This is a genomic window from Rhizobium sp. SAFR-030 (assembly GCF_059415005.1).
The window spans coordinates 624,470-680,037 of record NZ_JBPFDO010000003.1 but is presented as its reverse complement, the minus strand read 5'-3'; the positions used below and the strand labels follow the sequence as shown (position 1 = coordinate 680,037).

The following is a 55,568-nucleotide window of genomic DNA, read 5'->3' as shown; positions in this document are numbered from 1 at the left end:
ACATCGCGCCAGGGCAAGGCTCGACCGCAGAAGACGTCGAAATCCGTCGGTATGAGACGGAATCCGAGCCCAAAAAAAGTGTGCCGGAGCGAGAAAAAAGTTTTCCGTCCGCTCCGATTTCGCACAGTTGGCCAGCTCGCGGGCTGCAAATGTGCCGGATGATGGTCTTCTGGGATGAAGGACGTCGAACGGCCGAACGACGGTTCAGCGCCGGTTCATGTGCGATGGCGCGCCAGGACGCACTGCCGCCGATGATCGAGCGGCTTTTCGCATTTATAGACTGCGGAGATGGGGTTTAGAGGAAGGAGCGCAAGCTCTCGCGCGTCTGGACGCTGGCGAACTCGATCGCCACACCTTCTGCGAAATGCCGGACCACGCGGCCGCGCAAGCCGTTGAGCGTCACCGGCGTGCCGATGTCCGGGCGCATCTCGACATCGATGGCCGCGCCCGAGAGCGACAGGTCGACGAGGCGGCAGGCAAAACGGCGACCGTCTTCGAGCGCCAGTTCGGCGCGCGTGACGCGCGGCGTGAGGCGATCGTGGCGGCGATCCTCGGGCAGACCGAGTTCATGGCGATTGGCAAGCCAGGTAAGCTGGGCCGCCAGCTTCTCGCGCTTGCGGTCGGTGGCAGTGATCGACATGACGAAGCTGGTGGTGTCGATCGACAGCGCCTGGCCCTCGAGCCGGCCAAGATGATCGATGTAAGCGATCACCCGCTCGCCGAGGTTCGGGATCCCGGCGCAGGACATGATGACGTCGCCCGGCGACATTTCCACCGCCACGCACGGATATTCCTCATGATTGGCCAGCATCAGGCGGCCCGTCATGTTGACGGACACGCGTTGAAAGCTGCGCGGCGCGGCAGGCTGCGGCGAGGAACTTGCATGCTGGAAGGAGAACATCACAGTCTTTCGTCTGTCGTCTTCGACCGAAGCTTTACAACCTCGCGGTTAACATATGGTTCTCTGCCCGGAGAGAGAGCCGTCGCGGGGTTGGCGCCGGCGGCGCACGGCTCAGCGAACGGGACGACGGGCAAGGCCGGCGGCTTCCGCCAGGCGTCGCAGCAGCGTCGGTTCCGCTTCGGTGTCGACGCTTCGTACGCTGTGCCGGTGACCATCGAAATACCGACGTGTCGGCAGCCAGCTTTCGAAGGCGAGCGTCGTGCCCGGGCCTATCCCGCCAAATCGCGGCGGCTCCAGCAGGATGACGGAGCCGAGCAGCCGATCGGCGAAGTGCGACCGCGAGCGGATCGGCAGGAGCAGGATCTCGCAGGCTTCCGTGGCGCTTTCGCCTTCCAGGCGCGCTGAGATCGTGACGGCCTCTTCTGTCCTCAGCGCCGTCAGCGCCGCCTCCGTCACGTCATCGCGTCCGCTGCGGATCCAGAGATCGAGGAAATGCTCGCCGTTCAGTTCGCGGCCGAAGTTTTCGCAGACGCGCGTGCCTGCGAGCCGGAACTTCAGGTCCAGTCCTTCGTAATCCAGCATGAACAGGTCGGGAAGCCGGCGACGCAGCACCGAGGGGTCGATCTGCCGCCGCGACGGTGCGGCCCGGCCGTGGCGCAGGCCGTTCCAATAGGTGAATATTTCGTTGCTTCGGTCGCTCAGCATGGGCATCAACTGTATCGTTCCGGGTCGGATTCGGGCCTCATGCCCGCTCTTTCCGCTGGATGAGCGAATTCCATGCCAGTCCGCGGCGGTTTCCCGGCCAAGACCTGGCCACGCATCACGCGGTTGTTGCCGCCCTCGGGTGCTCGACGCTTTCCCTGCAGATGCCGGTGATGTAGGTCTAGCGGATGCATGCAAGGGATGGCCGCTGAATGGACGACAAGCCGAAGACGCCGTGGGAGAACCATCAGCCGACCGACACCGGTCTGCCGGCGCAAGCCGAACCGCGTCCGGAACTCTCCGCCCCGGCCGCCTCCACCCGTCAGCCGGCCATCAATCTGCCTGGTCCGCTGATCGCAACGCTGGCGCTGCTCATCGGCCTCTTTGTGCTCGAAAGCTACGTGCTGAACGACGAACTGCGGTCCTACATGCTGTTCGAGCTCGCCTTCACGCCGTTGCGCTATGTCTATCCGCTGTCGCAGCAGGGCCTGGAATGGGCCTGGACGCCGGTGACCTATTCCCTGCTGCATGGAAGCGTTGAGCACCTGGCATTCAACGGCCTGTGGCTGGCGGCATTCGGTGCGCCGGTTTTCCGTCGGATCGGGCTGTCACGCTATCTCGTCTTCTGGGTCCTGTCGGCCGCGGCGTCCGCCTTCTTCCATGCCTTCCTCAACTGGGGCGCCGAAACCGTTCTGATCGGTGCCTCCGGCGTCATCTCGGCGCTGATGGGCGCTGCCTGCCGCTTCGCTTTCCCGGCCGGTGGCGGTGGACTGGCCCATGCGCACGCGCATCTTCTGCCGCGCCAGGGCATCGTTTCGGCAATGCGCAACCGCACCGTCCTCATCTTCACGCTGCTGTGGTTTCTCGGCAATGTGCTGATCGCCTTCGGCATGCCGCTGGTCGGCGGCGATGCCGGCCCGATCGCCTGGGACGCGCATATCGGCGGCTTCCTGTTCGGTTACCTGCTGTTCGGTTTCTTCGACCCAATGCCGAACCGGACAAATCCCGTATCTCGCGGAACGGCTTGAGGGCCGGCCTTTCAGTCTGCCAAAAACGGTTGCAATCAACGGTCCGGAAGCGCACCATTTCGCATGCGGAGCGCCGGGAGTGAGCGTCGGGGCGGGCGCCGCCGCATCTAGGGAGTACATCAATAGGAGGAGTTGATGCCTGTTTCTGTCAGGAACATGCTGGATGTCAAAGGCCGCAACGTCGTCTCGGTGAGCCGGGACAGGACGATCGAGGAAGTGGCGCAGATACTCAATGAAAACCGCATCGGGGCGGTCGTGGTCACAGGGCTGGACGATCGCATCTCCGGCATCTTCACCGAGCGCGACCTGGTGCGCTGCGTGGCAAGATCGGGGGGCGGGGTTCTGTCGCAGTCGATCGGCGACGCCATGACCACCAACGTCACCCGCTGTCGCGAAGAGACGACGCTAAACGAGGTGATGGAGATCATGAGCCACGGCCGGTTCCGCCACGTGCCGGTCGAAGACGGCGGGAAACTGGTGGGCATCATCTCCATCGGCGACGTCGTCAAGGCGCGCATCCAGGAGGTAGAGACGGAGGCCGAACAGATCCGCGCCTATATCGCCGGCTAGCCCAGTAGGCAACCGCGATCAAGAATCCGAAGCTTTCGGGAGCGGAGCAGCTCCCGAAGCCGCCCGAACATGTTCTCTGGAGATGACTGGCAGGGCGCGTGAGTACGCAGTCGGAGGGCGGCTAGCCGGTGCCCTCCGGATGCTGGTGTAGGCTCTTCGCGACAAATCAGATTGCCGCCACGGCTTCCTGCATCCGCTTCAGCTCGGTGATGCGGTTCTGGGCTTCCTTGTAGCCGCGGTCGATGGCCTCGCCGGCCCGGTGGAACTCCGACAGGCCGATGTCGCTCAGCCTTGGATGCAGCGCCAGATCCGGCGGGTCGCCGGCAAGCCGCGCCCGCGAGATCCGCTCCTGGATGATGTTGAAGGCCTGCACCATGACGCCGGTCATGCCGATCCGCGCCTCGCGCACCTTTGTGTGCTGGCCCTCGATGACCGGCTGGACGCTGGCATTGTGCTTGACGACCGCCGAGCGGCCGAAGATGTCGTAGTTGAGATTGACGGCCACGACCAGCGGCTGCTCGTAGGCGCGGCAGACGGAGGTTGGCACCGGATTGACCAGCGCCCCGTCGACCAGCGTCCGGTTGTTGCACTTCACCGGCTCGAAGATGCCGGGCAGAGCGTAGGAGGCCCGCAGCCCGGTGATCAGCGAGCCGCTGGTGATCCACACTTCGTGTCCGCTGTGCAATTCGGTGGCCACGGCAACGAACGGCCTGTCGAGGCTTTCGATGGCCACGTCCTCCAGGTGTTCCTGCATGCGCTTGGTCAGTCGCATGCCGCCGAACAGGCCGGCGCCGCCGATCGACAGATCGAGCAGGCCGGCAATCCGGCGCATGGTGAGCGATCGGGCAAACGTTTCCAGCTCGTCGAGCTTGCCGGCAAGGTAGCAGCCGCCGACCAGCGCGCCGATCGACGTGCCGGCGATCATCCCGACCTCGATGCCGGCCTCGTCCAGGGCCCGCAGCACGCCGATATGAGCCCAGCCGCGGGCAGCCCCGCCACCCAGTGCCAGGGCCAGTTTTGCCGTCTTCGGTTTCGGATCGGCGATGAGCGCGGTTACCGTCTGTCCGCCGCCCGCATCGGCGGCTGCGCCTTGCGGTTCGCTGCGGTTCCAACTCCAGTTCAGCATCGTCTCGACGTCCTCAGAGGCGCGCGCGCCGGACGCTCATTGAACGCCCGCAATCGTTTCGAATCCGTTGATCACAGGCAGTGCGCCGGAGAGGCCGACTGCTTGCTCAGAGGTCCTTCGGATTGCCGTAGATCGCTTGCGGATCAAAATGTCGTTGTTCGTCGACGAGTTCAAGCACCGCCTCGCCATCCTTTTGAACGATCGCCCGGTAAAAGCACGACCGCCGTCCGGTATGGCAGCTGGCATCGTGACCGCCCACCTTGACCTTCAGCCAGACGGCATCCTGGTCGCAGTCCGTCAGAAGTGCCGTGACCTGCTGGACGTTGCCGGAGGTTTCGCCCTTCTTCCAGATCTTGCCGCGCGACCGGCTGTAATAATGGGCGACGCCGGTCTCGATGGTGAGCGACAATGCCTCGCTGTTCATGTGCGCGACCATCAGCAACTGGCCATCGGCCGCATCGGTGACGACGGCGGTGACGAGGCCTGCCGCATCGAAGCGCGGCGTGAACGGCCCGGCATCTTCGAGCGCCGCCTTGTCGGCCGGCGCTGCCTGGAAATCGATGGTCATGGAGGGTTTCCGTATCTGCCTGAAGGTCGGCGGGGAAATGGCCGGCCGCCCGATGTCAGCGGCGGATCATCGACAGGAAGCGCGCCTGCTCGGCCGCATTGTCCTTGTACTCGCCGGTAAACATCGTCGTCAGCGTCGAAGAGCCCTGCTTGCGGATGCCACGCATCGACATGCACAGATGCTCTGCGTCGACCATCACCGCCACGCCGCGCGGCTGCAGCACGTCCTGGATCGAGTGGGCGACCTGTGCCGTCATGGCTTCCTGCGTCTGCAGCCGCCGGCCGAAGACGTCCACAAGCCTGGCGATCTTGGAAAGGCCGAGCACGCGCCCGTTCGGCAGATAGGCGACATGCGCCTTGCCGATGATCGGCACCATGTGGTGCTCGCAATGGGAATAGAAGGGGATGTCGCGCACCAGGACGATATCGTCATAACCGGCGACTTCCTCGAACGTCCGTCCGAGCACCTCTTCCGGAGACTGGTCATAGCCGCCGAACAGTTCGCGATACGAGGTTGCGACCCGCTTCGGCGTATCGATGAGACCCTCGCGCGACGGATCGTCACCGGCCCAGCGCAGGAGGACGCGCACGGCATCCTCGGCTTCCTGCTGGGTGGGACGGGCCTGCGTCTGGGCGGCAGGGAAATTCTTCACGATTGCGTCCATGTCTTGGTCTCCTGATGCGGGTCAAGGCCGCACCTGATCGTTCATCGGCACGGAAGCGCATCGACACCCGGCTCGGATGATACGCGCTTTCTGGCCTCTCGGATCGACTTTGACAAGATAACGCATCCTGCTTTCACGCGGCTTTGCGGCAAAACATTTCTGCCTTGATGCGGTCGATCACGGTTATCATATAGGTGGAGGATGGTCTTTACACCAGCGGCGGACGGTTGACGCTCTGTTTCAGGAGCGCGATATCCAGGTCCCGGTAGAGCGAGAAGACGCATGGACGATATCTACAACAGCAGGATTTTGGCTCTGGCCGGCAATATCGAGCGCGCCGGTGCACTCGAAGACGCCGATGCCACATCCGAGAAGCACTCGCGGCTCTGCGGCTCGAAGGTGAAGGTCTTCATCAAGCTCGACGACGGGGTGGTCAGCGACTTCTCCCACCAGGTGCGCGCCTGCGCCCTGGGGCAGGCGTCATCGTCGGTGATGGCCCGCCATGTGATCGGCGCAACGTCCACGGAAATCCGTGCAGCCCGCGACGCAATGCTGTCGATGCTGAAGGAAGACGGCGAGGGACCCACGGGCCGCTTCGACGAAATGCGGGTGCTGAAACCGGTCAAGGACTACAAGGCGCGCCACGCCTCGACGATGCTGACCTTCGATGCGGTGGTCGACTGTCTGGACCAGATCGAGGCGAAGAGCCCGGCACTGGCGGGCTGAGCCGATGTGCGCCGCCTGCGAGGCAGAGGACGACGACAAGCCGAAAGCACGACGCGGCCGTAACTGGCAGGGTCCGTTCAGGAAGACACCCGGCCGGCTCCTCGGCATGGGTCTCATCCGCGGCTACCAGCTGACGCTCTCCGGCTTCATCGGTAATTCCTGCCGTCACATCCCCACCTGCTCGGAATTCGGTTACGAGGCCGTGGCCCGCCACGGGTTCTGGTTCGGCGGATGGATGGTCGGCTGGCGCTTCCTGCGCTGCGGCCCCTTCGGCTCGTCGGGCCTCGATCCGGTGCCGGACACCCTGTCGCCCCGCCAGCACTGGTGGACGCCCTGGCGCTACTGCCGCAAGGCGTCTGATCGCTCGACATTCCCGCCTGCCGACGAGGTTCATTGACGGCGGCTGCCGGTTCCCTCGGCCACGGCGCCACCTTTACTCCATCCACATTTCCCCTTATCACGCGGGCGTCAATCGCTGCCGGGGCCGGATGCCTGCGGCGGCTCATTTCACCACCCGCATTCGTTGGCGGGACTGGTTTGAAGGAGAAGAACATGTCCGTTTCCCTGACGTTCCCCGATGGCTCCATCCGCAGCTACGATGCCGGCACCACGGGTCTCGCCGTCGCCGAAAGCATCTCCAAGTCGCTTGCCAAGAAGGCGGTGGCGATCGCCATCGACGGCACCGTGCGCGATCTCTCCGATCCCGTCACCGACGGCAAGATCGAGATCGTCGGCCGCACCGATCCGCGGGCGCTGGAGCTCATCCGCCATGATGCCGCGCATGTGATGGCCGAAGCCGTCCAGGAACTGTGGCCCGGCACCCAGGTCACCATCGGGCCGGTCATCGAGAACGGCTTCTACTACGACTTCAAGCGCGTCCATCCCGACAGCCAGGAAGACTGGCCGTTCACGCCCGACGATCTGCCGAAGATCGAAAAGCGGATGAAGGAGATCATCCAGCGCAACAAGCCGTTCACCAAGGAAGTCTGGCCGCGCAACAAGGCGCGCGACGTGTTCGCCGACCGGGGCGAGGGCTACAAGGTCGAACTGGTCGATGCGATCCCCGAAGACCAGGACCTCAAGATCTACTACCAGGGCGACTGGTTCGACCTGTGCCGCGGCCCGCACATGGCCTCGACCGGGCAGATCGGCACGGCGTTCAAGCTGATGAAGGTCGCCGGCGCCTATTGGCGTGGCGACAGCACCCGTCCGATGCTGACGCGCATCTACGGCACGGCCTGGGCGACCCAGGAGGAACTCGACCAGTACCTGCACGTGCTGGCCGAAGCCGAAAAGCGCGACCACCGCAAGCTCGGTCGCGAGATGGATCTCTTCCATTTCCAGGAAGAAGGCCCGGGCGTCGTGTTCTGGCACGGCAAGGGCTGGCGGATGTTCCAGACGCTGACCTCCTACATGCGTCGCCGGCTCGCCAACACCTATGAGGAAGTCAACGCGCCGCAGGTACTCGATGCCTCGCTGTGGGAAACCTCCGGTCACTGGGGCTGGTACCAGGAAAACATGTTCGCCGTGAAATCGGCCTACGCCTTCACCCATGAGGATGACAAGGAAGCCGACAACCGTGTATTCGCCCTGAAGCCGATGAACTGCCCGGGACACGTGCAGATCTTCAAGCACGGATTGAAGTCATACCGCGAAATGCCCGTGCGGCTTGCGGAATTCGGTCTCGTCCATCGTTACGAGGCGTCGGGTGCACTGCATGGCCTGATGCGTGTCCGCGGCTTCACCCAGGACGACGCGCATGTGTTCTGTACCGAAGAGCAGATGGCGGCGGAATGCCTGCGCATCAACGACCTGATCCTCTCTGTCTACGAGGATTTCGGCTTCAAGGAGGTGGTGGTGAAGCTCTCTACCCGGCCTGAGAAGCGCGTCGGTTCGGACGATCTGTGGGATCGCGCCGAAAGCGTCATGATGGACGTGCTGAAGGAGATCGAGGCGCAGTCGGGCGGCCGCATCAAGACCGGCATCCTGCCGGGCGAGGGCGCGTTTTACGGGCCGAAGTTCGAATACACGCTGAAGGACGCCATCGGTCGCGAATGGCAGTGCGGCACGACGCAGGTCGACTTCAACCTACCGGAACGCTTCGGCGCTTTCTACATCGACAGCAATTCGGAAAAGACCCAGCCGGTGATGATCCACCGGGCGATCTGCGGCTCGATGGAGCGTTTCCTCGGCATCCTGATCGAGAACTTCGCCGGCCATCTGCCGCTGTGGTTCGCGCCGCTGCAGGTGGTCGTCGCCACCATCACTTCGGATGCCGACGACTACGGTCTGGAAGTGGCCGAGACGCTGCGCGACGCAGGCCTGATCGTCGAGACGGATTTCCGCAACGAGAAGATCAACTACAAGGTCCGCGAGCACTCGGTCACCAAGGTGCCGGTGATCATCGTCTGCGGCCGCCAGGAGGCCGAGAACCGTACGGTCAACATCCGCCGCCTCGGCAGCCAGGCGCAGACGCCGATGTCACTCGCAGATGCCGTCGCCTCTCTGTCCGACGAGGCGACGCCGCCGGACGTCAAGCGCCGCCAGGCGCAGCGGCGGATCGCCGCCGAGTAACGACAAAAAAATCCCGCCGGTCATGCCGGCGGGATTTTTGTTCGTCGTCAGGAGAGGCGGCCGTCGATAATGGCTGCCGTGCCCACGGAAGCTCAGTCCGAATCGACGCCGGCGACCGGCTGCTGATCCTTCATCAACACCTCGACATCGGCGTTATGGCCGGACTGTACCGGGAATTCCCGCTGGTAGATCTTGTCCTTGTTGCGGGCAACGGCGGTGTAGTCGCCTTCCGCCAGCACCATGGTGGTGAAGGCGCTGAGGCTTTCCGCCACCACGTCGCCGCCGGCCGTCAGCACCGACCAGGCGGTGTCGGCGACGGCTTCTCCGCCCGCCTGCGAGACGAGTTTCAGGGTGATCTGCGCTGCGCGGTGCTGCAGGGTGGCTTCCGTCAGCTTGCCGGCTTCAACCTGGATGTCGGCACGCACCGAGGCGTTCACCTCGCCATATTCCGACACGACGTGATAGGTGCCGGCGTTCAGGCGGACGATGGTGTTCGGCTTGACGTTGGCCATCACCAGACCGCGCTCGCCGTCCTCGCGCACTTCCGCCGAATAGATGGAAAAGCGCAGCTTGCTGTCGGGGATCCGCTGGTCCGTTCCGGCGACCGCGTTGAGCACGAAGCCGCCGGCATCGAGCACCAGCGCCTGGGGCACAAACTCGCCGTCGGACGGCACGTCGAGCCGCTTGGTAACGCCGGCGCGACCGAAAGCGACATTGACGAAATAGGCCCCGGGCGTCAGCTGGAAATGCGCGCCCCCGCCCTCGGACGACGCGACCAGCGGCAGCTTGCCGTCGGGGCCCGGCTGCGGGCTGAAGACGCGCCACGTGAGCCCCGTCTGCATCGGCTGGCCGTCGGCGGTCAGCTTGGCGTTCAGCGTCACTTCGCGGGCGACCGGCGCCTGCCGGCCGACGGTCGGTGTGAACGCGTTCAGCTTCGGCATCTTCGCCGTGCTGTCCATCTGCTTGAAGGACTGGAACGCATCCTCCGCCGGCGCCATGCCGGCCGGCATGATGCCGACGGCGGCGACGACTGCGAAAAGGCGTGCCCGTGAAACTGCTTGCATTCGGTTGATGACCGTTGACTCTCGATAGTTGAGCAGCCACTTGAAACCGAACCTCGCGGCAATTTCAAGGTGCCACGCCCTCCGACGTCTCCTGCAGGTCAAGATTATGCAAAACCCCACACCTCTCTTCCAGTACATGAGCACCCGCCGCTCGATCCCCGCGCTGCAGATGGCTGAGCCCGGTCCCGGCAAAGACGAGATCGAGAGCATGCTGACGCTCGCCTCGCGCGTTCCGGATCATGGAAAGCTGGCGCCGTGGCGGTTCATCGTCATCCGCGGCGACAGGCGCGCCGAACTTGGATCGCAGCTGGCCGACATCGCGCTGTCGAAGACCCCGGACCTGTCGGCGCAATTGCAGGAGGTCGAGCGCAACCGCCTGACCCGTGCACCGGTGGTGATCGCCGTCGTCAGCCGCGCCGCGCCGCACGTCAAGATCCCGGTCTGGGAACAGGAGCTCTCGGCCGGCGCCGTCTGCCTCAACCTGTTCATGGCCGCCAACGCCCATGGTTATGCTGCCAACTGGTTGTCGGAATGGATCGCCTATGACGAGCAGGCCAAGGCGGTGCTCGGTGTCCTGCCGGAGGAGAAGCTGGCCGGCTTCCTCTACATCGGGTCGAGCGATTTTCCGCAGACCGACCGCCCGCGCCCGGAGCTGACCGACATTGTCACCTGGGTCGGCGGCGACGAGATCTGAGCCATGTTCTACACCACCGACAGCAACCGGCACGGCATGGCGCATGATCCGTTCAAGGCGATCGTCTCGCCGCGCCCGATCGGCTGGATCGGCACCAAGGGCACGGACGGATCGCGCAACCTGTCCCCATACTCGTTCTTCAACATCGTCTCCGACCAGCCGAAGATCGTCATGTTCTCCTCGAGCGGCCGCAAGCACAGCCTGAAGAACGCCGAGGAGACCGGCGTCTTCACCGCAAGCCTCGTCAGTCGCCACCTCGTCGATCGCATGAACGCCTCGTCTGCGGCGGTCGAGTACGGCGTCGACGAGTTCCTGCTCGCCGGCCTGACGCCGAAGGCTGGCGACGTCGTCGATGCGCCTTATGTGGCGGAAGCCTATGCCGCGCTCGAATGCCGCGTCACGCAGATCATTCAGCCGCACGGAGTGGATGGTCAACCGTCGGCGTCGATCATGGTGTTCGGCGAGGTCGTGGGTATCCACATCAGTGAGGAGATCATTCGCGACGGGCGGATCGACATGCAGCTGGCGCGGCCCGTGGCGCGCATGGGCTACATGGATTACGCCGATGGCGGCACCGACGTGTTCCAGCTGAAGCGTCCGTCCACCTGACAGTCAGCGCCGATCGAACACTGCTGCGATGATCTCCGCCTGCCATGCCTGGCGGGCGATCCTGCCATGGAAGCCCTGGCGCCGAGCCTCTTCGCACTCCAGCCGAAAGAGCGCCGGATCAGCCGGGTCTGTCGCCATATCGAGCGCCTTGAGGCCAGCGGCAGCGGCCGCCAGAATGACGTTTGCGCGGGCCACCCGAAGCGGCTCGGGGTCCCGGTCGATGGAATCGGCTAGGCCGATCGATACCATCAGCGCCGATGCATCGAACGCCAGCGCCTTCAGTCGGGTGCTCAGCCGCCGGAAATCTTGGCCGAACAGCACGCCTTCCGCGGTATCCCCGCACACCGCGATGATGGTGGTTGCGCCGACTGCCTGTCCCGCTTCGGTCTCGGCGACGGTGAGCAGCACGTCGAGATGCTGGACCTCGGCTGGATCGCGGACGCGAGGAAGGATCACGGACTGTTCTGCGGCGGCGATCGCGCGGCCGATGGCGGACCGGATCTGCGGCGAATCGATCGGCGGAAGCAGAACGGCGCGACCGAGTGATGAAATGCGACCGGTTGCTGTCTCATGCAGGTGATCGCCGGCGGCGACGAGCTGCCAGGCCACGGGAAACTCGAGGGTTTTCAAGGTTTGGGGCAGGGGCTGCAGGGCGGGCTCCGAAACATTAAGAAGTATGGTGAACCGATCATAAACTATTTCTGACTAGCTTGCCTCAAGGGGAAGCGGCGGTCGTCTGCTCCTGGCAGTCGAGGCGTAACCAGTGATCGTTAAGGCATTTCTTCAGTGGGCGGAAACGGCTGGTGCAGCCGACAGGGCGAAAGCCGCGCACGCGCTGGTGCGGGCCTATCTGCGGGTCGGTCCGGCTGACGAGACGCGCCAGGCCGCCATTCACGCCATGATGCATCTGCTCGACGATCCGTCGCCGCTTGTCCGCCAGGCACTCTCCGAATCGCTCGGGCGTTCCGCTGCCGCGCCGCGCGGCGTCGTTCTGGCGCTGGCGGAAGATCAGCCCGAAATCGCCTGCCACGTCCTGACGCTGTCTCCAATTCTGACCGAGATGGACCTGGTCGATCTGATCGGCCGCTCCGGTGCGGTATCGCGCGGCTTGATCGCCGCACGCCCGGGTCTCACCCGCGGTGCCTGCGCGGCAATCGCCGAAGTCGGTGATGCGGCCGAGGCCATCCTCCTACTCGACAATTCGTCGGCCATGGTTGCTCGCCAGACGCTCTGCCGGCTGGCGGAACGGCATGGCCATCATGCCGGCGTCCGTGACCTGCTGCTGGCCCGGGAGGACCTGCCGGCCTCCGGCCGCAACCGTCTGGTCCAGCAGGTGACGGCAGCCCTGACGAACTCGCTTCTGGTGCGCGCCACGCTCAGTCCGTCGCGCATCGCGCATCTGACACAGGAGGCCGACAAGGCCGCGACGTTGGCGATGCTGGAGACGGCGCTGCCCGACGAGATGCCGGTAATGGTCGACCGCCTGCGGCAGGCCGGCCGCCTGACGCCGGCCTTCCTGATGCATGCGCTGTGCAGCGGACGGATCGAGTTCTTCGCCTCGGCGCTGACGAACATCTCCGGGCTCGAGGAGCGGCGGGTGCGCTCGATCCTGGCGACCGGCCGTCGGCACGCGGTGAGGGCGCTCTACGAGGCGTCGGGCCTTGGACGCGATATCGCTGAGGTCTTCGTCGAGGCGACGCTGCTGTGGCGCGAGATGATGCGCCGGCCCTATCTGTCGGCCGGAGAGAGCATCTGCCAGCCGCTGATCGACCGGCTGGCCCGCCCCGCCGATCCATTTTCTCCCGTCAGCCAGTTGCTGGATCTGGTCGAGACGATGCACCACAGCGAGGAGCGTCGCCTGGCGCGCGCCTTTGCCAGCGACAGGGCCATCGCCGCTTGACCGAAGCGGCTCAGCGCAGCTTGCGGACCATCCAGGAATAGCCGTCCTCGACAAGGTTCACCTGTTTCTCCACCAGGTTTCGCATGCCGTCGATGGTCGGCAGCACAGCCTTCGTCCGCTCCAGCGCCCGTCGCGCCAACGACTGTTCTTCGGCGCGCTCCTCGGCAGGTGTCGGGACGGCTGCCATGGTGGACACCGCAGTGTCGTCCGCCGGCGTCTGCGCCTTTGCGTTCGGGGCTTCGGCAACAGCCGGATCCTGGCAGACGGCGATGACGGTCGGGTAGGAGACGTTGGTGAATGCGCCGAGTTCCTTTTCCGACACCGCATTGCACAGCTCGATCGTCGGCCAGCGCTGGTTGATGGTGGCGATATACTGGCAGTCCGTCGTGCCGTCGTCGCAGCCGAGGATCGTCATCATCACGAGGGCGGTGCGCATATCGTCTCCCGGGTCGGTGGCTTGGCAGGTGCTGCCGTCACCACTAAGAAGACGATCGTGTCCGGGTGAAGGCGGAAATCTGAAGGGGGATCGGCAAGATGCACGACGCGATTGTCATTAACCGCGAGGCGCCGCGCCAGCCGGGCGTGTTGCGTCTGCTGGATCTGTCGAACGCCTATGCCGCGTCGCTCTATCCGGCCGAGAGCAACCATATGCTGCCGATCGAAGAACTGGAGGCGGAGAATGTCTCGTTCTTCGTCGCAAGGCGCGGCACCGAGATCCTCGGTTGCGCCTCGCTCGTGATCGCGGGAGACGGTTCAGCCGAGATTAAGCGGATGTTCGTCGACGGCGCGGCGCGGGGCCTGCAGCTCGGAAAGCGTCTGCTTGTCGCACTGGAGACGGAAGCGATCCGTCTCGGCGTCGGCACCATCCGCCTGGAGACCGGCATCCATCAGCCGGAAGCGATCGGGCTGTACCGCAAGGCGGGCTACATCGAAATCGACGCGTTCGGCAGCTACCGCCCCGATCCGCTTAGCCTGTTCATGGAAAAGCGGATCGGATCGTCGCCGGTCTGACGACGATCCTCAAGCGATAAGGGTCAGGCGGTCCGGCGCGTCTGCTTCTCCTCGGCAAGCTCGGCGTCGACGATCGCTGCCATGTTGGACAGTTCGATCTCGCGCATCCACTCGCGCCAGATGGCGACGATCAGCGCCATCAGCACCGGCCCGATGAACAGTCCCAGGAAGCCCATCGTCTTGACGCCGCCGACGAGCCCGAAGAACGTCGGCAGGAACGGCAGCTTGATCGGCCCGCCGACGAGCTTGGGACGCAGCGTCTTGTCGACGATGAACAGCTCGACGGAGCCCCAGATCAACAGCCCGAAGCCGGCGAAATACGAACCGCTGGCGACCAGGTAGATGGATACCAGGGTGAAGGACAGCGGCGCGCCACCTGGGATCAGCGCCATGACGCCAGTCAATACGCCAAGCGTCACCGGCGACGGAACGCCAGCGATCCAGTAGGCGATGCCGAGCACGATGCCTTCGCCGATGGCAATCAGCGTCATGCCCGTCACGGTGGAGCTGATCGTCGCCGGCACGACGCGCGAGATGCGTTCCCAGCGCGACGGCAGGATGCGTTCGCCCAGCATGTCGATCTGCCGCGAGAAGGCGGATCCGTCGCGGTAGACGAAGAACAGCGCGATCAGCATGAACAGCAGCGTCAGCACCAGATGGAAGACGCCGTCGCCGGCCGCCACCACGGCACGGTAGATGTTTCCGATATTGGCGCCGCTGACGAGCTGCACGAGCTCGCCCACGGCACCCGGTTCGCCGACATGGCGGATCCATTGTCCGGCCAGCCATTCGCCGACGATCGGCAGGTTGACGATCCACAGCGGCGGCGCCGAGCCGAAACGGTTGACCTCCAGCGCCCAGCCGATCCACTGGCGAACCTCGCCGATGGTGTAGGAAATGGCGATGCCGATCGGCACGACGATGAAGGCGATCACCATGAGGATGGCGATGGTGGCGCCAATCGTCGTATTGCCGCGGGTGCGCCGCAGGAGGTCGCGGTAGAGCGGCCAGCTGGCAAAGCCGATCACCAGCGCGGCCAGCACCGGCACGAGGAAGCCGTGGAAGAAGTAGATGCCGGCGAACACCGTCAGCACCAGCAGCCAGCGGGCGACGGAAATCGGCGGGATCAGCGCGATGCGCATCGGTGCCACCGGGCCAAGCCAACGCGGTCCAAGTGGGGTCTTGTCTGGTTCACTCACGGGTCAACATCATCCCTGTTTCACGCGCGCGGTCGCCGGGTCCGCAACAATGCAGTTGGACCGATCTTAGCCGTATCGGAGATTGCAGCTTGCCGTAAGGCGCAGATGCGCTAGAAATAAGGAAATCGTCAACATTAGTTTTTGCCCATATGCCCCCATCGACACGCCGCTTCCTGTTGAGGGAGCGTACAGCTGATCGCCATCAGGCGGTCGATGCTGCCGTCGGCTCTTTCGACACGTTGCAGCACTACTCTATCTATTTGCAGGGACTGTATTCTTTCCGACTGCCGCTGGAAGCCTGGCTCGCCGGCCTGGATTGGCCACGCCACTTCGGTGAATGGCGGCCGACGGCCATCGGCGAGATGATCCTGCGCGACATGGATGATCTGAATGTGACCGAACGGCGTATTGAACCGTCGATTCCTCACCACGCTGATCTGGAAACACTGCTGGGTGCGCTCTACGTGTTGGAAGGATCGTCGCTCGGCGCGCGCGTGCTTGTTTCGCGTGCCGGTCAGTTGGGTCTCAATGATACCTACGGCGCCCGTCATCTGGCCAGTCAGGCGCAGTCGGACGGCTGGAAAAGCTTTCTGCAGATGCTCGACAGTGCGCCGACGATGGATATGGACAAGGTGGTTGATGCGTCGCGGACGGTGTTCGCTCACGCGGAGATCGCCTTCAAGGGAAATTTGTATGCCTAACGCTTCCACGGTCGATCTTACCAATTGCGACCGCGAACCCATCCATATCCCCGGCAGCATTCAGCCCCATGGTTGTCTTCTGGTCTGCGATGCGTCCGGCAGCGGCGTGTTGCGGCATTCGGAGAACGCCCCGGCAATGCTGGGACTTCCTCCGGTGCTCAACGGCCTGAGGCTGGACGAGGCGCTTGGCGCAGAAGCCGCCCACACGCTGCGCAACGCGCTGGCCACCTCCGACGATCCCGCCCGCCCGGCACTGCGCATGGCGCTCGCCATGCCGGCTGGACGCTTCGACGTCTCCGTGCATCGGCTGGAAGAGTGCGCGATCATCGAGTTCGAACCTGCCTCGGACCAGTCCGACTCGCCGCTCGAGACGGCGCGCATGCTGATCAGCCGCATCCGCACCATCGGCAGCATCGACGAACTGGTGGAGAAGTCGGCCCGGCTGATCTTCGCAATGCTCGCCTATGACCGGGTGATGATCTACCGCTTCGAGCATGACGGCGCCGGCAAGGTGGTCAGCGAATACAAGCGTCGCGACCTCGAAAGCTTCCGCGGCCAGTATTTCCCGGCAAGCGACATCCCCAAGCAGGCGCGCACGCTGTACCTGAAGAACACCATCCGGGTCATCTCGGATGCCTCCGGTACCCGCATTCCGGTGGTGCCGGAATTCGATGACATGCAGGCGCCGCTCAACCTGTCCTTCGCGCATCTGCGCAGCGTCTCGCCGGTCCATTGCGAATACCTGCGCAACATGGGTGTTGCCGCCTCGATGTCGATCTCGATCATCGTCGACGGCGAGCTCTGGGGGCTGATCGCCTGTCACCACTATAGCCCGCGGGCGCTGTCCATGCCGCAGCGTATCGCGGCGGAAATGTTCGGCGAGTTCTTCTCGCTGCATCTGAGCGCGCTGAAGCAGAAGCAGATCCTCGACACCGCCAACGTCGCCCGCAAATCGCTCGACCGGTTCCTGCAGGCCGCTGCCCATAATCCCGATATCGCCGGGCTCCTCAGGCAATCGCTGGACGAGTTCAGCGCGATCCTGCCCTGCGACGGCGTCGGACTGTGGCTCGATGGTCTGTGGACCGGCCAGGGTACCACGCCGTCGGCAAGCGGCGTCGCAATGCTGGCGGACTTCGTCAGCTCGGTGGCCAACAGCCGCATCTGGGGAACCGATCAGATCTCCCAGCATCTGCTGGGATCCGAAAGCTTCGCGCCGGATGTCTGCGGCGTGCTGGCCATCCCGCTGTCGCAGCGGCCGCGCGATTACATGTTCTTCTTCCGCAAGGAACTCGTCCAGACCCTGAACTGGGCCGGCAACCCGGACAAGTCCTACGACACCGGACCGCTTGGCGACCGGCTGACGCCGCGCAAGAGCTTTGCGATCTGGAAAGAAACCGTCCACATGAAGGCGCAGCGCTGGACCGACGGCGAGTGGGAAATCGCCGAGGCGATCCGCGCCGTGCTGGTCGAGATCGTGCTGCACCACAACGAATTGATCGCCGACGAACGCGGCAAGGCCGACGTGCGGCAACGGATGCTGAACGAGGAGTTGAACCACCGCGTCAAGAACATCCTTGCGGTGATCAAGGCGCTGGTCGGCCATCCGGTGCAGGAAGGCCGGGAGCTTGGCGATTACGTGTCGGTTCTGAAGGGCCGCATCCAGGCGCTTGCGCTGGCCCACGACCAGGTGGTGCGCGGCAGTGACGGCGGTCCCCTGCGCGAACTGCTGGAGGCTGAGCTGAAGCCGTACAGCGACGGCAACCGCAAGGTCACGCTCCGCGGTCCCAACGTCTGGCTCGACAGCCGGGCTTTTTCGGTCATGGCTCTGGTGCTGCACGAGATGTCGACCAACGCGGCAAAGTACGGTGCCCTGTCGGCGGGCGAGGGCCAGGTGGAGATCGCCTGGACGCGGACGCAGGATGGCGACTGCGAGATCACCTGGACAGAAAGCGGCGGACCGCCTGTGACGCCGCCGGCGCGTGCCGGTTTCGGAACGGTGCTGATCGACCGAAGCATACCCTACGAGCTTGGTGGCAAGAGCCGCGTCACCTATGATCCCGGCGGACTGCGTGGTGATTTCATCGTGCCGGCACGCCACGTGCACGGCAATGATGTGGCCGCGACGGACGAGACGGTGGAACTGAACGCCGCGTCGCCTGCGGAAATCACGGAGCTTATGGGCGACCTCGAGCTGCTTCTGGTCGAGGATCAGATGCTGGTGGCCGCCGATGTCGAGGTAATGCTCGAAAGCCACGGCATCTCGCGCGTGACGACCGCTCCATCCGCTGCGGAAGCGCTTCGCCAGTTGAAGACGTTCACGCCGGACATCGCCATTCTCGACGTCAATCTCGGCTCGGGCACGTCTCTGCCGATCGCCGAAGAACTGACGCGCCGCGGTGTACCCTTCGTCTTTGCGACCGGCTACAGCGACCGATCTGTCATTCCGGCGAGCTTCACGGCACCGGTGGTGCGCAAGCCCTACGAGGCGCAGGCACTGATCGGCGCGATGGTCCGCCTGCTGGCAAGCCACGGGGAAGCGACGAAGGACTGATCCTCAAGCCTGTCTGGCTTGGAACGGGACTTCGCTAAAGACCGTAAGGCGGCATCGAGCCGCCTATGTCCGTTTCAGATGTCGAGATTGTCGGCGAACGCGGCTCGATCCTGGATGAACCGGAAGCGCGCGTCGGCCTTGGTACCCATCAGGTTGTCCACCGCCTCGCGCGTGCCTTCGAAATCGACCTCATCGATGCCGACGCGCAGCAGCGTCCGCTTCGAGGGGTCCATCGTCGTTTCCTTCAGCTGTGCCGGCATCATTTCGCCGAGACCTTTGAAGCGTCCGATCTCCACCTTCTTGCCCTTGAACACCGTCTCCATCAGTTCCGCCCGGTGCACGTCGTCGCGCGCGTAGACCGACTTCGCACCCTGGCGGATGACGTAGAGGGGCGGGACGGCGAGGAAGAGATGCCCGCCGCGGATCATCTCCGGCATTTCCTGATAGAAGAAGGTGATCAGCAGCGAAGCGATATGCGCGCCATCGACGTCGGCATCGGTCATGATGATGACCCGCTCGTAACGAAGGTCTTCTTCCCGATATTTTGTCCGCGTGCCGCAGCCGAGCGCCTGGATGAGATCGGCGATCTGCTGGTTGGCCGACAGCTTTTCACGGCTGGCGCTGCCGACGTTGAGGATCTTGCCGCGCAGCGGCAGGATCGCCTGGTTCATGCGGTTGCGCGCCTGCTTGGCCGAGCCGCCAGCCGAATCGCCCTCGACGATGAACAGTTCGGCACCTTCTGCGGTGTTCTGCGAGCAGTCGGCAAGCTTGCCGGGCAGGCGCAGCTTGCGCACCGCAGTCTTGCGGTTGACTTCCTTTTCCTTGCGACGGCGCAGCCGCTCTTCGGCGCGCTCGATCACCCATTCGAGGAGCTTGGCAGCCTCGCCGGGGTTGCCGGCAAGGTAGTGGTCGAACGGATCGCGCAGGGCGTTCTCGACGATCCGCTGGGCCTCGACGGTCGCCAGCTTGTCCTTCGTCTGGCCAACGAATTCCGGCTCCCGGATGAACACCGAGAGCATGCCGACGGACGAGATCATCACGTCGTCGGTGGTAATCTGCGCGGCGCGCTTGTTCTGCGTCAGTTCGGCGTAGTTCTTCAGGCCCTTGGTGAGGGCGATGCGCAGGCCCGCCTCGTGGGTGCCGCCCTCCGGCGTCGGAATGGTGTTGCAGTAGGAGTGGATCTGCGGGTCGCCGCCATACCAGGTCACCGCCCATTCCATCGCGCCGTGGCCGCCGGTCTTTTCCGTGCGGCCGGCAAAGATCTCGCGGGTGACGGTGAAATCCTTGCCGAGCGTCGCGGCCAGATAGTCCTTCAGTCCGCCCGGAAAATGGAAGACCGCCTTGTCGGGGATCTCGCCGCCGGCCTGCACCAAGGACGGGTCGCAGCTCCAGCGGATTTCGACGCCGCCGAACAGATAGGCCTTGGAGCGGGCCATGCGGAAGATCCGCCCGGCGTCGAACTTGGCGTGATCGCCGAAGATCTGCGGGTCCGGGTGGAAACGGACGCGGGTGCCGCGACGATTGTGGACGTCGCCCAGCTCTTCGAGCCCGCCGATCGGTGCGCCGCGCGAAAAGCGCTGGCGGTAGAGCTTGCGGTTGCGCGCCACCTCGACCTCGAGCAGGTCCGACAACGCGTTGACGACCGAGACGCCGACGCCGTGCAGGCCGCCGGAGGTCTCATAGGCCTTGCCGTCGAACTTGCCGCCTGCATGCAGCTTGGTCATGATCACTTCGAGGGTCGACTTGCCGGGAACCTGCGGGTGGTTTTCCACCGGGATGCCACGGCCGTTGTCGGTGACGGTCAGGAAGCCTTCGGCATCGAGGTGCACATCGATGAAATCGGCATGGCCGGCAACCGCTTCGTCCATCGAGTTGTCGATGACCTCGGCGAACAGGTGGTGGAGCGCCTTCTCGTCGGTCCCGCCGATATACATGCCGGGACGCATGCGCACCGGCTCTAGCCCTTCCAGAACCCGGATGGACGAGGCGTCGTAGGTATCGGAGGAGGCTGGCGGAACGGCCTGCAGGCGCTGGGGAGCGGGCTGGGCCGGCGCCTTGGGGCGCGGGTCCGCCGGCTGCTCGGCGGCTTTGGTGGTGGCGTTCGGAATGCTGGCAAAGAGATCGCTGGTATCGTCCATGGGGTCCGTCAATCTGGCCTGTGATGCGCGGCGGCAGGCGAGGGGGCGGGACGCATCCGTCCGCCATCGGCTATCGAATCGCTCGCGAGTGTGCCAGATAACCGGCTTTTTCGCGATGCCTGCGCGCTGAGAGCAGGATTAGGCTCAGGATTTGCGCTGTCGAGCCCCGGATGGCAAGGCGTCGCTCTCAAGGAAGTGGATCAACCGTCGCATGTCCACAGATCATTTGGCCATTCGCGTCGCCTGCCTGGCGTTGTCGTTGCTGTTTCCGATGGCTGCGGCAGCGCAAGACGGGCCGATCCGTCCGTTCAAGGACGAGCTGTTCTCCCGCCAGGCCGTGCTGGAGACGCAGGACGGCGGCGCATTCCAGCTCATGGACTACCAGGAACTGCGCGACATCAATGCCCGCGACGAGGAGCCGGAGCGGCGCGTCAAATCGCAGTATGTCGAAACGCGAGTGCGCCGCTACCAGGAGAACCAGACGCTGACGCTTGGCGGGCAGAGGCTCGACGTGACGCGTGTCGGCAAGCTGGAGAACGCCGCGTTCACCGTGATTTTCATCCATGGTCGCGGCGGCGATCGGCGACTGGGCGCCAACGACTACACGTTCGGCGGCAACTTCAACCGGCTGAAGAACCTCGCGGTTCTGAACGGCGGCACCTATTACGCACCCTCGGTACGGTCCTTCGACCCGAATGGCGCAGCCGACATCGCGGCGCTGATCCGCCAGGCCTTCGAGTTGTCGATGGGCCGCCCGGTGATCCTCGCCTGCGCCTCGATGGGCGGTTTCGTCTGCCAGAGCGTATCGCGCGACAAGGAGGCGGTCCGCTACCTGAAGGGCCTCGTAATCCTCGGCGGGCCACCCGATCCGGGGTTTCTGACGACGCCGGCCGCCAAGCTGAAGATCCCCGTCTATCTTGCGCACGGCAGCGCCGATTCCGTCTACGCCGCAGACAACCAGGTGGCGCTCTACAGGAAGATGATCGCCGCGCGCTACCCGGCCCGCATGAAGCTGTTCCAGACCGGCGGCCACGGCACCCCGATTCGCATGGCGGACTGGCGGGACATTCTGAATTTCATGCTGGCCGCCCGATAGAGCGGCAGGTCGCTGCCTTAACCATAGTTGGCGGCAGGCGGATGGTTTTGCATACCAATTTTCGCCGTATCGGGCTAGAACGCCACCTCGTCAGGAGTTGAGGATGCCGATACGACGTCGCCCGGTCGCAAACCGGGCCGGGCTCGAACGGCAGGGAACTGGAAGGATTGCTGAGGGATGACGCCGGACATTCGACCGCTGGTGGCGGGAAACTGGAAAATGAACGGCACGCGCGCGTCGCTCGACCAGATCAAGGCGATTGCCGAGGGTGTCGATGGTCCGCTGGCGGAAAAGGTCGACAGCCTGCTCTGCCCGCCCGCGACCCTGCTCTACGTCGCGACTGCGCTGTCCACCGACAGTCCGCTGATGATCGGCGGCCAGGATTGCCACCAGAACGTCTCCGGCGCCCATACCGGGGACATCTCGGCGGAGATGATCGCCGATTGCTTCGGCACCTGCGTCATCGTCGGTCACTCGGAACGCCGCGTCGATCACGCCGAGACCGATCATCTGGTGCGGGTAAAAGCGGAGGCCGCCTATGCTGCGGACCTGACAGCAATCATCTGCATCGGCGAGACGGCCGACGAGCGCAAGGCCGGTCAGACGCTGGAGATCCTCAGGCGTCAGCTCGCCGGCTCTGTGCCGGATACGGCGGATGCCGAAAACACGGTGATTGCCTACGAGCCGATCTGGGCGATCGGAACCGGTGTCACGCCGACTGTCGAGGATGTCGAGGCGGCACATGCCTTCCTGCGCTCCGAACTCGTGGGGCGCTTCGGCGCCGAAGGCCGCGGCATGCGCATACTCTACGGCGGTTCGGTCAAGCCGAGCAATGCAGCCGAGCTGATGGCGGTCGCCAATGTCGACGGCGCGCTGATCGGCGGGGCGAGCTTGAAAGCCGCCGACTTCCTCGCCATCTACGGCGTGTACGAAACGCTGACCGCCTAATTCGGCGGAAAGCGACGGCAAATCGCACTTGCCCCTTGGAATGCTCATCCGGCTCGGGTAAAGACCCGGCCAGACTGTTTGTGGATGCCGCCCACCGGCGCGCAGGACTGGACTGATATGCAGACCGTATTGATCGTTATCCATCTCATGATCGTGCTGGCGCTCGTTGGCGTCGTGCTGATCCAGCGTTCCGAAGGCGGCGGGCTCGGCATCGGCGGCGGTTCCGGCTTCATGTCGGCACGCGGCACGGCGAATGCGCTGACCCGCACCACGGCGATCCTCGCGACGCTGTTCTTCATCACCTCGCTGACGCTCAGCATTCTTGGCCGCTACGAGTCGCGCCCGACCGATATTCTCGATCGGATCCCGGCGACCCAGCAGGGCCAGGGCAACGGCATTCTCGACTCGCTCGGCCCGGCGCCCGGCGCGCCCGCCACCAATGGTGCGGCTGCTCCGGCCACCAATGCACCGGCTGCACCGGCACCGGCACCGGCCGATCCGACCGCTGTTCCGACCGGCCGGTAAGGTCGCGTTCCGATAAAACATCCGGCAGGCCGCAAGCCTGCCGGTTTTCTTTTGTGCAGATTTCAACAGCTTTGACGGACCGAAGTGAATTTTCGGCTGGTGGAATCGTTCGTTTGAAGGTATCCGGTGGCTCCCATGGCGCGATATGTATTCATCACAGGCGGCGTGGTTTCTTCTCTTGGAAAAGGAATTGCGGCCGCAGCCCTCGGAGCCCTGCTACAGGCGAGAGGTTACCGGGTTCGGATCCGCAAGCTTGATCCCTACCTCAACGTCGATCCGGGCACCATGAGCCCGACCCAGCACGGCGAGGTGTTCGTCACCGACGACGGTGCCGAGACCGATCTGGACCTTGGCCACTACGAGCGCTTCACGGGGCGTTCGGCGACCAAGAGCGACAACATCACCACCGGTCGTATCTACAAGAACATCATCGACAAGGAACGCCGCGGTGACTACCTCGGCGCGACCGTGCAGGTCATTCCGCACGTCACCAACGAGATCAAGGATTTCGTTACCGAAGGCAATGACGAGTACGACTTCGTCATCTGCGAGATCGGCGGCACCGTCGGCGACATCGAGGCGATGCCCTTCGTCGAGGCCATCCGCCAGCTCGGCAACGAACTGCCGCGCGGTGCTGCCGTCTATCTGCACCTGACGCTGATGCCCTTCATTCCGGCAGCCGGCGAGCTGAAGACCAAGCCGACCCAGCATTCCGTCAAGGAACTGCAGGCCATGGGCATTGCGCCCGACATCCTCTTGGTGCGTGCCGACCGGGAAATCCCCGAGGCCGAGCGTCGCAAGCTGTCGCTCTTCTGCAACGTCCGTCCGTCGGCGGTCATCCAAGCGCTCGACGTTGCCAACATCTACGACGTGCCGATGGCCTACCACAAGGAAGGCCTCGATTCGGAAGTGCTGGCGGCATTCGGCATCGAACCGGCACCCAAGCCGCGTCTTGCCGCCTGGGAAGAGGTCTGCAGCCGCATCCACACACCGGAAGGCGAGGTGACGATCGCCATTGTCGGCAAGTACACTGGCCTGAAGGATGCCTACAAGTCGCTGATCGAAGCGCTTCACCATGGCGGAATCGCCAACCACGTAAAGGTCAAGCTCGAGTGGATCGAGTCGGAAATCTTCGAGAAGGAAGACGCCGCTCCCTATCTTGAGAAGGTGCACGGCATCCTCGTTCCCGGCGGCTTCGGCGAACGCGGCGCGCAGGGCAAGATCAATGCTGCCCGCTTTGCCCGCGAGCACAACGTTCCCTATTTCGGCATCTGCTTCGGCATGCAGATGGCGGTGCTGGAAGCAGCCCGCAATCTTGCTGGCATCGAGGCTGCCTCGTCGACCGAGTTCGGCCCGTCGAAGGAGCCGGTCGTCGGCCTGATGACCGAATGGGTCAAGGGCAACGATCTGGAGAAGCGCTCGGCAAGCGGCGACCTTGGCGGCACCATGCGTCTGGGCGCCTACAAGGCGGCCCTGAAGCGCGACACGAAGATCGCCGAGATCTATGGCTCGAGCGACATCTCCGAGCGTCACCGTCACCGCTACGAGGTGAACATCGATTACAAGCAGCGTCTCGAGGAATGCGGCCTGGTGTTCTCCGGCATGTCGCCGGACGGCCTGCTGCCGGAAACCATCGAGTATCCGGATCATCCGTGGTTCATCGGCGTCCAGTACCATCCGGAACTGAAGAGCCGTCCGCTCGATCCGCACCCGCTGTTCAAGAGCTTCATCGAGGCGGCCCTGGAGCAGAGCCGTCTCGTCTAAGCCTCCATCGCAGATCTGGCTGAAGGCCGTCCGCCGATCGCGGGCGGCCTTCAGTGCATCTGGCTACCCGAGTGGACCGTCGGCTTCGTCGCGTTCGCCGCCGCGGCCCGTCACCATCGCATAGGCGGCAAGCGCCTTGTCTCTCGCCTCGGCATGATTGACCACCGGCCTTGGATAGGTCTCGCCCAGCGAGATGCCTGCCTTTTCGAGAACCGCCGCCGGCGCCTCGAACGGCCTGTGGATATACTTGTTGGGCAGCTTCTCCAGTTCCGGAATGAAGCGGCGGACATACTCCCCCTTCGGATCGAATTTTTCGCCCTGCAGGATCGGGTTGAACACCCGGAAGAACGGCGAGGCGTCTGCCCCGGAACCGGCGACCCATTGCCAGTTGGCGGCGTTCGACGCCGGATCCGCATCGACCAGCGTATCGCGGAACCAGGCTTCGCCCTTGCGCCAGTCGATCATCAGGTCCTTGATCATGAAGGAGGCCGTGATCATCCGCACCCGGTTGTGCATGACGCCGTGCCGCCACAGCTGGCGCATGCCGGCATCGACGATCGGATAGCCGGTCCGGCCCTTCGTCCAGGCCTCGAACTGCACCTCGTCATAGGTCCAGGGGAAGGCATCGAACCGGGCGTTCCAGTTCTTCCGGTCGAGGTCGGGGAACTCGACCAGCAGATGGTAGCAGAACTCGCGCCAGGCGAGCTCCTTGCGGAAATGGATCACATTTCTGGACGCATGGATGCCGTGGGTCGCGTGCCAGATGCGTGCCGGCGAGATCTCGCCGAATGCCAGGTGCGGCGAAAGGCTTGAGCTTGCATCGCCGAGTGCGGGAAAGTCGCGATCTTCTCTGTAGGTCTGTACCGGCCTTTCCAGAAAGGCCTCGAGCTTGTCATGCGCACCGGTTTCGCCCGGCTCCCAGATCTCGTCGAATTCGGCGGCCCAGTTCGGCGCCGTCGGCAGCAGATCCCACGACGTCAGCGGCTCGGACTGCGGCAGCGTCTCGACGCCGCGGATATGGTCCGGCGCCTCCACCGGCTCGCGGGGTTCGCCGCTCCGTTCCAGCGCCTTCCAGAACGGCGAATAGACGCGGTAGGCGCCGCCGGAACCGGTGCGCGTCGTCTCCGGATCGTGCAGCAGCTGACCCTTGAACCGCTTGATCTCCAGGCCCTGGCCGGAAAGCGCCTTGAGGATCTCGGCATCCTCCGCGTCGCGCTCATAGTGGCGGTTGAGGAAAACGGATCCGGCCGCAGTCTCGGCAGCCAGCGCCGACAGCACCGCCACGGGATCGCCGGAGCGCAGGACCAGCCGGTTCCCCGCAGCCTCCAGCGCTGCCCCGAACGCCGTCAGCGAATGGTGCAGCCACCAGCGCTGGGCGCCTCCAAGCGGGCCGATCTTGGCCGTTTCCGGCTCCCGCACATAGACGCAGACGACAGGCCTGCCGCTTTGCGCGGCAGCGGTCAGCGCGGCATTGTCGTCGAGGCGGAGATCCTTACGGAACCAGAGAATGATGGCGGAGGATGGGTCCATGGATAAACGGCGCGCTCCCTGATTATTGAATATCTGCCGTATGTTACGGCCGAGCGCCGGGCACGGATCACCCCTCGAAGGGGCGGATCAGGATGATCGGGCAGGGCGCTCCCGCCGGCAGGTCCGGCGCCTGCGGCGGACGCAGGATGAGGCAGTCGGAGGTAGCGAAGATCTTCATCATCGACGAATCCTGCTTGCCGAAGCTGTGCGCCACCAACCGTCCTTCGCTGTCTCGCGACAGCCGCGCCCGCAGGTAATCCTGGCGATGGTCGTTGGCCGAAAGTGGCGTGGCAGTGATCGCCTCGGCCATCCGGTCCGGCGGCTGCCGATGCCCGAGCCTTGCCACAAGCGGCTCCAGGAACAGCGTGCCGCAGACAAGGCTGGCGACCGGATTGCCGGGCAGGCCGAGCACCTGCATGGCGCCCAGCGAACCGACCATCAGCGGCTTGCCGGGGCGCATGGCGATGCGCCAGAAATCCAGCGCCATACCCTTTGCCTTGAGGCTGGACTGGACCAGATCGTGGTCGCCGACGGAGGCGCCACCGAGCGTCACCAGCACGTCCGCCTTTGCTGCGACGGCCCGGTCGACTGCCGCCTCGATCAGGTCTGCGCGGTCGGCGACGATGCCGAGATCCAGCACGCTTCCGCCGGCGGCCTCGATCAGTGCGGCGATGCCAAATGTGTTAGAGGCAATGATCTGGTCGGCCTGCGGCACCTGGCCGGCCTCGACGAGTTCGTCGCCGGTCGCAAGCACCGCCACCAGCGGCCTCCGGTAGACGGCAAGCTTTGGATGGTTCATCGCTGCGCAGACCGTCACATGCGCGTAGTCGAGGCGCGTGCCGGCTGACAGCACCGTCTCGCCCTCGGCAAAATCCTGGCCGCGCGGCCGGATGTGGCGCCCCTTGGTCACGGTAAAACGGGTGCGGATGCGGCCGCCGTCCAAAACCTCGGCGTCTTCCTGGATCAGAACGGCATCTGCGCCGTCCGGCACCGGCGCACCGGTAAAGATGCGCACGGTTTCGCCGGGCCCGACCGTGCCGGCAAAGGCGTGACCGGCCGCCGCCTGGCCGATCACCGTAAGTTCGGCGCCGATCTCAGGCGCGTCCTGCGTGCGCAGAGCGTAGCCATCCATGGCGGAGGAATTAAAGGGTGGCTGGGTGAGGCGGGCGGCGATGTCTTCGGCAAGCACCCGGTCGGCCGCCTGGCGCAGCGGCACCACCTCTTGGTCCGTCACCGGATTTGCGGCATCGAGCAGACGGGCAAGGGCTTCCGAGACGGGCAGGAGATCTGTGCTTTTCATCGTCAGTCCCGCGGGCGGCGCCAGTCGCCGGATTTGCCGCCGGTCTTCTGGACGAGGCGGATTCCGTCGATCTGCATGCCCTTGTCGGCCGCCTTGGCCATGTCGTAGATCGTCAGGCAGGCAACGGAAACGGCGGTCAGCGCTTCCATCTCGACGCCGGTCTTGCCGGTGAGCTTCGTCGTTGCTTCGACGCGCAGGCCCGGCAGCGCATGATCCTCGGTGATCTCGACGGTCACCTTGGTCAGCATCAGCGGATGGCAGAGCGGAATGAGGTTGGCCGTCTGCTTGGCCGCCATGATGCCGGCCAGCCGTGCCGTTCCGATCACGTCGCCCTTTTTGGCATTGCCGGCCAGGATCAGCGACAGCGTTTCCGGCAGCATGCGCACGAAACCCTCGGCGGTGGCGATGCGAACCGTCTCCGACTTGTCGCCGACATCGACCATATGGGCCTCTCCGGAGGCTCCGATATGGGTGAGGCGGGGTTCGTCGCTCATCATTCTGCTGCCTGGCTGGCGGTGTCTCCCGACAGCAGCGTCCGCGTCGCCGCAGCCACGTCGTTCTGCCGCATCAGGCTTTCGCCGACGAGGAACGAGGTGATGCCGCAGGCCTGCAGCCGCTGGCAATCGGCATGCGTGAAGATGCCGCTCTCGCCGACGAGATGGCGGTCGGCCGGAACCAGACCGGCCAGGGCCTCGCTCGTCGCCAGGCTGAGCTCGAAGGTCCGCAGGTTGCGGTTGTTGATGCCGATCATCGGAGATGCAAGCTTCAGCGCCCGCTCGGTCTCCTCCGCATCGTGCACCTCGATCAGCACGTCCATTCCGAGCCCGAACGCTTCGTCTTCCAGGCGTCTCGCATCGTCGTCAGTGAGGGCCGCCATGATCAGCAGAATGCAATCGGCACCCCAGGCACGCGCTTCGTGCACCTGATAGGTGTCGAACATGAAGTCCTTGCGCAGTGCCGGAAGGTGGCAGGCCGTGCGGGAAGCGGTCAGGAATTCCGGCGCGCCCTGGAAGCTCGGGCTGTCGGTGAGCACGGAAAGACATGCGGCACCGCCGGCTTCATAGGCCATTGCCAGTGCCGGCGGATCGAAATCGGGGCGGATCAGTCCCTTCGACGGGCTGGCCTTCTTGATCTCGGCAATCAGGCCCAGCCGGCCTTCCGACTTCTTCGCCTGCAGCGCCTTGAGGAAGCCGCGCGGCGGCGTCTGGTCGGCCGCCATCGCCTTCAGGTCCGCAAGCGGCACGCTGGCCTTGGCGGCCTCGATTTCCAGCAGCTTGTAGGCTTCGATCTTTTTCAGGATGTCGGTCATCACTCTCACTTAGCCTCGTTGGAGACGGCGACAAGCCTGTCGAGCACCAGTGCCGCCTGACCGCTGTCGAGCGCGGCAGAGGCGAGCGCCATGCCCTCCATTACGTCGGCGGCCTTGCCGGCGATCACCAGCGAGGCTGCGGCATTGCACAGCGATATGTCGCGGTAGGCGTTGCGGTTGCCGGACAGCACGCCGCGCAGCGCCCGCGCATTGGCCTCGCCGTCGCCACCCTTCAACTCGTCGATCGTCGCGCGCCGGACGCCGAAATCCTCGGGCGTCAGCTCGAAGCTGCGGATCGCGCCGCCCTCGAGCGCCGTCACATGCGTGACGCCGGTCGTGGTGATCTCGTCCATCCCGTCGCCATGCACGACCCAGATGGTTTCCGAGCCGAGATCGCGCATCACCTCGGCGATCGGCTGCAGCCAGCGGGGCGAGAAGACGCCCAGCAGCTGCTTCCTGGCGCCGGCCGGGTTGGACAGCGGGCCGAGCAGATTGAAGATCGTCCGTGTGCCGAGTTCCACGCGGCTCGGTCCGACGTGGCGCATGGCCGCGTGGTGGACCTGCGCGAACATGAAGCCGATGCCGGCCTCGCGGATGCACCGGCCGATCAGCTCCGGCGATATGTCCAGCTTGACGCCGAGCGCCGTCAGCGCATCGGCGGTCCCGGATTTGGAGCTGAGCGCGCGGTTGCCGTGCTTGGCGACCGGCACGCCGGCGCCTGCCACGATCAGCGCTGCAAGCGTCGAGATGTTGTAGGTGCCGAGACCGTCGCCGCCGGTGCCGACAATGTCCATGACGCCGGCAGGGGCGTCGACCGGCACCATCTTGGCCCGCATGGTCGCAACCGCACCGGCGATTTCCTCGACGCTCTCACCGCGCACCCGCAGCGCCATCAGGAAGCCGCCGATCTGCGACGGGGTCGCCTGGCCGGACATCAGGATGTCGAACGCGTCGCGCGCCTCGTCGCGGCTCAGCGGCTCGCCATTCGCCACCTTGGCGATGAATGGTTTCAAGTCCGGCATCGGCACTTCCCCCTGTGGGCCCTCAGCGCGCCATGGCCTGGTCGGCAAGCGCCTGGTTGATCGACACGCCGTAGCTCTTCTGCAACTGGCTGACCATCTGGTCCAGCATGTCGTCACCGGCAGCCTTGGCCACCTGCTGGATCTGCTGGTCGCCGGCATCCTGCCCCTCGGCCGGCGTGTGGGCAACGCTGCTGACATGCATCAGCAGGCGGCTTTCGCCATCCGCTCCGAGCGCTGCGGCATTGACGCCCTCCGGCCCCGAGAATGCGACCTTGACAGTCTCCGGTCCGAAGATGGCGTCGCTGTCCTGGCGGTGCAGGCCGGTCTTGGTCTCGACCGTCAGGCCGAGTTCGCCGGCGATCGTCGCGAGCGTTTCGCCCTTGTCCAGCCGCGCCTTCAGCTCTTCCGCCTTGGCGGCAAGCGCCGTGCGCTGCTGATCGGCGATCCAGTCGGCGGTCGCCTTCTCGCGCACTTCGGCAAGCGGACGCTCGCGCTCGGGAATGATCTCGCGGACGTCGAACCAGACGTAGCCGTCATTGCCGAGGCTGACCGGCAGCGTCTCGGCGCCGGTATCGGTGCGGAATACTTCCGGCAGCAGGTTGGCGGCCTTCGGAAGATCGGCAATCGGCGTGTTCTTGTCGTCGTTGCCGCTGCGGTCGCTGGTGATGGTCACCGACTTCAGCTTCAGCTGCGACGCGGCTTCCTCCAGCGACGAGCCGGAACCGCGCAGATCCTCGAACCGGTCGTGGACCGACTGCACGTCCTGTGCAGCGGCACTCAGCGCCAGGGTCTTGCGGATCTCTTCCTTCATCTCGTCGAAGGAGCGGGTCGTCTCCGGCCGCACATTGGTGACGCGCAGCACCACAGGGCCAAAGGCGCCTTCGACCACCGGGGTGACGCCACCCTGCAGGCCGAGCGCGAAAGCGGCGTTGGCGACGGCGGGATCGGGCAGCTGATCCCTTGTAAAATCGCCGAGCATGACGTCGGCCGGCTGCTTGCCCTGATCGGCAACCAGCTGGTCGAAGGTCAGCTGGCGTTCCTTCATCTGGGCGAGCGCCGCATCTGCCATCTCCTTGTTGGGGAAGGCGAGCTGTTCGATCGTGCGGGTTTCCGGCGTGCGGTAGGTATCCTTGCGGCGGTCGTACTCGGCACGCACCTGCTCCTCGCCGACCGTCGTCGTATCCGCGACATCCGTCGGCTGCAGCGTCACATAGGCGAAGCGGCGCTGTTCCGGCGCCCGGTAGCGATTCTTGACGCCCTGGAACCAGGCCGCCAGCACGTCTTCCGTCGGTGCCTTGATCGGATCGATATTGGCGTTCGACAGCAGGATGTAGTCGAGGTCGCGGCTTTCGTCGCGGTAGAGCTTCAGCGCGTCGATCATCACCTTCGGCGGCTGGAAGCCATCCGAAACGGCATCGACGATCTGGCTGCGGACGGCAACCTTGCTGCGTTCGCTGATATAGTCCTCTTCGCGGATGCCGGCATTGCGCAGGCGGGCGCTGAACAGCTGGCGGTCGAACTTGCCGTCATTGCCGCGAAACGCCGGATCTTCTGCGATCAGGTTCGCCAGGCGATCCTGCGACAGGCCGAGCCGCATGTTCTGCGACAGCTGGTCGAGTGCTGCACCGGCGGCAAGCTGAGAATAGGCCTGCTGCTCGATGCCGAAGGCGCGCGCCTGTTCCGATGTCAGCTGCGTGCCGAACTGCCGGCTGATCGCCGCAAGCTGGCGCTGGTAGGCGAGGCGGAATTCTTCCGGAGAGACTTTTTGGTCGCCGACGGTCATCACCGATGTACTGCTGGGGCCGACGAGCGATGCGGAAACGCCCCAGACGGCGAACGATACCACCAGCAGCAGGAGAAGCAGTTTCGCAGCCCAGCTGCGGGCGGCGTTTCTGAGGGAATCAAGCATCGATCGACATTACCTTGCAAAGGGCGCTGAAAGCCGCCTCCGGCGGGTTTGAAGGACTGTCTCTAGAACAAACTGCGCCGGAAATGAAGGCATGCGCCTCCAAGAAATGCGCCCAGCCTATCACGCCTGCGGCAGAGCGGCCGAAAGCTTGGCGATGAGGCTCTGCGCATCCTTCGGCGCGCGCACTTTCGCATCATTGTCGAAGTAGAGATAGACGTCGCGGCCGCTCTTGCGGTGGGGAAGGCGCGTCGTCACGTGCGGCGCGTCCTCCGGGTCGTCGCCATCAGCCCAGGCGGCGACCAGCCTGGCCCACCGATCGAGAGCATCGTCCTCATAGCCACTCGCGTAGAGTTCCTCCGATCCGTGCAGGCGGCAGTAGACGAAGTCGGCGGTCAGATCGGCGAGCAGCGGCCACTCCACGGTGTCGGCCACCACCAGCGCCACCTTGTAGCGCCGCAGGAGTGCAATGAACCTGTCGTCGCGGAAACTGTCGTTGCGGATCTCGACGGCGTGCCGGATCGGCCGGTCCTCCTCCACGTCGAGGAAAGCCGGCGCCCGCAGACGCTGGTCGTGACGGGCACCAAGTTCGGCAGCCTCTCTCTGGGTCTTCGGCAGCAGTGCCAGGAACGCCTCGAACAGGTCGGCGTCGAAACTTCGCCGCGCCGGAAACTGCCACAGCATCGGACCGAGCTTGCGGCCGAGGCGCAGCGGCCCGGAGGCAAGGAAGTTGGCGAGCGGCACCTCCACGTCGCGCAGCCCCTTCATATGAGTGATAAATTTCGGTCCCTTGACGGCGAACTCGAACGTGTCCGGCGTTTGGGCCTGCCAGTCACCGAAACTTTGCGGCGTCTGCATGCGGTAGAAGCTGCCGTTGATCTCGATCGACGGAAATCTATCTGCGGCGAAGCGGAGTTCATCCGCATGCCGCAGTTTCGGCGGATAGAACACGCCGCGCCAGCCGGCATAGCTCCAGCCGGAGATGCCGATGCGGATCTCTGCCCCGGACTTCGGGCTGGTACTGAGTGCGCCGGCCGTGGTCAGATCAGCGTGCCCCATGCCGGGTTCCACTCGACACCCTCCGAGAGTTCGACGAAAATCGGTCGACCGGCGGGATCACGGTTCTTGTTGTCGGCCATGCGGAACGCATCGTCCGGCTCCATCTCCTCGCCGGGGAAGATCGTGTCTTCGCCGCCGCGCTCGGCGACCTTGCGGATGTAGCCGCGGATCTCTCCGCCCGAATGGTAGAAGCGGATCACCAGCGCGCCCGGAGCCGGCTCGCCGCCATGGTATCGGTAGTAGGTCTGCATGCTGCCTCCTCGTGGGGTCGGAACGTCTCTGTCGTCGATGTTTTGACGCGCAGAAGGGGCAAAAAGTTCCCGGCGCTACTGCACGGCCACGCATTAGATGCTATGCAGGCTCGACGAACGAAAGAAGAACATGACGAAGAGAGCCGGCAGCGCCGATCTACCCCTGCATGGCGGGCGCGTTCCCGCATGGCTCGGCCAGCGCATGACCCGGCTCGGCGCGCTGATCACCGAGGCGATCGTCCAGCACTACGGGCGCGACGAATTCCTGCGGCGCGTCGCGCATCCGTTCTGGTTCCAGTCGTTCGGCGCGGTGATGGGCATGGACTGGCACTCGTCCGGCATCACCACCAGCGTCATCGGCGCCCTGAAGCGCGGCCTGACACCGATGGCCGGCGAGCTCGGCATCCATGTCTGCGGCGGGCGCGGCCAGCAGTCACGCCGGACGCCGGACGAGCTGATGGCGATCGGCAACCGTGTCGGCTTCGACGGTGCTGCGATGGCGCGCACCAGCCGGCTCGTCGCCAAGGTCGACAGTGCCGCCGTGCAGGATGGCTTCGATCTCTACCTGCACGGCTTCATCATCACCGATGATGGGCGCTGGGTCGTGGTGCAGCAGGGCATGAACGGCGAGCGCCGGCAGGCGCGCCGCTACCACTGGATGTCCGAAGGCATGACCAGCTTTCTCGATTCGCCGCATGCGGCGATCGAGGGGCGCGGGCAGGGGGACATCGTCAACCTTGCGGATCATCGCGCCGCCTCTTCGCGCAATGGACAGCTGGACCTGCTGGGGACTTTGGGGCCGGACCGGATCGTTGAGGAGATTGCCGCTCTGCGGCAGATACCGGCGCTGCCGGCAGCCCAGCCGATGCTGCCGCACCTGGTCATGCCGGATCATCACGACGTCCGCGAGAAGGATGTCAACATGCGGCGCCTCCACGGCGCTCTTGCAGCGGCGGCCGATCGCGGGCCGCAGGATTTTCAGGACCTGCTGCTGACGCCGGGGGTCGGGGCGCGGACGGTCGAAGCCCTGGCGCTGGTCGCCGAAGTCGTTCACGGCGCGCCATGCCGCTTCTCCGATCCCGCCCGCCATTCTCTGGCGCATGGCGGCAAGGACCGCCACCCGTTCCCGGTGCCGCTGAAGGTCTATGACGAGACCATCAAGGTGATGAAGTCGGCGGTATCGAAAGGCCGGCTGGGCCGCGACGAGGAGTTGCAGGCGCTGAAGCGGCTGGACGATCAGAGCCGCATGATGGAGCGCTACGTCACCGGCCCCGACCTCAAAGAATACGTTGCCGGCGAGTTCCGCCGCTCGGCAGAGTTCGCCGGACGCAGCGTCTTCGGCTGGGAGGAAGACCTGCAGAAGGCGCCGGCAAGTCTTACGCGGAAGACGGGTTCACGGCCGGAGTGACGGCGCCGCCATGGCTGTCCTCAGCGTTGGCCTTGCGCCGCTTGGCCGCCCGGAAGACCGCCTCGCCGATCAGCGAGATCGGCAGTGCGATGAAGAACGGGATGAAGAAGTAGATCACCCGGAAGGCGACCAGCGCGCCGATCGAGGCCTGGTCTCCCATGACGTGGCGCACCGTCACTTCCAGAACGCCCAAACCTCCTGGCGCGTGCGTCACCAGGATCGCAATATTGCCCATCACGAAGGCGGTCGCCGCCTTGAGGAAGCTGACGTTCTCGGTCGCCTGCATCAACTCCATCAGGCAGGCCGAGACGACGGCGAAGTTCAGCGTGCCGATGACGATCTGGGCGATCGCGATCGGCACAGTCGGCATCTGGAAGGTCCAGCCGCGGATCTTCAGCGGCGTGCGCAGGAAGGCGGCAAGCGCCACATAGCCGACCGCCGCGATCAGGCAGCAGACGCCGATGATCATCACTGCCGACGGCCCGATGCGCAGGATCGCCGACGTGTCGGTCGGGTTCAGCACCATGACGATCCCGGCCAGCACCAGGAGCCCGAGGCCGACCGTCACGCCGGAGAGCAGCACGATCTTCGCGACGTCCTCCGTCGACATGCCCCAATGGGCATAATAGCGGTAGCGGATGGCGCCGCTGCTCAGCCCGGCAAGCCCGATGCTCTGGCCAAGTCCCAGCGCGACGAACGAGGCAAGCGCGATCTTCGGGTAGGGCAGGTCGTTCTTCACATAGCGCACGCCCGCCCAGTCGAAGCCGGTGAGGCAGATGTAGGAGACCGCGCAGTAGAAGAAGGCAAGGCTGAGGTTCCAGGCCGGGATCGCCCGGACCGAATCGACGATCTCCTTCCAGGTGAACTGGCTGAGCCCGACATAGAGCAGATAGCCGGCAAGCCCGAAGCCGAAGATCATCGTGCCGTAGGTGAAGAGCTTCTTGCGGCCGCTCATCGACGGGACATCGTGCGGGAGTGCTGAAGCCCGTTGCAGATTGTCGCTCGGAGCAAGGGTTGAAGCGCGAAAGTCATGGGGTCATCACCGTCCACCTGGGATTTTCGCCGACAACGGCAGGATCCCCAATTGGTTCCGCGTCGGTCCCCCAGCGTCCGGAACGGCGTCCGCCGGCGCGAGGCCGGCGGACGTTTCGTTCGATCGAGAGCGGTGCTCAGTCCTCGTTGGCGGCCATCTGCGACAGCACGGCACCACGGCCGCGGGCACGCATGATCAGCGGCAGGATCAACGCCAGTGCCGCAAGGATCAGCAGTCCGGCGGCGATCGGCGAGGTGAACAGCACCGACGGATCGCCCTGGCTGATGGCGAGGGCCCGGCGCAGCTGCTGTTCGGCGAGCGGCCCGAGGATCAGGCCAACGACGACCGGAGCGATCGGATAGCCGAAGACGCGCATGACATAGCCGAGGATACCGAAGGCCAGCAGCATGCCGAGCTCGAACACCGACGGGTTGGCGCCGATCGTTCCAAGCGTCGCAAACAGCAGGATGCCGGCATAGAGCCACGGCTTGGGGATTGCCAGCAGCTTCACCCACAGGCCGACGAGCGGCAGGTTGAGGATCAGCAGCATGGCGTTGGCGATCAGCAGCGAGGCGATCAGGCCCCAGACGAGCTGCGGATTGGTAGCAAACAGCAGCGGGCCCGGCTGCAGGCCGAACTGCTGGAAGCCGGCCAGCATGATGGCGGCGGTTGCGGACGTCGGCAGGCCGAGCGTCAGCAGCGGCACCAGCGTTCCGGCGGCCGATGCGTTGTTGGCGGCTTCCGGGCCGGCAACGCCTTCGATCGCGCCATGGCCGAACTCTTCCGGATGCTTCGACAGCCGCTTTTCGGCCGCATAGGAGAGGAAGGTGCCGATCTCAGCACCGCCGGCCGGCATTGCGCCGATCGGGAAGCCGAACAGCGTGCCGCGCAGCCAGGGCTTCCACGAGCGCTTCCAGTCTTCCTTGGTCATCCACACCGAGCCCTTGATGGCCTCGATGGTTTCCGGGCCGGTCTTGCCCTGTGCGGCGATGAACAGCGTCTCGCCGATGGCGAACATGGCGACGGCAAGTGTCGTCACCTCGATGCCGTCGAGCAGGTCCGGCACGCCGAACGACAGGCGTGCCTGGCCGGTCAGCTGGTCGATGCCGATCGTCGACAGCGCAAGGCCGATGAACAGCGCGGTCAGGCCGCGCAGCGTCGAATCGCCGAACGCCGAGGAGACGGTGACGAAGGCAAGCACCATCAGCGCGAAATATTCGCGCGGGCCGAACACCAGCGCCAGCCTGACGATGTAGGGGGCGATGAAGGCGAGCGCCAGCGTCGCGATGAGGCCTGCGACGAACGAGCCGATGGCAGCGGTCGCCAGCGCCGGGCCGCCGCGTCCGGCGCGGGCCATCTTGTTGCCCTCAAGCGCGGTCACGATCGACGCGCTTTCGCCCGGCGTGTTGAGCAGGATCGACGTGGTCGAGCCGCCATACATGCCGCCGTAATAGATGCCGGCGAACATGATCAGCGAGCCCGCCGGGTCGAGCTGGTAGGTGACCGGCAGCAGAAGGGCGACGGTGAGCGCCGGGCCGATGCCCGGCAGGACGCCGACGACAGTGCCGAGCGTCACGCCGATCAGCGCGTAGAACAGGTTCATCGGCTGCATTGCGACAGCGATGCCCTGAAGAAGGAATTCGAAAGTGCCCATGATCCGACTTTCTAGACGAACAGCTGTTCGAGCGGTCCCGCAGGCAGGGACAGATTGAGGAGCTGGGTGAAGATCAGCCAGACGATCAGACAGAAGACGACGCCGATCGGGAAGGAGATCCAAAGCTTGGGGCGGCCGAAGCCGGCGGCGGTCGCGGCAAACAGCGCGCCCGTGGCGATCGAGAAGCCGGCGGTGTTGAGCAGCAGCATCTGCGCCGCAAGTCCGCCCACGACCCAGACAACCGGGCCGATTTCCTGCTTCTCACGCACGGGGAAATCGCGGCGGATGCCGGCGAAAACGGTCCAGATGGCGAGCACCACGAGCACGGCTGCAATCACGTCGGGGATTGTTGCCGGTCCGATGCCGGAATATCCACCCATCGAGCGCAGGTGCGAGACGTCCCAGAAGATGACGCCGGCGATGACGAGAAGTATGGCTGCAATCGCAAACGCCGCCCAATCCGGGCGGCGCGCGTCAGCCTTCGGCTGCTGATCGAGGTTCATTTAACCAGTCCAATGTCCTTCAGGATGGTCTCCGTCGCGGCGACGTCCTTGGCGAGCTGTTCTTCGAAGGCCGGGCCGGCGAGATAGGTATCCTGCCAGTTCTTGGTCTTCAGCGTTTCCTGCCAGGTGGCAGACTTGGCCAGCTTCTCGACATCGGCGGAAACGGCAGCCTTCTGCTCCGGCGTCAGGCCGGGGGCTGCGGCAACCATGCGCCAGTTCTGCAGAACCACGTCGAGGCCGGATTCCTTGAGCGTCGGTGCGTCGACGCCTTCGATGCGCTGTTCGCTGGACACGGCGAGCAGGCGCAGCGTGCCCGACTTCACCTGCGATTCGAATTCGCCGTAGCTGGAAATGCCGGCGGTAACCTGGCTGCCGAGGATGGCTGCAAGGGCTTCGCCGCCGCCCGAATAGGCGATGTAGTTGATCTTCGTCGGATCGACGCCGGCTGCCTTGGCAATCAGGCCGACGCCGATGTGGTCGGTGCCGCCTGCCGAACCGCCGCCCCAGGATACGGCGCCCGGATCCTTCTTCAGCGCTTCGACCAGCTGGCCGATGTTCTGGATTTCCGAAGACGCCGGAACGACGATGGCTTCGTACTCACCGGTCAGGCGGGCGATCGGCGTGACGTCCTTGAGCGAGACCGGCGACTTGTTGGTGAGGATGGCGCCGACCATGACGTAGCCGCCGACGATGAGCGCGTTCGGGTTGCCCTTCTGCTGGCTGGCAAACTGGGCAAGGCCAATCGTGCCGCCGGCGCCGGTGACGTTGACGACCTGCACGCGGCCGGCAATCTTTTCCTTCTGCATGTCGGTCTGCAGCGAGCGGGCGGTCTGGTCCCAGCCGCCGCCCGGGCTTGCCGGCGCCATGATCGTGTAGTCTGCGGCGAAGGCCGGCAGGGCCATGGCAGCCGAGATCAGCGATGCGAGAAATACGTGTTTCAAGGGTCTGTCCTCCATTGGCGTCTTCGACGCGCGTCTGTTCGTCTTGCAGGGGAGGGACCTGTCTTGCCGGCCCGCTGTCGCGGCCGGCCCTGCCTCTCCCATGTGCTTCGGTGCGCCTCCACGCGAGCCCGAATAGCCTCAAGCCACCATATTATGCTGACATCTAGCTGACGCATCCACATTGGCCGATAATGAAGCGTCGCGCCAGCCTATTGCAGGCGCAGGACCTCGTTCCACCGGGCAATCAGCCGCGACCGTTTCACCTGGTCCAGATACACCATCAGGCCGGGGCTTACAGGCACCGGTTTCAGCTGGCCGCCCAGCGTTTCGCGCATCGCGTCGGCCGTGTTGCCGACCGACACGTCGGGGCTGACGGCGGGGATCTGCAGCTCCTCGGTGAGGATCGTCTGGCCTTGCTTGGACATGAAGAATTCGAGGAAACGCCGGCCGAGCTCGGGCGAACGCGCCGCCTGCGGCACCAGTCCGATTCGCGACATGACGACCGTGTAGTCCTTCGGCAGGACGATGCCGATGTCGCTGTGCTTGGACGCCCAGTCGGCGGCGTAGGAGCCGAGGATGTTGTAGCCGAGCAGGAACCGGCCGTCGGCGATCCGCTCCAGGATCGCCTGGCTGGTCGAGTAGAGCTTGACGCCTGAGGCGCCCATCGCCCGCACCACCGACCAGATGTCGCCGAACTGTTCCTGGTCGCGCGACATGAACAGGAAGCCGACGCCGGAGCGCTCGATATCGTAGGTGCCGATCCGGCCAAACACCGAATCGCCCTGCTCCTGAAGGTAGCGTACAAGCTCGGCGCGGCTGGCCGGCGGCGGCTGATCGGCAAAACTCGGTTTGTGGTAGACGAATACGGCCGGCTCGAAGGTCAGTGCATAGGCGGTATCGCGCCAGTTCGCCCAGGCCGGCCAGCTGGCGCTGAGCGGCAGGCGGCTCTGCTGCGCGTAGCCGTCATTGGCAAGCTTCACCTGCAGGTCCATCGCCGAGGAAAAGGCGAAGTCGGCGGTTTTCTGGCCGGCATCGGTCTCGCTGACGATCCGGTCGTAGATCTCGCCGGTCAGCATTTCCTCGTAACGAAGCGCAATGGTCGGGTTGGCGCGCTGGAAGGCATCCAGCATTGGCCGCGCCAGCGGTTCGTCGAGCGACGAGTAGACCAGCAGCTGCTGGCCCGGCTGCCCGCCGTCGACGGCCGGATAGTCGATCGCCTCCGCACCGGCAGGGGATGCCAGTGCGACACACAGGCAAAGGATGGCGATGCGCAACGTCATGCCCACATGATGCCCGACCGCCTCTTGCGGCACAAGCCGGAAGCCCTTGGACACCAGCGATTGCGGATGACAGCCGGGCGTTTCGCCCGTATTCTCCGCCGCAAACGGGGGCGATCTTTCTTGCGTATCTTGCTGGTCGAGGACAACGGCACGCTTGCCGACGGCTTGTCGGCCATCCTGCGTGGCAGCGGCTATGCGGTCGATGTCGTCGCCGACGGGCTTTCGGCGGAAGCCGTGACCGCCGCGCAGAACTTCGACCTCATCATTCTCGACCTCAACCTGCCGGAGATGGACGGGCTCGACGTGCTGCGCTCGATCCGCGCCCGGCAGAACCAGTCGGCGGTGATGATCCTGACCGCACGCGGCGCGCCGGAGGAACGGGTGAGGGGGCTGGACCTCGGAGCCGACGATTACCTGACCAAGCCGTTCGACATCTCCGAGCTCGAAGCCCGCATCCGCGTTCTCCTGCGCCGCCAGGCCGGCCTGCGCTCGTCGCGCGTCGAGTTCGGCGGGCTGACCTTCGACCTCAATTCGCGCACCTTTTCGTCCGGCGGACGGCCGATCGACTTTCCGGCGCGCGAGTTGGCGCTGCTGGAGCTGCTGTTCCTGCGCGCCGGCAAGGTGGTCGCCAAGGATGCGATCATCGGCTCGCTGACCGGCTTCGACGACGACCTGTCGGCCAATGCCATCGAGCAGTATGTCAGCCGCCTGCGCAAGCGGCTGCTGTCGCACGGGCTGACCGTGAAGACGGCGCGCGGCATCGGCTACTATCTCGATACCATCGCCGTGGACGCATGAGCAGCGTTTCCCGGTCTCTGCGTGGACGGCTGCTCGCCTGGCTTCTGGCCGGAACGGCCGTGCTCGGCACGCTGGCGCTGCTGGACACCTGGCGCGAGGCGCAGCAGACCGCCAATTCCGTCTCCGACCGGGTGCTGGCCGGCTCGGCGCTGGCGATCGCCGAACGTGTCGTGGTGGCGGAAAACGGTGCGCTGCAGGTGGACATCCCCTATGTCGCGCTGGAGATGCTGACGTCTGCGGCGCAGGATCGGGTCTTCTACAGGGTCGACGGTCCGCCCGGCACCTTCATCACCGGCTACCAGTCTCTGCCGGCCTTGCCGCGCCGGGAAGGCCAGTCCACCGCCTTCGACAACGCCACGTTTCGCGGGGAACCGATCCGCGTCGCAACGCTTGCCAGATCCGCCTCGACCGGCGTGTCGTCGGTGCCGTTCACGGTTACCGTCGCCGAGACGACGATCGCCCGCCGCCAGCTGGCGCGCTCGATCCTCATCCATTCCGCCGCGCGCCTGGGGCTGATGATGCTCGGCGCCGCAGCGATCGTCTGGATCGCCGTGTCGTTCTCGCTCCGGCCGCTCTACCGGCTGAGCGGCGCCATCGCCCGGCGCAATCCGGACGATCTGCAGCCGATCGGCGAACACGTGCCGAGCGAGGTGGAGGGGCTCGTCGAGACGGTCAATTCCTTCATGGTGCGGCTGCAGTCGTCGCTGGACGCGCTGCGCCATTTCACCGGCAATGCCAGCCATCAGCTGCGCACGCCGCTTGCCGTGGTACGTACCCAGCTGGCGCTGGCGGCTCGCGCCGACCGGCCGGAGGTCGCGTCGCTTTCGATAGAACGCGCCGATCAGGCCGTCGCCCATATCGAGCGGGTGCTGGCGCAGCTGCTGCTGATGTCGCGGCTGGATGCCGCATCGCGGGCCGCCCGCTCGGTCATGGAGGCGGTCGATCTCGGGCGCCTGGCGCAGGAGGTCACCGCCGAGCACGTGCCGCCGGCTGCCGAAGTCGGCATCGATCTCGGTTACGACGGGGAAGACAGCGCCCTTGTGCGCGGCGAGCCGCTGCTGCTGACGGAACTGATGAAGAACCTCCTGTCGAACGCCTTTCTCTATGCGGGCAAGGGCGCGGAGGTCACGGTCCGGGTCGTCGAACGGCAGGGCCGGGTGGTTGTCGAGGTGGAGGATGACGGGCCGGGCATTGCGCCGGAAAAGCGCGCCGATGTCATGCTGCGGTTCGATCGCGGCAGTCGCCGCGAAGGGCCGGGGACTGGTCTCGGCCTGCCGATCGTCCAGGAGATCGCCGCCCTGCATGGCGGCGGCGTCATGCTCGAGACAGGCCGCAACGGGCGCGGCCTGAAGGTCTGCATCGCGTTTCCGCGTCCGGCGGCAGATACCGCCTGACGGGATGGCGTAAAATTCAGTGAAGGGTTTCGCGGGCGACGTCTTCCTGCAGCAGGCGCAGCGCGTCGTCGAGTGCCTGGACCAGGATATCGGTCAGCTGATCGGCGTCGTTGTCTTCCAAAAAGAGCGCGATCGCGCTGTCCTGCAGGTCCATCTGCGTGTCCATGTCATTCATGTCATAGCCCCTTCTCGCCGCGTCCAATCCGGCTCACGCAGGGAGATCTAGACCTCCTTGCTTGCGCAAAGCTTGGCGCCGATTGCTCAGTGCAAAGCGCGTGACGCGATCCTGCCGGCCTCCTGTTCCAGGACAGGTCATGCCGTCGCCAGACCAACGGCCTTGTCCCCGGACGGTTCCGCCACCTGCACCGAAATGAAACAATGTCGGTGACAGGCAGCGCCGGACATCGCCTCTTGCGACACGCAGGTCAATGGTGCGCGCCGATCATGGACAGATTGAGTCGAGGATGAGGGCAGGGACCGGGTAGGGACCGCCGACCGTTGGGAGACCAGCTATTGGTGGCGCCGTGTGACACCGATGTCAGTGGCGCGGCGGGATCGGATCGCCGATGTGGCGCGGCGCAAGTGGCGGCACCTCGATGAACCCGGCCCAGTCAGGACCATCGCCAAAGCCGGTCAGCATCCACGACAGGCTGACATGCAGGACGCCGGCGAGCATGCTCAGCCGATTGACCCCTGGTTCGGCCTGGTCGTTTTCCCAGTAGCGCAGCGTGTCGGCCTCGACGCCGATTGTCCGCGCGACCTCTTCCATGGTCAGGCCAACGGTGTCGCGGGCAAGCGAGATGCGCCCGCCAAGAGTATCGTCGCTGGCGTTGCCACGCGTGAAGATTGCTTCCATGACGGAAATCCTCCTTGTTGACGCCGAAGCATGAACCATGTGCTCGAATAGGAGCGGTCGCATGGCGACCGGTCGTGTCGGTTTGGCTCGGTCGTTTCGCTTTTTGCTCGAGGGGCGCAGGCGACGCCATCCTGCCAACGGCGCAGTTCCTTCAAGTCCGGGTACTGGATCGGGCGGCGGGTCGTCTATGCCTCGGGTTGCCGGCTTCTCGACGGGACGCTGCGGCGACAGCCGTCTGGCAGATGCAGCGGAAATCGGCTAGGCAGGCATTGGAGAGCAGCATGGGTGGACAATGAACAACGTCATCAAGTTCCAGAAGCCGAAACCGGTCAAGCCGCCGCGCCAGACGCCGCCATGGCTGCGCCGGGTCGCGATCGGTCTCGTCACGCTCGCGGCGTTCGCGGCGGTCTGGGTATATTTCCAGATGACACAGTCGACGGTGACGCCGGGTCCGTGATCGCTTGAGGTCGCGAAGCGATCCGTCACGTTCCGCGCTGGCTGTTGGCGCTTGGTCATCAGGCAAGGGGCAACGAGACACAGGGTAACATGCGAGTAGGTGCGTTCTTCCCAAGTCGCACGTCATCCTTGAGCCCATCTCCAACCGAACGAAGATCAGATAACAGAGATTATGGAACAAAGACGTGGCTCAAACTGCGATTGGCTCCACTTGGTCCGTCCGATCGCTGTCCTCTGACAATGCCATTCTCTTCTGTGGATCACATATGCATTCGATGATCGTATCGACGACCCGGTCTGCCGACATCGAGGCGTCGATCCGGTGCCAGGAAACAACGCCAATCTCTGCTTCCAGCTGTTTTGCCAACACCGTCACATCGGCATCCGACGAACTTCCGCGACGGGCTTTGATCCGGTGCTCGAGGACCGTTCGCGGTGCATCGAGCCAGATCCCGTGGAAGTGTGCATTCCCGCTGGCATGTTCGATGAGCGCCCGATCCTCGGGCTTGGCGAAGACGGCGTCCGCGACCACGGAGCTTCCTTGGCCGACCATGAGCTGCGTGCGTCGCGCCATCTCCCTGTAGACGCGCTGCGACGCCTCCGCAGTGTAGGCGGCGGCCGGCAGCCGGGTTTCTGCTCGCGCTCCATGCAGCGCCTTGCGAACGCGGTCACTTTCGACAAGGCGCGCGCCTGGCGCCACACCCAGCTTCGGTGCGAGGCGGTCCGCGACCGTCGATTTCCCCGTCCCGCTCAGTCCGCCAGTTGCGATCAGGTGTGGCGGCTTTTCATCCAGCAGCGCATTTGCCAGTTCAAAATAACGCTTCGCCTCGTCGGACAGTTGGCTGACGTCCTGACCCGGTTCCTCGGCCTGGGTCGCCGTCACATGCGCGCGCACCGCAGCCCGGATCGCCATGAAGAACGGCAGCAGGCAGAAACCTTCGTCGTCGCCGGTTTCATCGAGGTAGCGGTTGGCGATGAGATTGGCGAAGTCGGCAAAGCCGCGATGCCAAAGATCCATCAGAAGGAATGCCAGATCATAGAGCACATCGATGGTGGCAATCTGCGCGTTGAACTCGATGCAGTCGAACAGGCACGGCCGGTCATCGAGGAGACAGATATTGCGAAGATGGAGGTCACCATGGCAGCGGCGGACCCTGCCCTCCTGTGCGCGTCGGTCGAGCAAGGAGGAATGGCGACCGAGCAAGCCACGCAGCCTCTCGTCAAACCTTGCAACTTCGGCGGAGGCGAAAACGTGGCTGGTGGCGAAACCGGCAGTGTTGATTGCCAGCACTGCAGCGATATTATCGGCGCCGCCGCCGGTGCATACCACCGGTGCCGTGGCATGGTAGCCGGCGATCATGCGGGCCGTTTCCGTCATCAGCGCGGGCGTCATCTTACCGGCAGTGGCCATGCGATCGAAAAGCTGGGCCTGATCAAAGCGCGCCATCTCGACGACCGCTTCCACCAAGGGACCACTACCGTCAAGCTCCAGGCCGCCATCGGCGCTGCGCGTGATGCGGCGCAAGCCGATATAGAGCCCTGGCGCAGTCTCGCTGTTCAAGGAGATCTCCTTGCGACAAGCCTCCGCGCGGATCGCCGCGGTCGAAAAATCCACATAGGGAAGTTGCAGTGCCTTCTTCATCTTGTAGGCCTTGTTGCCGGCAAGAAAGATGACCGAGATGTGTGTTTCAATCCGCTCGACAGGCCCGCAGATTCCATAGGTTGCCGGGTTGCTCAGGAGATCGATGGTGCGCCGTTGATCCTCTGTCTCCACCATAGCTTCCTTTCCATCGTCACTGGCGCCGTCTGCCGCGCTCTCTGGGCCTGAAAGTCTGGCAGCGACTTCGAGACATGCTGTCACAGCGGTCGTCGCTCGGCATTGCGCTGCATCAAGGCGCGTGGCCGAGCACTGGGCGAAACTGGTGGCGGTTGAAGCAAGGAACGCATCCTGTGGAATTGGCACTCAGGCATCACGGCCGTTACGAGACATTCGTTCACGAGGCGATGGCGCTGCCACCGATGCGCACCGCTGTCGTTCACCCCTGCTCGACCGAGACACTGCGATCTGCCGTCGAACTGAAGGAACAGGGCCTGATCGGCCCGGTGCTGGTTGGACCCGAGCACAAGATCAGGTCGGTAGCCGATGCTGCCGGACTGTCGCTTGCCGGCATCGAGATCGAACCGGTCGAACACAGCCATGCAGCAGCCGACCGCAGCGTCGAACTTGCGTCAACGGGCAAGGTCGAAGCCTTGATGAAGGGCAGCCTGCACAGCGATGAGCTGCTGTCGGCCGTCATTCGTTCGCCTGCCCTGCGCTCCGGGCGCCGGATGAGCCACGTCTACGTGATGGACATCCCGGCCTACGACAGGCTCCTCACCATCACGGATGCGGCGATCAACATCAAACCCGATCTCGACGACAAACGCGACATCTGCCAGAATGCCATCGATTTCCTGCATGTCCTCGGCATTGCCCAGCCGCGCGTCGCAGTCCTTGCTGCAGTCGAGACCGTGAACAGCAAGATGCCGGCAACTCTGGATGCCGCAGCGCTCACCGTCATGGCAGCACGCGGCCAGATCGAAGGCGCGATCGTCGATGGCCCCCTCGCCTTCGACAACGCGATCAGTATAGAGGCGGCAAGCGCCAAAGGCATTCGCTCACCGGTCGCCGGCGAGGCAGACATACTCCTCGTTCCCGACCTGGAAGCCGGCAACATGCTGGCCAAGCAACTCATCTATTTTGCCGGCGCTGACGCCGCAGGCCTGGTCCTGGGAGCACGCGTTCCAATCATCCTGACAAGCCGGGCCGATCCCGCCAAGGTCCGCACGGCATCCGCCGCGCTTGCCAAGCTGATGGCTGAGAGAGGGCGTATGATGTGGCGCAACGAGATCGGACAGGCTGGATGACTGGAAGACTTCTTCTGACCTTCAATGCCGGTTCTTCAACCGTGAAGATCGGCATTTTCCAGCTCAGTGGAGCAGGACCGCAACGCATCGGCAAGGCCGTGGTGGATTTTTCTGACCGCCCGTTGATGCTCCACCTCAAGGAAGGCCCGACCCGGTTCGAGCTGCCGCTGAAAGGCGATGCGGGCGACAACCTGTCCGACCTGATGGGAGAAGTCCTGCGGGAACTCGGTGCACATTTCGATCTCGATACGGTGATTGCCGCGGGTCACCGGATCGTCCATGGCGGCGATCTGTTCACCGGCCCAGCGGAGTTGACCTCCCAAACACTCGAACAGATCCGCTCGCTCAACGAACTTGCGCCTCTGCACCAACCTCAGGCGCTGCGGCTGATCCGGGCTGTGAAGCACCTGCACCCAAAGCTTTTCCAGACAGGCTCGTTCGACACGACCTTCCATTCCACCCAGGACGATCTCGTCCGGCGCTTTGCCATCCCCCGGGCCTGGCACGAGCGCGGCATCAAGCGCTACGGCTTTCACGGCCTGTCCTACCAGTATGTGACGCGTGAACTTGCCACAAAGGCGCCGGACATCGCCAAGGGTAAGGTCATCATCGCCCATCTCGGCAGCGGTGCGAGCCTCTGCGCGATCGACGATGGCCAGAGCCGTGACACCAGCATGGGCTTTTCCACGCTCGACGGTATTCCGATGGCAACGCGTCCAGGTGCGCTTGATCCTGGCGTGCTGATGCACTTCCTCGGGCCGCTCGGGAAATCCGTCAAGGACGTCGAGGACATGCTGTATCACCAGTGCGGTCTGCTCGGCGTCTCCGGGCTCAGCGGCGATACCCGGGAACTGATGGCAGACGGCGGCGAGCACGCCCGTCAGGCCGTCGACCTGTTCACGTTGCGGATCGCCGGTGAAATAGGACGGCTGGCCACCACCCTTGGCGGGATAGACGGCCTGATCTTCACCGCCGGTATCGGCGAGAACCAGCCGAAGATCCGCGCACAGATCGCCGACCGGCTGCTTTGGCTCGGAGTGGAACTCGACGGACGTGCAAACGAGCGCAGCGCCTCGAAGATCAGCACTCCCGCGAGCCGCATCGCCGTTCATGTCATTCCGACGGACGAGGAACAGATGATTGCGGAGGAAGCAATTTCCCTTCTCGACGCTGAAGACGATCGCAATCATCGCACGGCCACACAAGGAGCCAGTCATGGAGCATAGCGTCCAACCGAATGCACCGCCCCCGATTACCGATCAGGAACTGGGGCTGATGGACCGTTATTGGCGTGCCGCCAACTATCTCTCCGTGGGACAGATCTACCTGCTCGACAATCCGCTCCTGCGCGAGCCCCTGAAGGCGGAGGACATCAAGCCACGCCTGCTCGGCCACTGGGGCACGACGCCCGGCCTCAACTTCATCTACACGCATCTGAACCGGATCATCCGCAACCGCGATCTCAGCATGATCTATGTCTGCGGGCCGGGCCATGGCGGGCCGGGCATGGTCGCCAGTACCTATCTCGAAGGCACCTATAGCGAGATCTATCCGGAGATCGGCGAAAATACCGACGGCATTCGAAAACTGTTCCGGCAGTTCTCATTCCCCGGCGGCATTCCAAGCCACGCCGCCCCGGAAACCCCCGGCTCCATCCATGAGGGCGGCGAGCTCGGTTATGCGCTGGTGCATGCCTATGGCGCGGCTTTCGACAATCCGGACCTTGTCGTCGCCTGCGTCATCGGTGATGGCGAGGCCGAAACCGGACCGCTCGCCGCAAGCTGGCAGTCGAACAAGTTCCTGAACCCTACCCGCGATGGCGCCGTGCTGCCGATCCTGCATGTCAACGGCTACAAGATCGCCAACCCGACCCTGCTCGGCCGCATGGCAGACGAGGATATCGACCATCTCTTCCGCGGTTACGGATACGAACCGTTCTTTGTCGAAGGACACGAACCGGCAGACATGCACCGACAGATGGCCGTGACACTTGAGATGGTGTTCGACCGCATCCGCGCGATCCAGACGGACGCCCGCGAAGGGATAGCACCGGACGGCTGCCCGCGCTGGCCGATGATCGTGCTCCGCAGCCCCAAAGGCTGGACCGGACCGAAAGAAGTCGACGGCAAGAAGGTCGAAGGCTTCTGGCGTGCCCACCAGGTGCCGGTCTCCGGTTGCCGCGAGGACCAGAGCCACCGAAAAATCCTCGAGGATTGGATGCGGAGCTACGATCCGGACGACCTGTTCGATGCCGACGGCCGGCTGAAGCAGGAGTTGCGGGCGCTTTCGCCCGGCGGCGAACGCCGCATGGGGGCCAACCCCCACGCCAACGGTGGCAGGTTGCGCAAGGAACTGATCGTGCCGGACATCCGAGACTACGCGGTGCCCGTGAAGACGCGGGGCGCCGACATGGTGCAGACGACGGAGATCCTCGGCAGATATCTGCGCGACGTGCTGAAACTCAACGACGCGAGTTCGAACTTCCGCATCTTCGGTCCGGATGAAACGGAATCCAACCGGCTCGGCAATGTCTTCGAAGTTACCGACCGTGTGTGGATGGAAAGGATCGAGCCCTACGACGTCCATCTGTCACGCGACGGCCGAGTGACGGAGGTTCTTTCAGAGCATCTCTGCCAGGGCTGGCTGGAAGGCTACCTGCTGACCGGTAGGCACGGGCTGTTCTCCTGCTACGAAGCCTTCATCCACATCGTCGATTCGATGTTCAACCAGCATGCAAAGTGGCTGAAGGTCTCCCGGGAGCTGCCGTGGCGCAAGCCGATCTCCTCGCTGAACTACCTGCTCACCTCGCATGTCTGGCGGCAGGACCATAACGGCTTCTCCCACCAGGATCCCGGCTTTCTCGATCTCGTCGCCAACAAGAAGGCGGATATCGTGCGCATCTACCTGCCGCCGGACGCCAATACGCTTTTGTGGATCGGCGACCACTGCCTGAAGACCTGGAACCGCGTCAACGTAATCGTTGCCGGCAAGCAGCCTGAACCGCAATGGCTGACGATGGACGAGGCGATCCGACATTGTGAAGCCGGCATCGGCATATGGGACTGGGCCAGCAACGAGGACGGCGCCGTCGAGCCCGACGTGGTCATGGCCTGCGCTGGAGACGTGCCGACGCTCGAGACGCTTGCGGCAGTCGCCCTGCTGCGCGAGGCAATTCCGGAACTCAGCATTCGCGTCGTCAACGCCGTCGACCTGCTTGCCCTGCAGTCGCAGGACCAGCATCCGCATGGTCTCTCCGACGAGATTTTTGACCGGCTGTTCACCGCCGACCGGCCGGTGATCTTCGCCTATCACGGTTATCCCTATCTCATCCACCGGCTGACCTACAAACGCACCAACCACCGAAACATCCATGTGCGCGGCTTTATCGAAGAGGGCACGACCACAACGCCCTTTGACATCACGGTGCTGAACGAACTCGACCGCTTCCACCTTGCTATCGAGGCAATCGAAAGGGTGCCGGGCCTGAAGGAGAAGGCGGGCGGCGTGATTGAAATGTTCAACGCAAAGCTTGCGGAGCACACGCGGTATGTCCGCGAACATGGCGAGGACATGCCGGAAATTCGCGATTGGAAATGGAGACCGGCGGAGACTTTCAGGTGAGCCGCGTAACATCGCGGCGCAGCCGAACCGTCCCTTCGGCTGCGCCCGAATAACGTCTTTCCGCTCTTCCCTTGATCATGATCAATGCCAGCGGCCCCTGAGGAGAGGAGGCTCCGGTCTGCGAACATCAATGCGCGAGGGCCATCATGACGAGATCCTCATCCACGGATCTGAAGCATCGCGACGAAAAGTACAGGCCGATCCTTGTGCAGCGACAGCAGCAGCTGCAGGCCCGCCTTGAGAGGATCGAGCATGACTTTGAACAGCCTCGCGACCGCGATGACGACGACGGTGCCGTCGAACGCAATAACGACGAGGTGCTGGAGGAACTCGGAGAGGTCGGGCAAAAGGAACTCGTGGCCATTGAAGCTGCACTTGGTCGGATGAGGCAGGACGCCTTCGGTATCTGCGTCAAATGCGGCAGTCCCATCAGCGACGAGCGGCTTGACCTCGTCCCCCACACGCCCTTCTGCCAGTCCTGCTCGCACGCGCTCCAGCTTCGCTAGAACAATCTCGTCTTATCGCTATGTACGACGGCTGCGTGTCGTTCTCTCATCCCTGGCGCAGAGAAACCGGAGTAGCACATGGCTGTCCTGGCCTTCAAAGATCCTCTGGACGGCCCCACGGTCGTGCACGGCCTGACGACGCAGGAGGCGACCGAGCGCCTGCAGCGGTTTGGACCCAATGTTCTGCCGCAGCCTAACCCGCCGTCGATCCTCTCTATCTTTCTGCACCAGTTCCGCAGCCCGCTCATCTATATCCTGCTAATCGCGGCTGCGGTGTCCCTGGTCGTCAGCGAACCGGAAGACGCTGTCTTCATCGGCATTGTCCTGCTTGTGAACGGCGTCATCGGCAGTGTTCGGGAGTATTCCGCGGGGCGCGCTGCCATGGCTCTTCGCAACCTTGAGCAGCCCCGGGCGACCGTGATCCGAGACGGCCGGACCCGAGAGATCGAATCCCGTCTGCTCGTACCGGACGACATTGTCCTGCTGGAAGCCGGAGGGCGGGTCCCGGCCGACCTGATGCTGATCGAAACCACTGACCTCCTTTGTGACGAATCCTTGCTGACCGGCGAATCCCTCCCCGTCCGCAAATCGGTCGAACATCCATCCACCGATACCGCCGGTTCCAAAGCAGCAAGGGCTTTCGCGGGAACACTGATTATCCGGGGACGAGCAACCGGCGTGGTCGTCGCCACCGGCCTTGCAACAGACATCGGCGCCATTGCCGCGGAAATCGGCAAGGCGTCGATATCTCAACCGCCTCTGATGATCCGGCTGTCCCGCTTCTCCACCGTCATCGCCTGGACGGTGGGGGCGGCTTCGCTTGTTCTGATCGGCTTTGGCCTGCTTCGTGGCCTGCCGTGGAACGATCTCTTCCTGATGTCTGTCGGTCTTGCCGTCAGTGCCATTCCGGAAGGTTTGCCGATCGCGATCTCGATCGCGCTGGCGGTCAGCATGCGCCGCATGGCGAAGCACAACGTCATCGTGAGACGGATGCCGGCGGTCGAATCGCTTGGCTCCTGCACCATGATCGCCACCGACAAGACCGGAACGCTGACGCTCAACGAATTGACCGTTACCGATATCCGCCTTCCAGACGGCACGGATCTGCGTCTCGACGCACATGCCGATCTCGATGCCTGTGAGGTCCGCGGCTCGCACATGGACCCCGAGGACGCGCGTGCAAGGGCCGAACGCCTGCTGCGCGCGGCGTCCCTGCCGAACGAAGGTTCGTTGATCAGCGATCAAGCCGGCTGGACGGGTATCGGCGACACGGTCGATGTGGCGCTTCTGGCGGCCGCTCACAAGGGAGGATTGACGCACGACAAGGTCCGAAAGGCCTACCCTCTCCTCTCCCGCATTCCCTACGAGCCCGACCTGAAGTTTGCGGCCTCCTTCCACCAGGCGGGAGAACGGGTCGGCATTTTCGTCAAGGGAGCGGCTGAGACGCTGATCGACATGGCCGATCGCATGGATGTCGCGGGCCATGCCGTTGTGATCGACCGTGGACGCCTCCTGGCCCAGAAGGAAGAAATGGCTGCGCGCGGGCTGAGGGTGTTGGCCTTTGCAGAGGGAGAAATCCGCAGCGACGGAGAGCAGAATTTCGGGCGTCGCCATCTTGTCGACCTCGTGTTTCTGGGCTTCGCCGGCATGCAGGACCCGGTACGGCCGGAAGTGCCCCGCGCGATCAGGGACGCCCGCACCGCAGGCGTCGAGGTTGCGATGCTGACGGGCGATGATCCACGGACGGCCGAAGCGATCGCCAGGCAGGCAGGTCTGGAATTCGGCTCGGATCAGGTGACAACCGGCGATTCCGTGCGCCAGGCGGAAGCGGCCGGCGAGAACCAGCTGGATGAACTGACGCGACGGACGCGCATCTATGCCCGGGTCGCACCCGCGCAGAAGCTGGCCATTGTCCTTTCGATGGCCCGCAACGGCCATTTCGTGGCTGTGACGGGAGACGGGGTGAACGACGCACCGGCGCTCAAGCACGCCCATGTTGGCGTGGCCATGGGCCGCAAGGGCACGGAAGTCGCCAAGGAAAGCGCCGACATCGTCGTCACCGATGACAATTTCGCCTCGATCGTCAGCGGCATTCGGGAAGGCCGCACCGCCTATTCGAATATCCGCAAGGTCATCCTCATGCTGGCAGCAACGGGGGCAGCCGAAATGCTGCTGTTCCTGCTGGCCATCCCGCTCGGTCTTCCGATGCCGTTGTTGCCCGTGCAACTCCTCTGGCTCAATCTCGTGACGAACGGCATCCAGGACGTCGCGCTGGCCGGCGAAAAACCGGAGGGCGACGAACTTTCCCGACCGCCGAGACGGCCAAAAGAGCCGATTTTCGACCGCTTGATGATCCGTCGGATCATCCAGTCCATGCTGGTGATCGGCGTCGGCGGCTTCGTCCTGTTCTACTGGCTCTTGGCGCAGGGGTATGAGCTATCCCAGGCCCGCAACCTGCTGCTGCTGCTGTTCGTCATGTTTGAAAACGCACAGACGCTCGCCTGTCGTTCGGAGCGGCAGTCGATCTTCCGCATGTCCTTGCTGGGCAATCCCGCTCTCATCGTCTGCGTGATCGTTGCGCAAGCCGTGCACATATCAGCCATGTATGTTCCCTGGCTGCGCGATACCCTGGAACTGGGACCGATCTCTCTGCTGGAATGGGCCTGCATGCTGCTTGCCGCCTCGTCCCTGATCATCGTCAGTGAGCTGGACAAGGCGTTCGCACAAAAGCCGTTCGCGACCAGGCAATCGGCTTGAGCCTTGCAATGACCGCACTTTCGGGGCGGGGCGTTGAGCAAGATCAAGGGCTTCCTCGATCACCATGCCAATCTGACGCGATGTGCGAAAGGAGAGCCTGATGCTGGTACGGGATTTTATGACGGCGAGACCGGTCTACGTGTCGCCAGACACGAGTATCAAACATGCCATTCAGCTGATGCTGGACCACAACGTCAGCGGTCTGCCGGTGATCGGAGACGATGATCACGTGGTCGGCATGCTCACGGAAAGCGATCTTCTCAACCGCAGCGTGTTCAATGCGGGACGGCAGTCTCCCCCGGACAATCCGGATAACGCGTTCTTCGAGAATTACGTTCGGACGCACGGAACGACCGTCTCGGACTGCATGACGCGCGAGGTCATTTCCGTTTCACCGCAACAATCGCTCGCCGACGTTGCGGCTCTCGCCAGGACCCACGGGATCAAGAGGTTGCCGGTTCTCCAGTCCGGCAAGCTGGTCGGGATTATCAGCCGGCGCGATATCTTGCGGGCCATAACGGCGGACCGCGATGCCGTGGCAAACGGCGATCTTGCTCTGAGGCTTGCAGTTTCGACGCGACTACGATCGGAGCTCGGTCTTGCGCCGGATCAGCTTGCGGTGGAGGTGAGGGATTCGGTGGTTGAAGTCTCCGGCCCTGCCCCATCGCCCGCGCTAAAGCGTGCCATCCAAGTGGTCGCGGAAAGCGTGGCGGGCGTGGCCGGCATCTGTTTTCGGCCTGGTTGCTGATCGATCAGCAACTGAGACACCCGTCGGGAGCAAGACCGGACGGCCCTGATCGACGCGCCACCAAATTGAGAAATTCCGCGACGCAAAGCGCTTGAGACGATCTTGACATGACCGTGCCCTTTGTCGCTAATTGGCAGGATGTCAGACCAATTTAGTCGCCCGACCGATATTAGCCTGTTTTCTCTTCCGCCCGCCGATCGGACTGCGCGGGTGGGCGAGGCGTTGGCTGCCTATATCGAAGCTGCCAGCCTGAAGACCGGGGACCGGTTGCCAGCGGAGCGGCATTTGATGTCGGCGCTCGGGGTCGGGCGCTCCACCATCCGCGAGGCGATCCGCCGCTATCAGGCGCTGGGCGTCATCCACAGCCGCAAGGGTAGCGGCAATTACCTGCTGAAACCGATTTCAAAGCGCACCGTTCACATGCCGCTGTCGCTCGACACGGAGAACCTGCGCGACGTGCTCTTGCAGACGCTGCAGGTGCGGCGCGGCCTGGAATGCGAAGCCGGCATGGTTGCCGCCCGGATGCGCACGGCGGCGGATCTTGCCGAGATCGAGGCCAAGCTCGACCTGATGGAGCAGGCGCATCACAGCCGCGGCGCGTCCGGCCCGGAAGACCTCGCCTTTCACCTGGCGATCTATGATGCCACCCACAACCCGCTGTTCCGGCAACTGCTCGAACAGATGCGTGAGACGTTCGAGCAGTTCTGGAGCAGCCCGTTCGAGCGTGCGGATTTCGCGCGTCGGTCCTTCCCTTTCCACCGCACGCTGTTCGATGCGATTGCCGCCGCCGACCCCGAGACGGCGCGCGCCGAAACATTGAAAATCCTCGAGATCGTCGAGGAAGACATCAAGGAAATGTCCCGATGACCGAAGGCTCCTCCTCATTCGATCTCGCCTCGCTGATCGTCGCGCATGACGAGGGCAATGCCTATAGCGCCGTCGTGCCGCCGATCGCGCAGACGTCGCTGTTCACCTTCTCAGATTATGACGACATGCTGTCTTCCTATCGCGGCGAAAAGGTGCGGCCGATCTATACCCGCGGTCTCAATCCGACGGTCCGCATGTTTGAGGAAATGCTGGCCAAGCTCGAAGGTGCCGAGGATGCGCTGGGGTTTGCCAGTGGCATGGCGGCGATATCCGCTGCCGTCCTGAGCTTCGTTGCGCCGGGGGACCGGATCGTCGCCGTGCGTCACGTGTATCCCGACGCCTTCCGGCTGTTCGGCACGATCCTGAAGCGCATGAATGTCGAAGTCACCTATGTCGACGGCCG

General features: G+C 64.4%; 53 protein-coding genes (1 of these 53 cut by a window edge). 27 read left to right on the top strand and 26 right to left on the bottom strand.

Features of this window, described 5'->3' with window-relative positions; translation table 11 throughout:
* Nucleotides 1-295 precede the first annotated feature (295 nt).
* Together ACR65N_RS12745 and ACR65N_RS12740 are read right to left on the bottom strand one after the other, a co-directional pair.
* Nucleotides 296-901 (bottom strand): PilZ domain-containing protein, encoded by a 606-nt coding sequence (locus tag ACR65N_RS12745; RefSeq protein WP_440457294.1) that lies wholly within the window; start codon nucleotides 899-901, stop codon nucleotides 296-298.
* Nucleotides 902-1,012: 111 nt separating this feature from the next.
* Nucleotides 1,013-1,612 carry a PAS domain-containing protein gene (locus ACR65N_RS12740; protein ID WP_440457293.1) on the bottom strand — a complete coding sequence of 200 codons (600 nt, stop codon included), beginning with the start codon at nucleotides 1,610-1,612 and terminating at the stop codon, nucleotides 1,013-1,015.
* Between the two features lie 203 nt (nucleotides 1,613-1,815).
* Here ACR65N_RS12740 and ACR65N_RS12735 point away from each other — a divergent pair, with 203 nt between their 5' ends.
* Both ACR65N_RS12735 and ACR65N_RS12730 read left to right on the top strand, forming a co-directional pair.
* On the top strand, nucleotides 1,816-2,631 hold the full coding sequence (locus tag ACR65N_RS12735) for a rhomboid family intramembrane serine protease (RefSeq protein ID WP_440457292.1): 816 nt from the start codon (nucleotides 1,816-1,818) through the stop codon (nucleotides 2,629-2,631).
* A 135-nt stretch (nucleotides 2,632-2,766) separates the two neighbouring features.
* Nucleotides 2,767-3,201 carry a CBS domain-containing protein gene (locus ACR65N_RS12730; protein ID WP_430303563.1) on the top strand — a complete coding sequence of 145 codons (435 nt, stop codon included), beginning with the start codon at nucleotides 2,767-2,769 and terminating at the stop codon, nucleotides 3,199-3,201.
* 166 nt (nucleotides 3,202-3,367) lie between these two features.
* Here ACR65N_RS12730 and ACR65N_RS12725 read toward each other — a convergent pair whose 3' ends face one another.
* From ACR65N_RS12725 to folE, 3 genes are all read right to left on the bottom strand, one after another.
* The gene (locus ACR65N_RS12725) at nucleotides 3,368-4,327 is read right to left on the bottom strand and encodes a patatin-like phospholipase family protein (protein WP_440457291.1); all 960 of its coding nucleotides are present in this window, start codon (nucleotides 4,325-4,327) and stop codon (nucleotides 3,368-3,370) included.
* A gap of 106 nt (nucleotides 4,328-4,433) precedes the next feature.
* On the bottom strand, nucleotides 4,434-4,895 hold the full coding sequence (gene hisI, locus ACR65N_RS12720) for a phosphoribosyl-AMP cyclohydrolase (RefSeq protein ID WP_440457290.1): 462 nt from the start codon (nucleotides 4,893-4,895) through the stop codon (nucleotides 4,434-4,436).
* 55 nt (nucleotides 4,896-4,950) lie between these two features.
* Complete coding sequence (folE, locus tag ACR65N_RS12715; protein ID WP_430303568.1) at nucleotides 4,951-5,559, bottom strand: GTP cyclohydrolase I FolE; 609 nt, start codon at nucleotides 5,557-5,559, stop codon at nucleotides 4,951-4,953.
* Nucleotides 5,560-5,841: 282 nt separating this feature from the next.
* Between folE and ACR65N_RS12710 the strand changes: the two genes are divergently transcribed.
* The 3 genes from ACR65N_RS12710 (at nucleotide 5,842) to thrS (ending at nucleotide 8,859) form a co-directional block, all read left to right on the top strand.
* Nucleotides 5,842-6,285, top strand: a complete 444-nt coding sequence (locus ACR65N_RS12710; protein WP_440457289.1) for an iron-sulfur cluster assembly scaffold protein — start codon at nucleotides 5,842-5,844, stop codon at nucleotides 6,283-6,285.
* A 4-nt stretch (nucleotides 6,286-6,289) separates the two neighbouring features.
* Nucleotides 6,290-6,682, top strand: a complete 393-nt coding sequence (gene yidD, locus ACR65N_RS12705) for a membrane protein insertion efficiency factor YidD (protein WP_440457288.1) — start codon at nucleotides 6,290-6,292, stop codon at nucleotides 6,680-6,682.
* Between the two features lie 155 nt (nucleotides 6,683-6,837).
* Nucleotides 6,838-8,859 carry a threonine--tRNA ligase gene (gene thrS, locus ACR65N_RS12700; RefSeq protein ID WP_440457287.1) on the top strand — a complete coding sequence of 674 codons (2,022 nt, stop codon included), beginning with the start codon at nucleotides 6,838-6,840 and terminating at the stop codon, nucleotides 8,857-8,859.
* Nucleotides 8,860-8,951: 92 nt separating this feature from the next.
* Here thrS and ACR65N_RS12695 read toward each other — a convergent pair whose 3' ends face one another.
* Complete coding sequence (locus tag ACR65N_RS12695) at nucleotides 8,952-9,923, bottom strand: RgsD C-terminal domain-containing protein (protein WP_440457286.1); 972 nt, start codon at nucleotides 9,921-9,923, stop codon at nucleotides 8,952-8,954.
* A gap of 106 nt (nucleotides 9,924-10,029) precedes the next feature.
* On the opposite strand from ACR65N_RS12695, the gene ACR65N_RS12690 reads away from it, so the two are divergent.
* Nucleotides 10,030-10,617: a nitroreductase family protein gene (locus ACR65N_RS12690; protein ID WP_440457285.1), complete on the top strand. Its 588-nt coding sequence runs from the start codon at nucleotides 10,030-10,032 to the stop codon at nucleotides 10,615-10,617.
* Nucleotides 10,618-10,620: 3 nt separating this feature from the next.
* Nucleotides 10,621-11,226 (top strand): flavin reductase family protein, encoded by a 606-nt coding sequence (locus ACR65N_RS12685; protein ID WP_440457284.1) that lies wholly within the window; start codon nucleotides 10,621-10,623, stop codon nucleotides 11,224-11,226.
* Between the two features lie 3 nt (nucleotides 11,227-11,229).
* Here the strand turns inward: ACR65N_RS12685 and ACR65N_RS12680 are convergent, their stop codons facing one another.
* Nucleotides 11,230-11,835 (bottom strand): aldolase/citrate lyase family protein, encoded by a 606-nt coding sequence (locus ACR65N_RS12680; RefSeq protein ID WP_440457283.1) that lies wholly within the window; start codon nucleotides 11,833-11,835, stop codon nucleotides 11,230-11,232.
* A gap of 154 nt (nucleotides 11,836-11,989) precedes the next feature.
* Here ACR65N_RS12680 and ACR65N_RS12675 point away from each other — a divergent pair, with 154 nt between their 5' ends.
* The gene (locus ACR65N_RS12675; RefSeq protein ID WP_440457282.1) at nucleotides 11,990-13,126 is read left to right on the top strand and encodes a DUF2336 domain-containing protein; all 1,137 of its coding nucleotides are present in this window, start codon (nucleotides 11,990-11,992) and stop codon (nucleotides 13,124-13,126) included.
* A gap of 10 nt (nucleotides 13,127-13,136) precedes the next feature.
* Here ACR65N_RS12675 and ACR65N_RS12670 read toward each other — a convergent pair whose 3' ends face one another.
* A complete protein-coding gene (locus ACR65N_RS12670; RefSeq protein ID WP_440457281.1) occupies nucleotides 13,137-13,562 on the bottom strand; it encodes a hypothetical protein in 426 nt (141 codons plus the stop codon).
* Between the two features lie 98 nt (nucleotides 13,563-13,660).
* Here ACR65N_RS12670 and ACR65N_RS12665 point away from each other — a divergent pair, with 98 nt between their 5' ends.
* Nucleotides 13,661-14,137, top strand: coding sequence for a GNAT family N-acetyltransferase (locus ACR65N_RS12665; RefSeq protein ID WP_440457280.1), 477 nt, complete (start codon nucleotides 13,661-13,663; stop codon nucleotides 14,135-14,137).
* A gap of 23 nt (nucleotides 14,138-14,160) precedes the next feature.
* Here ACR65N_RS12665 and ACR65N_RS12660 read toward each other — a convergent pair whose 3' ends face one another.
* A complete protein-coding gene (locus ACR65N_RS12660) occupies nucleotides 14,161-15,279 on the bottom strand; it encodes an AI-2E family transporter (RefSeq protein WP_440457340.1) in 1,119 nt (372 codons plus the stop codon).
* Between the two features lie 233 nt (nucleotides 15,280-15,512).
* On the opposite strand from ACR65N_RS12660, the gene ACR65N_RS12655 reads away from it, so the two are divergent.
* Complete coding sequence (locus ACR65N_RS12655; protein WP_440457279.1) at nucleotides 15,513-16,037, top strand: biliverdin-producing heme oxygenase; 525 nt, start codon at nucleotides 15,513-15,515, stop codon at nucleotides 16,035-16,037.
* On the top strand, nucleotides 16,030-18,588 hold the full coding sequence (locus ACR65N_RS12650; RefSeq protein WP_440457278.1) for an HWE histidine kinase domain-containing protein: 2,559 nt from the start codon (nucleotides 16,030-16,032) through the stop codon (nucleotides 18,586-18,588). The genes ACR65N_RS12655 and ACR65N_RS12650 overlap by 8 nt, the downstream gene beginning before the upstream one ends.
* Nucleotides 18,589-18,662: 74 nt before the next feature.
* Here the strand turns inward: ACR65N_RS12650 and parE are convergent, their stop codons facing one another.
* Nucleotides 18,663-20,726, bottom strand: coding sequence for a DNA topoisomerase IV subunit B (gene parE, locus ACR65N_RS12645; protein ID WP_440457277.1), 2,064 nt, complete (start codon nucleotides 20,724-20,726; stop codon nucleotides 18,663-18,665).
* A 211-nt stretch (nucleotides 20,727-20,937) separates the two neighbouring features.
* Between parE and ACR65N_RS12640 the strand changes: the two genes are divergently transcribed.
* The 4 genes from ACR65N_RS12640 to pyrG all read left to right on the top strand — a co-directional run bounded on the left by ACR65N_RS12640 (nucleotide 20,938) and on the right by pyrG (nucleotide 25,059).
* The gene (locus tag ACR65N_RS12640; RefSeq protein ID WP_440457276.1) at nucleotides 20,938-21,822 is read left to right on the top strand and encodes an alpha/beta fold hydrolase; all 885 of its coding nucleotides are present in this window, start codon (nucleotides 20,938-20,940) and stop codon (nucleotides 21,820-21,822) included.
* 177 nt (nucleotides 21,823-21,999) lie between these two features.
* Nucleotides 22,000-22,770, top strand: coding sequence for a triose-phosphate isomerase (tpiA, locus tag ACR65N_RS12635; RefSeq protein ID WP_440457275.1), 771 nt, complete (start codon nucleotides 22,000-22,002; stop codon nucleotides 22,768-22,770).
* A gap of 117 nt (nucleotides 22,771-22,887) precedes the next feature.
* A complete protein-coding gene (secG, locus tag ACR65N_RS12630; protein ID WP_440457274.1) occupies nucleotides 22,888-23,295 on the top strand; it encodes a preprotein translocase subunit SecG in 408 nt (135 codons plus the stop codon).
* Between the two features lie 126 nt (nucleotides 23,296-23,421).
* A complete protein-coding gene (pyrG, locus tag ACR65N_RS12625) occupies nucleotides 23,422-25,059 on the top strand; it encodes a CTP synthase (protein ID WP_440457273.1) in 1,638 nt (545 codons plus the stop codon).
* A 63-nt stretch (nucleotides 25,060-25,122) separates the two neighbouring features.
* Here the strand turns inward: pyrG and ACR65N_RS12620 are convergent, their stop codons facing one another.
* The 8 genes from ACR65N_RS12620 to ACR65N_RS12585 form a co-directional block, all read right to left on the bottom strand.
* Nucleotides 25,123-26,589 (bottom strand): cryptochrome/photolyase family protein, encoded by a 1,467-nt coding sequence (locus ACR65N_RS12620; RefSeq protein WP_440457272.1) that lies wholly within the window; start codon nucleotides 26,587-26,589, stop codon nucleotides 25,123-25,125.
* A gap of 67 nt (nucleotides 26,590-26,656) precedes the next feature.
* The gene (locus ACR65N_RS12615; protein ID WP_440457271.1) at nucleotides 26,657-27,889 is read right to left on the bottom strand and encodes a molybdopterin molybdotransferase MoeA; all 1,233 of its coding nucleotides are present in this window, start codon (nucleotides 27,887-27,889) and stop codon (nucleotides 26,657-26,659) included.
* Between the two features lie 2 nt (nucleotides 27,890-27,891).
* Nucleotides 27,892-28,383, bottom strand: coding sequence for a cyclic pyranopterin monophosphate synthase MoaC (moaC, locus tag ACR65N_RS12610; RefSeq protein ID WP_440457270.1), 492 nt, complete (start codon nucleotides 28,381-28,383; stop codon nucleotides 27,892-27,894).
* Entirely contained in the window at nucleotides 28,383-29,198 is an 816-nt protein-coding gene (gene trpC, locus ACR65N_RS12605; protein ID WP_440457269.1) for an indole-3-glycerol phosphate synthase TrpC, read from the bottom strand. Before trpC ends, moaC begins: the two co-directional genes overlap by 1 nt.
* 5 nt (nucleotides 29,199-29,203) lie before the next feature.
* Entirely contained in the window at nucleotides 29,204-30,220 is a 1,017-nt protein-coding gene (gene trpD, locus ACR65N_RS12600; protein ID WP_440457268.1) for an anthranilate phosphoribosyltransferase, read from the bottom strand.
* Between the two features lie 22 nt (nucleotides 30,221-30,242).
* A complete protein-coding gene (locus ACR65N_RS12595; protein WP_440457267.1) occupies nucleotides 30,243-32,129 on the bottom strand; it encodes a peptidylprolyl isomerase in 1,887 nt (628 codons plus the stop codon).
* A gap of 120 nt (nucleotides 32,130-32,249) precedes the next feature.
* Nucleotides 32,250-33,185 (bottom strand): DUF72 domain-containing protein, encoded by a 936-nt coding sequence (locus tag ACR65N_RS12590; protein WP_440457266.1) that lies wholly within the window; start codon nucleotides 33,183-33,185, stop codon nucleotides 32,250-32,252.
* Nucleotides 33,167-33,436, bottom strand: a complete 270-nt coding sequence (locus ACR65N_RS12585; RefSeq protein ID WP_430303597.1) for a hypothetical protein — start codon at nucleotides 33,434-33,436, stop codon at nucleotides 33,167-33,169. The genes ACR65N_RS12590 and ACR65N_RS12585 overlap by 19 nt, the downstream gene beginning before the upstream one ends.
* Before the next feature lie 130 nt (nucleotides 33,437-33,566).
* Here ACR65N_RS12585 and ACR65N_RS12580 point away from each other — a divergent pair, with 130 nt between their 5' ends.
* Nucleotides 33,567-34,844, top strand: a complete 1,278-nt coding sequence (locus ACR65N_RS12580; protein WP_440457265.1) for a DUF763 domain-containing protein — start codon at nucleotides 33,567-33,569, stop codon at nucleotides 34,842-34,844.
* On the opposite strand, the gene ACR65N_RS12575 is transcribed toward ACR65N_RS12580, so the two are convergent.
* The 5 genes from ACR65N_RS12575 to ACR65N_RS12555 form a co-directional block, all read right to left on the bottom strand.
* Nucleotides 34,813-35,799: a lysylphosphatidylglycerol synthase transmembrane domain-containing protein gene (locus ACR65N_RS12575; RefSeq protein ID WP_430303599.1), complete on the bottom strand. Its 987-nt coding sequence runs from the start codon at nucleotides 35,797-35,799 to the stop codon at nucleotides 34,813-34,815. The two genes, ACR65N_RS12580 and ACR65N_RS12575, sit on opposite strands and share 32 nt — an antisense overlap.
* 214 nt (nucleotides 35,800-36,013) lie before the next feature.
* Complete coding sequence (locus ACR65N_RS12570) at nucleotides 36,014-37,531, bottom strand: tripartite tricarboxylate transporter permease (protein WP_440457264.1); 1,518 nt, start codon at nucleotides 37,529-37,531, stop codon at nucleotides 36,014-36,016.
* 11 nt (nucleotides 37,532-37,542) lie between these two features.
* On the bottom strand, nucleotides 37,543-38,034 hold the full coding sequence (locus ACR65N_RS12565) for a tripartite tricarboxylate transporter TctB family protein (RefSeq protein WP_440457263.1): 492 nt from the start codon (nucleotides 38,032-38,034) through the stop codon (nucleotides 37,543-37,545).
* Complete coding sequence (locus tag ACR65N_RS12560) at nucleotides 38,031-38,975, bottom strand: Bug family tripartite tricarboxylate transporter substrate binding protein (protein WP_430303602.1); 945 nt, start codon at nucleotides 38,973-38,975, stop codon at nucleotides 38,031-38,033. Before ACR65N_RS12560 ends, ACR65N_RS12565 begins: the two co-directional genes overlap by 4 nt.
* 209 nt (nucleotides 38,976-39,184) lie before the next feature.
* Nucleotides 39,185-40,255, bottom strand: coding sequence for an ABC transporter substrate-binding protein (locus tag ACR65N_RS12555; RefSeq protein ID WP_430303603.1), 1,071 nt, complete (start codon nucleotides 40,253-40,255; stop codon nucleotides 39,185-39,187).
* Between the two features lie 120 nt (nucleotides 40,256-40,375).
* Here ACR65N_RS12555 and ACR65N_RS12550 point away from each other — a divergent pair, with 120 nt between their 5' ends.
* Together ACR65N_RS12550 and ACR65N_RS12545 are read left to right on the top strand one after the other, a co-directional pair.
* Nucleotides 40,376-41,053: a response regulator transcription factor gene (locus ACR65N_RS12550; protein WP_430303604.1), complete on the top strand. Its 678-nt coding sequence runs from the start codon at nucleotides 40,376-40,378 to the stop codon at nucleotides 41,051-41,053.
* A complete protein-coding gene (locus ACR65N_RS12545) occupies nucleotides 41,050-42,447 on the top strand; it encodes a sensor histidine kinase (protein ID WP_440457262.1) in 1,398 nt (465 codons plus the stop codon). Before ACR65N_RS12550 ends, ACR65N_RS12545 begins: the two co-directional genes overlap by 4 nt.
* 16 nt (nucleotides 42,448-42,463) lie before the next feature.
* Here ACR65N_RS12545 and ACR65N_RS12540 read toward each other — a convergent pair whose 3' ends face one another.
* Together ACR65N_RS12540 and ACR65N_RS12535 are read right to left on the bottom strand one after the other, a co-directional pair.
* The gene (locus ACR65N_RS12540; RefSeq protein ID WP_430303606.1) at nucleotides 42,464-42,622 is read right to left on the bottom strand and encodes a hypothetical protein; all 159 of its coding nucleotides are present in this window, start codon (nucleotides 42,620-42,622) and stop codon (nucleotides 42,464-42,466) included.
* Nucleotides 42,623-42,985: 363 nt separating this feature from the next.
* Nucleotides 42,986-43,303, bottom strand: a complete 318-nt coding sequence (locus tag ACR65N_RS12535; RefSeq protein ID WP_440457261.1) for a helix-turn-helix domain-containing protein — start codon at nucleotides 43,301-43,303, stop codon at nucleotides 42,986-42,988.
* A 292-nt stretch (nucleotides 43,304-43,595) separates the two neighbouring features.
* Here ACR65N_RS12535 and ACR65N_RS12530 point away from each other — a divergent pair, with 292 nt between their 5' ends.
* Entirely contained in the window at nucleotides 43,596-43,760 is a 165-nt protein-coding gene (locus tag ACR65N_RS12530; protein ID WP_430303608.1) for a hypothetical protein, read from the top strand.
* Nucleotides 43,761-43,949: 189 nt separating this feature from the next.
* Here the strand turns inward: ACR65N_RS12530 and ACR65N_RS12525 are convergent, their stop codons facing one another.
* A complete protein-coding gene (locus ACR65N_RS12525) occupies nucleotides 43,950-45,536 on the bottom strand; it encodes a bifunctional aminoglycoside phosphotransferase/ATP-binding protein (RefSeq protein ID WP_440457260.1) in 1,587 nt (528 codons plus the stop codon).
* 173 nt (nucleotides 45,537-45,709) lie between these two features.
* Here ACR65N_RS12525 and ACR65N_RS12520 point away from each other — a divergent pair, with 173 nt between their 5' ends.
* From ACR65N_RS12520 to ACR65N_RS12485, 8 genes are all read left to right on the top strand, one after another.
* A complete protein-coding gene (locus tag ACR65N_RS12520; RefSeq protein WP_440457259.1) occupies nucleotides 45,710-46,666 on the top strand; it encodes a bifunctional enoyl-CoA hydratase/phosphate acetyltransferase in 957 nt (318 codons plus the stop codon).
* Nucleotides 46,663-47,892, top strand: coding sequence for an acetate/propionate family kinase (locus ACR65N_RS12515; protein ID WP_440457258.1), 1,230 nt, complete (start codon nucleotides 46,663-46,665; stop codon nucleotides 47,890-47,892). Before ACR65N_RS12520 ends, ACR65N_RS12515 begins: the two co-directional genes overlap by 4 nt.
* Nucleotides 47,882-50,287: a phosphoketolase family protein gene (locus ACR65N_RS12510; protein WP_440457257.1), complete on the top strand. Its 2,406-nt coding sequence runs from the start codon at nucleotides 47,882-47,884 to the stop codon at nucleotides 50,285-50,287. The genes ACR65N_RS12515 and ACR65N_RS12510 overlap by 11 nt, the downstream gene beginning before the upstream one ends.
* 146 nt (nucleotides 50,288-50,433) lie before the next feature.
* Nucleotides 50,434-50,793 (top strand): TraR/DksA family transcriptional regulator, encoded by a 360-nt coding sequence (locus tag ACR65N_RS12505; protein WP_440457256.1) that lies wholly within the window; start codon nucleotides 50,434-50,436, stop codon nucleotides 50,791-50,793.
* Nucleotides 50,794-50,871: 78 nt separating this feature from the next.
* Nucleotides 50,872-53,550, top strand: coding sequence for a cation-translocating P-type ATPase (locus ACR65N_RS12500; protein WP_440457255.1), 2,679 nt, complete (start codon nucleotides 50,872-50,874; stop codon nucleotides 53,548-53,550).
* Between the two features lie 100 nt (nucleotides 53,551-53,650).
* The gene (locus ACR65N_RS12495) at nucleotides 53,651-54,298 is read left to right on the top strand and encodes a CBS domain-containing protein (RefSeq protein WP_440457254.1); all 648 of its coding nucleotides are present in this window, start codon (nucleotides 53,651-53,653) and stop codon (nucleotides 54,296-54,298) included.
* Between the two features lie 138 nt (nucleotides 54,299-54,436).
* Nucleotides 54,437-55,165 (top strand): FadR/GntR family transcriptional regulator, encoded by a 729-nt coding sequence (locus ACR65N_RS12490; RefSeq protein WP_440457253.1) that lies wholly within the window; start codon nucleotides 54,437-54,439, stop codon nucleotides 55,163-55,165.
* Nucleotides 55,162-55,568: the beginning of a PLP-dependent transferase gene (locus tag ACR65N_RS12485; RefSeq protein ID WP_440457252.1), read on the top strand. The gene runs 760 nt beyond the window's last position; the window shows 407 of its 1,167 coding nt (coding positions 1-407); its start codon is at nucleotides 55,162-55,164; the stop codon falls past the right edge of the window. The genes ACR65N_RS12490 and ACR65N_RS12485 overlap by 4 nt, the downstream gene beginning before the upstream one ends.

Excerpts from the sequence above, each read along its gene's own strand:
- ACR65N_RS12745 (WP_440457294.1), bottom strand. The coding sequence starts at position 901 with ATGTTCTCCTTCCAGCATGCAAGTTCCTCGCCGCAGCCTGCCGCGCCG.
- ACR65N_RS12740 (WP_440457293.1), bottom strand. The coding sequence starts at position 1,612 with ATGCCCATGCTGAGCGACCGAAGCAACGAAATATTCACCTATTGGAAC.
- ACR65N_RS12735 (WP_440457292.1), top strand. The coding sequence starts at position 1,816 with ATGGACGACAAGCCGAAGACGCCGTGGGAGAACCATCAGCCGACCGAC.
- ACR65N_RS12730 (WP_430303563.1), top strand. The coding sequence starts at position 2,767 with ATGCCTGTTTCTGTCAGGAACATGCTGGATGTCAAAGGCCGCAACGTC.
- ACR65N_RS12725 (WP_440457291.1), bottom strand. The coding sequence starts at position 4,327 with ATGCTGAACTGGAGTTGGAACCGCAGCGAACCGCAAGGCGCAGCCGCC.
- hisI (WP_440457290.1), bottom strand. The coding sequence starts at position 4,895 with ATGACCATCGATTTCCAGGCAGCGCCGGCCGACAAGGCGGCGCTCGAA.
- folE (WP_430303568.1), bottom strand. The coding sequence starts at position 5,559 with ATGGACGCAATCGTGAAGAATTTCCCTGCCGCCCAGACGCAGGCCCGT.
- ACR65N_RS12710 (WP_440457289.1), top strand. The coding sequence starts at position 5,842 with ATGGACGATATCTACAACAGCAGGATTTTGGCTCTGGCCGGCAATATC.
- yidD (WP_440457288.1), top strand. The coding sequence starts at position 6,290 with ATGTGCGCCGCCTGCGAGGCAGAGGACGACGACAAGCCGAAAGCACGA.
- thrS (WP_440457287.1), top strand. The coding sequence starts at position 6,838 with ATGTCCGTTTCCCTGACGTTCCCCGATGGCTCCATCCGCAGCTACGAT.
- ACR65N_RS12695 (WP_440457286.1), bottom strand. The coding sequence starts at position 9,923 with ATGCAAGCAGTTTCACGGGCACGCCTTTTCGCAGTCGTCGCCGCCGTC.
- ACR65N_RS12690 (WP_440457285.1), top strand. The coding sequence starts at position 10,030 with ATGCAAAACCCCACACCTCTCTTCCAGTACATGAGCACCCGCCGCTCG.
- ACR65N_RS12685 (WP_440457284.1), top strand. The coding sequence starts at position 10,621 with ATGTTCTACACCACCGACAGCAACCGGCACGGCATGGCGCATGATCCG.
- ACR65N_RS12670 (WP_440457281.1), bottom strand. The coding sequence starts at position 13,562 with ATGCGCACCGCCCTCGTGATGATGACGATCCTCGGCTGCGACGACGGC.
- ACR65N_RS12665 (WP_440457280.1), top strand. The coding sequence starts at position 13,661 with ATGCACGACGCGATTGTCATTAACCGCGAGGCGCCGCGCCAGCCGGGC.
- ACR65N_RS12660 (WP_440457340.1), bottom strand. The coding sequence starts at position 15,279 with ATGCGCATCGCGCTGATCCCGCCGATTTCCGTCGCCCGCTGGCTGCTG.
- ACR65N_RS12650 (WP_440457278.1), top strand. The coding sequence starts at position 16,030 with ATGCCTAACGCTTCCACGGTCGATCTTACCAATTGCGACCGCGAACCC.
- parE (WP_440457277.1), bottom strand. The coding sequence starts at position 20,726 with ATGGACGATACCAGCGATCTCTTTGCCAGCATTCCGAACGCCACCACC.
- ACR65N_RS12640 (WP_440457276.1), top strand. The coding sequence starts at position 20,938 with ATGTCCACAGATCATTTGGCCATTCGCGTCGCCTGCCTGGCGTTGTCG.
- tpiA (WP_440457275.1), top strand. The coding sequence starts at position 22,000 with ATGACGCCGGACATTCGACCGCTGGTGGCGGGAAACTGGAAAATGAAC.
- secG (WP_440457274.1), top strand. The coding sequence starts at position 22,888 with ATGCAGACCGTATTGATCGTTATCCATCTCATGATCGTGCTGGCGCTC.
- ACR65N_RS12620 (WP_440457272.1), bottom strand. The coding sequence starts at position 26,589 with ATGGACCCATCCTCCGCCATCATTCTCTGGTTCCGTAAGGATCTCCGC.
- ACR65N_RS12615 (WP_440457271.1), bottom strand. The coding sequence starts at position 27,889 with ATGAAAAGCACAGATCTCCTGCCCGTCTCGGAAGCCCTTGCCCGTCTG.
- moaC (WP_440457270.1), bottom strand. The coding sequence starts at position 28,383 with ATGAGCGACGAACCCCGCCTCACCCATATCGGAGCCTCCGGAGAGGCC.
- trpC (WP_440457269.1), bottom strand. The coding sequence starts at position 29,198 with ATGACCGACATCCTGAAAAAGATCGAAGCCTACAAGCTGCTGGAAATC.
- trpD (WP_440457268.1), bottom strand. The coding sequence starts at position 30,220 with ATGCCGGACTTGAAACCATTCATCGCCAAGGTGGCGAATGGCGAGCCG.
- ACR65N_RS12595 (WP_440457267.1), bottom strand. The coding sequence starts at position 32,129 with ATGCTTGATTCCCTCAGAAACGCCGCCCGCAGCTGGGCTGCGAAACTG.
- ACR65N_RS12590 (WP_440457266.1), bottom strand. The coding sequence starts at position 33,185 with ATGGGGCACGCTGATCTGACCACGGCCGGCGCACTCAGTACCAGCCCG.
- ACR65N_RS12585 (WP_430303597.1), bottom strand. The coding sequence starts at position 33,436 with ATGCAGACCTACTACCGATACCATGGCGGCGAGCCGGCTCCGGGCGCG.
- ACR65N_RS12580 (WP_440457265.1), top strand. The coding sequence starts at position 33,567 with ATGACGAAGAGAGCCGGCAGCGCCGATCTACCCCTGCATGGCGGGCGC.
- ACR65N_RS12575 (WP_430303599.1), bottom strand. The coding sequence starts at position 35,799 with ATGAGCGGCCGCAAGAAGCTCTTCACCTACGGCACGATGATCTTCGGC.
- ACR65N_RS12570 (WP_440457264.1), bottom strand. The coding sequence starts at position 37,531 with ATGGGCACTTTCGAATTCCTTCTTCAGGGCATCGCTGTCGCAATGCAG.
- ACR65N_RS12565 (WP_440457263.1), bottom strand. The coding sequence starts at position 38,034 with ATGAACCTCGATCAGCAGCCGAAGGCTGACGCGCGCCGCCCGGATTGG.
- ACR65N_RS12555 (WP_430303603.1), bottom strand. The coding sequence starts at position 40,255 with ATGACGTTGCGCATCGCCATCCTTTGCCTGTGTGTCGCACTGGCATCC.
- ACR65N_RS12545 (WP_440457262.1), top strand. The coding sequence starts at position 41,050 with ATGAGCAGCGTTTCCCGGTCTCTGCGTGGACGGCTGCTCGCCTGGCTT.
- ACR65N_RS12540 (WP_430303606.1), bottom strand. The coding sequence starts at position 42,622 with ATGAATGACATGGACACGCAGATGGACCTGCAGGACAGCGCGATCGCG.
- ACR65N_RS12535 (WP_440457261.1), bottom strand. The coding sequence starts at position 43,303 with ATGGAAGCAATCTTCACGCGTGGCAACGCCAGCGACGATACTCTTGGC.
- ACR65N_RS12530 (WP_430303608.1), top strand. The coding sequence starts at position 43,596 with ATGAACAACGTCATCAAGTTCCAGAAGCCGAAACCGGTCAAGCCGCCG.
- ACR65N_RS12525 (WP_440457260.1), bottom strand. The coding sequence starts at position 45,536 with ATGGTGGAGACAGAGGATCAACGGCGCACCATCGATCTCCTGAGCAAC.
- ACR65N_RS12515 (WP_440457258.1), top strand. The coding sequence starts at position 46,663 with ATGACTGGAAGACTTCTTCTGACCTTCAATGCCGGTTCTTCAACCGTG.
- ACR65N_RS12510 (WP_440457257.1), top strand. The coding sequence starts at position 47,882 with ATGGAGCATAGCGTCCAACCGAATGCACCGCCCCCGATTACCGATCAG.
- ACR65N_RS12505 (WP_440457256.1), top strand. The coding sequence starts at position 50,434 with ATGACGAGATCCTCATCCACGGATCTGAAGCATCGCGACGAAAAGTAC.
- ACR65N_RS12500 (WP_440457255.1), top strand. The coding sequence starts at position 50,872 with ATGGCTGTCCTGGCCTTCAAAGATCCTCTGGACGGCCCCACGGTCGTG.
- ACR65N_RS12495 (WP_440457254.1), top strand. The coding sequence starts at position 53,651 with ATGCTGGTACGGGATTTTATGACGGCGAGACCGGTCTACGTGTCGCCA.
- ACR65N_RS12490 (WP_440457253.1), top strand. The coding sequence starts at position 54,437 with ATGTCAGACCAATTTAGTCGCCCGACCGATATTAGCCTGTTTTCTCTT.